Source organism: Vogesella sp. LIG4 (assembly GCF_900090205.1).
GTDB lineage: Bacteria > Pseudomonadota > Gammaproteobacteria > Burkholderiales > Chromobacteriaceae > Vogesella.
In genome coordinates, this window is record NZ_LT607802.1 from 879,978 (window position 1) to 936,060 (window position 56,083).

The 56,083-nt window shown below is 65.1% G+C and carries 52 protein-coding genes (2 of these 52 only partly in view); 15 read left to right on the forward strand and 37 right to left on the reverse strand.

The window, feature by feature from the left end; translation table 11 throughout:
- Together secA and PSELUDRAFT_RS04215 are read left to right on the forward strand one after the other, a co-directional pair.
- Nucleotides 1-1,895 carry the 3' portion of a preprotein translocase subunit SecA gene (gene secA / locus PSELUDRAFT_RS04210; RefSeq protein WP_088965650.1) on the forward strand. 814 nt of this gene lie to the left of the window's left edge, so the window shows 1,895 of its 2,709 coding nt (coding positions 815-2,709); the start codon falls outside the window, past its left edge; it ends in the stop codon at nt 1,893-1,895.
- Nucleotides 1,896-1,958: 63 nt separating this feature from the next.
- Entirely contained in the window at nt 1,959-2,780 is an 822-nt protein-coding gene (locus tag PSELUDRAFT_RS04215) for a CPBP family intramembrane glutamic endopeptidase (protein ID WP_088965651.1), read from the forward strand.
- Nucleotides 2,781-2,882: 102 nt separating this feature from the next.
- On the opposite strand, the gene oppF is transcribed toward PSELUDRAFT_RS04215, so the two are convergent.
- From oppF to PSELUDRAFT_RS04250, 7 genes are all read right to left on the reverse strand, one after another.
- Nucleotides 2,883-3,869 carry a murein tripeptide/oligopeptide ABC transporter ATP binding protein OppF gene (gene oppF, locus PSELUDRAFT_RS04220; protein WP_088965652.1) on the reverse strand — a complete coding sequence of 329 codons (987 nt, stop codon included), beginning with the start codon at nt 3,867-3,869 and terminating at the stop codon, nt 2,883-2,885.
- A complete protein-coding gene (locus PSELUDRAFT_RS04225) occupies nt 3,862-4,860 on the reverse strand; it encodes an oligopeptide/dipeptide ABC transporter ATP-binding protein (RefSeq protein WP_088965653.1) in 999 nt (332 codons plus the stop codon). Before PSELUDRAFT_RS04225 ends, oppF begins: the two co-directional genes overlap by 8 nt.
- Nucleotides 4,861-4,870: 10 nt before the next feature.
- Nucleotides 4,871-5,779: an ABC transporter permease subunit gene (locus PSELUDRAFT_RS04230; RefSeq protein WP_088965654.1), complete on the reverse strand. Its 909-nt coding sequence runs from the start codon at nt 5,777-5,779 to the stop codon at nt 4,871-4,873.
- Between the two features lie 21 nt (nt 5,780-5,800).
- Nucleotides 5,801-6,721: an oligopeptide ABC transporter permease OppB gene (gene oppB / locus PSELUDRAFT_RS04235; RefSeq protein WP_088965655.1), complete on the reverse strand. Its 921-nt coding sequence runs from the start codon at nt 6,719-6,721 to the stop codon at nt 5,801-5,803.
- 341 nt (nt 6,722-7,062) lie between these two features.
- The gene (locus PSELUDRAFT_RS04240; RefSeq protein WP_231895301.1) at nt 7,063-8,664 is read right to left on the reverse strand and encodes a peptide ABC transporter substrate-binding protein; all 1,602 of its coding nucleotides are present in this window, start codon (nt 8,662-8,664) and stop codon (nt 7,063-7,065) included.
- Between the two features lie 236 nt (nt 8,665-8,900).
- Nucleotides 8,901-9,932 carry a dihydroorotase gene (pyrC, locus tag PSELUDRAFT_RS04245; RefSeq protein WP_088965657.1) on the reverse strand — a complete coding sequence of 344 codons (1,032 nt, stop codon included), beginning with the start codon at nt 9,930-9,932 and terminating at the stop codon, nt 8,901-8,903.
- Between the two features lie 55 nt (nt 9,933-9,987).
- Complete coding sequence (locus PSELUDRAFT_RS04250; RefSeq protein WP_088965658.1) at nt 9,988-10,218, reverse strand: sulfurtransferase TusA family protein; 231 nt, start codon at nt 10,216-10,218, stop codon at nt 9,988-9,990.
- Nucleotides 10,219-10,291: 73 nt separating this feature from the next.
- Here PSELUDRAFT_RS04250 and PSELUDRAFT_RS04255 point away from each other — a divergent pair, with 73 nt between their 5' ends.
- Both PSELUDRAFT_RS04255 and PSELUDRAFT_RS04260 read left to right on the forward strand, forming a co-directional pair.
- The gene (locus PSELUDRAFT_RS04255) at nt 10,292-11,065 is read left to right on the forward strand and encodes an NRDE family protein (RefSeq protein WP_088965659.1); all 774 of its coding nucleotides are present in this window, start codon (nt 10,292-10,294) and stop codon (nt 11,063-11,065) included.
- The gene (locus tag PSELUDRAFT_RS04260; RefSeq protein ID WP_088965660.1) at nt 11,062-11,637 is read left to right on the forward strand and encodes a CNP1-like family protein; all 576 of its coding nucleotides are present in this window, start codon (nt 11,062-11,064) and stop codon (nt 11,635-11,637) included. Before PSELUDRAFT_RS04255 ends, PSELUDRAFT_RS04260 begins: the two co-directional genes overlap by 4 nt.
- 57 nt (nt 11,638-11,694) lie before the next feature.
- Here the strand turns inward: PSELUDRAFT_RS04260 and lpxC are convergent, their stop codons facing one another.
- The 19 genes from lpxC to gatC form a co-directional block, all read right to left on the reverse strand.
- Nucleotides 11,695-12,606 (reverse strand): UDP-3-O-acyl-N-acetylglucosamine deacetylase, encoded by a 912-nt coding sequence (gene lpxC, locus PSELUDRAFT_RS04265; protein ID WP_179947588.1) that lies wholly within the window; start codon nt 12,604-12,606, stop codon nt 11,695-11,697.
- 97 nt (nt 12,607-12,703) lie between these two features.
- Nucleotides 12,704-13,891: a cell division protein FtsZ gene (gene ftsZ / locus PSELUDRAFT_RS04270; protein WP_088965662.1), complete on the reverse strand. Its 1,188-nt coding sequence runs from the start codon at nt 13,889-13,891 to the stop codon at nt 12,704-12,706.
- 129 nt (nt 13,892-14,020) lie between these two features.
- The gene (gene ftsA, locus PSELUDRAFT_RS04275) at nt 14,021-15,232 is read right to left on the reverse strand and encodes a cell division protein FtsA (protein WP_197693968.1); all 1,212 of its coding nucleotides are present in this window, start codon (nt 15,230-15,232) and stop codon (nt 14,021-14,023) included.
- A 41-nt stretch (nt 15,233-15,273) separates the two neighbouring features.
- Nucleotides 15,274-15,975 (reverse strand): cell division protein FtsQ/DivIB, encoded by a 702-nt coding sequence (locus tag PSELUDRAFT_RS04280; RefSeq protein ID WP_231895302.1) that lies wholly within the window; start codon nt 15,973-15,975, stop codon nt 15,274-15,276.
- 19 nt (nt 15,976-15,994) lie between these two features.
- Nucleotides 15,995-16,906, reverse strand: coding sequence for a D-alanine--D-alanine ligase (locus PSELUDRAFT_RS04285; protein ID WP_088965664.1), 912 nt, complete (start codon nt 16,904-16,906; stop codon nt 15,995-15,997).
- 50 nt (nt 16,907-16,956) lie between these two features.
- Complete coding sequence (gene murC / locus PSELUDRAFT_RS04290) at nt 16,957-18,351, reverse strand: UDP-N-acetylmuramate--L-alanine ligase (protein WP_088965665.1); 1,395 nt, start codon at nt 18,349-18,351, stop codon at nt 16,957-16,959.
- Between the two features lie 37 nt (nt 18,352-18,388).
- Nucleotides 18,389-19,480, reverse strand: a complete 1,092-nt coding sequence (murG, locus tag PSELUDRAFT_RS04295) for an undecaprenyldiphospho-muramoylpentapeptide beta-N-acetylglucosaminyltransferase (RefSeq protein ID WP_088965666.1) — start codon at nt 19,478-19,480, stop codon at nt 18,389-18,391.
- A gap of 128 nt (nt 19,481-19,608) precedes the next feature.
- A complete protein-coding gene (ftsW, locus tag PSELUDRAFT_RS04300) occupies nt 19,609-20,769 on the reverse strand; it encodes a putative lipid II flippase FtsW (RefSeq protein WP_088965667.1) in 1,161 nt (386 codons plus the stop codon).
- Complete coding sequence (gene murD / locus PSELUDRAFT_RS04305; RefSeq protein ID WP_088965668.1) at nt 20,769-22,133, reverse strand: UDP-N-acetylmuramoyl-L-alanine--D-glutamate ligase; 1,365 nt, start codon at nt 22,131-22,133, stop codon at nt 20,769-20,771. The genes ftsW and murD overlap by 1 nt, the downstream gene beginning before the upstream one ends.
- Nucleotides 22,134-22,143: 10 nt before the next feature.
- Nucleotides 22,144-23,226, reverse strand: a complete 1,083-nt coding sequence (mraY, locus tag PSELUDRAFT_RS04310; RefSeq protein ID WP_369800105.1) for a phospho-N-acetylmuramoyl-pentapeptide-transferase — start codon at nt 23,224-23,226, stop codon at nt 22,144-22,146.
- A gap of 5 nt (nt 23,227-23,231) precedes the next feature.
- Complete coding sequence (gene murF, locus PSELUDRAFT_RS04315; RefSeq protein WP_088965670.1) at nt 23,232-24,596, reverse strand: UDP-N-acetylmuramoyl-tripeptide--D-alanyl-D-alanine ligase; 1,365 nt, start codon at nt 24,594-24,596, stop codon at nt 23,232-23,234.
- A complete protein-coding gene (locus PSELUDRAFT_RS04320; protein WP_088965671.1) occupies nt 24,580-26,070 on the reverse strand; it encodes a UDP-N-acetylmuramoyl-L-alanyl-D-glutamate--2,6-diaminopimelate ligase in 1,491 nt (496 codons plus the stop codon). Before PSELUDRAFT_RS04320 ends, murF begins: the two co-directional genes overlap by 17 nt.
- Complete coding sequence (locus tag PSELUDRAFT_RS04325) at nt 26,067-27,815, reverse strand: penicillin-binding protein 2 (RefSeq protein ID WP_088965672.1); 1,749 nt, start codon at nt 27,813-27,815, stop codon at nt 26,067-26,069. Before PSELUDRAFT_RS04325 ends, PSELUDRAFT_RS04320 begins: the two co-directional genes overlap by 4 nt.
- Nucleotides 27,812-28,090, reverse strand: a complete 279-nt coding sequence (gene ftsL / locus PSELUDRAFT_RS04330) for a cell division protein FtsL (protein WP_088965673.1) — start codon at nt 28,088-28,090, stop codon at nt 27,812-27,814. The genes PSELUDRAFT_RS04325 and ftsL overlap by 4 nt, the downstream gene beginning before the upstream one ends.
- Complete coding sequence (gene rsmH, locus PSELUDRAFT_RS04335) at nt 28,087-29,046, reverse strand: 16S rRNA (cytosine(1402)-N(4))-methyltransferase RsmH (protein ID WP_088965674.1); 960 nt, start codon at nt 29,044-29,046, stop codon at nt 28,087-28,089. The genes ftsL and rsmH overlap by 4 nt, the downstream gene beginning before the upstream one ends.
- A complete protein-coding gene (gene mraZ, locus PSELUDRAFT_RS04340; protein ID WP_088965675.1) occupies nt 29,043-29,489 on the reverse strand; it encodes a division/cell wall cluster transcriptional repressor MraZ in 447 nt (148 codons plus the stop codon). Before mraZ ends, rsmH begins: the two co-directional genes overlap by 4 nt.
- 297 nt (nt 29,490-29,786) lie before the next feature.
- Nucleotides 29,787-31,214: an Asp-tRNA(Asn)/Glu-tRNA(Gln) amidotransferase subunit GatB gene (gene gatB / locus PSELUDRAFT_RS04345; protein WP_088965676.1), complete on the reverse strand. Its 1,428-nt coding sequence runs from the start codon at nt 31,212-31,214 to the stop codon at nt 29,787-29,789.
- Between the two features lie 212 nt (nt 31,215-31,426).
- A complete protein-coding gene (gene gatA, locus PSELUDRAFT_RS04350) occupies nt 31,427-32,878 on the reverse strand; it encodes an Asp-tRNA(Asn)/Glu-tRNA(Gln) amidotransferase subunit GatA (RefSeq protein ID WP_088965677.1) in 1,452 nt (483 codons plus the stop codon).
- Nucleotides 32,879-32,951: 73 nt separating this feature from the next.
- A complete protein-coding gene (gatC, locus tag PSELUDRAFT_RS04355; protein ID WP_088965678.1) occupies nt 32,952-33,239 on the reverse strand; it encodes an Asp-tRNA(Asn)/Glu-tRNA(Gln) amidotransferase subunit GatC in 288 nt (95 codons plus the stop codon).
- A gap of 217 nt (nt 33,240-33,456) precedes the next feature.
- Between gatC and PSELUDRAFT_RS04360 the strand changes: the two genes are divergently transcribed.
- The 6 genes from PSELUDRAFT_RS04360 (at nt 33,457) to PSELUDRAFT_RS04385 (ending at nt 39,464) form a co-directional block, all read left to right on the forward strand.
- Nucleotides 33,457-34,500: a rod shape-determining protein gene (locus PSELUDRAFT_RS04360; RefSeq protein ID WP_088965679.1), complete on the forward strand. Its 1,044-nt coding sequence runs from the start codon at nt 33,457-33,459 to the stop codon at nt 34,498-34,500.
- A 49-nt stretch (nt 34,501-34,549) separates the two neighbouring features.
- Nucleotides 34,550-35,458, forward strand: a complete 909-nt coding sequence (mreC, locus tag PSELUDRAFT_RS04365) for a rod shape-determining protein MreC (RefSeq protein ID WP_088965680.1) — start codon at nt 34,550-34,552, stop codon at nt 35,456-35,458.
- 3 nt (nt 35,459-35,461) lie between these two features.
- The gene (mreD, locus tag PSELUDRAFT_RS04370) at nt 35,462-35,965 is read left to right on the forward strand and encodes a rod shape-determining protein MreD (protein ID WP_088965681.1); all 504 of its coding nucleotides are present in this window, start codon (nt 35,462-35,464) and stop codon (nt 35,963-35,965) included.
- A 6-nt stretch (nt 35,966-35,971) separates the two neighbouring features.
- Nucleotides 35,972-37,909, forward strand: coding sequence for a penicillin-binding protein 2 (gene mrdA, locus PSELUDRAFT_RS04375; RefSeq protein WP_088965682.1), 1,938 nt, complete (start codon nt 35,972-35,974; stop codon nt 37,907-37,909).
- Nucleotides 37,890-38,984 carry a rod shape-determining protein RodA gene (gene rodA, locus PSELUDRAFT_RS04380; protein ID WP_088965683.1) on the forward strand — a complete coding sequence of 365 codons (1,095 nt, stop codon included), beginning with the start codon at nt 37,890-37,892 and terminating at the stop codon, nt 38,982-38,984. The genes mrdA and rodA overlap by 20 nt, the downstream gene beginning before the upstream one ends.
- A 108-nt stretch (nt 38,985-39,092) precedes the next feature.
- Nucleotides 39,093-39,464 carry a putative zinc-binding protein gene (locus PSELUDRAFT_RS04385; protein ID WP_088965684.1) on the forward strand — a complete coding sequence of 124 codons (372 nt, stop codon included), beginning with the start codon at nt 39,093-39,095 and terminating at the stop codon, nt 39,462-39,464.
- Here the strand turns inward: PSELUDRAFT_RS04385 and PSELUDRAFT_RS04390 are convergent.
- Nucleotides 39,458-40,267: a DUF2145 domain-containing protein gene (locus PSELUDRAFT_RS04390; protein WP_088965685.1), complete on the reverse strand. Its 810-nt coding sequence runs from the start codon at nt 40,265-40,267 to the stop codon at nt 39,458-39,460. The two genes, PSELUDRAFT_RS04385 and PSELUDRAFT_RS04390, sit on opposite strands and share 7 nt — an antisense overlap.
- Nucleotides 40,254-40,706, reverse strand: coding sequence for a hypothetical protein (locus PSELUDRAFT_RS04395; RefSeq protein ID WP_157725014.1), 453 nt, complete (start codon nt 40,704-40,706; stop codon nt 40,254-40,256). Before PSELUDRAFT_RS04395 ends, PSELUDRAFT_RS04390 begins: the two co-directional genes overlap by 14 nt.
- A 157-nt stretch (nt 40,707-40,863) precedes the next feature.
- Here PSELUDRAFT_RS04395 and PSELUDRAFT_RS04400 point away from each other — a divergent pair, with 157 nt between their 5' ends.
- The gene (locus tag PSELUDRAFT_RS04400) at nt 40,864-41,727 is read left to right on the forward strand and encodes a sterol desaturase family protein (protein ID WP_231895303.1); all 864 of its coding nucleotides are present in this window, start codon (nt 40,864-40,866) and stop codon (nt 41,725-41,727) included.
- Here PSELUDRAFT_RS04400 and PSELUDRAFT_RS04405 read toward each other — a convergent pair.
- From PSELUDRAFT_RS04405 to PSELUDRAFT_RS04420, 4 genes are all read right to left on the reverse strand, one after another.
- Nucleotides 41,720-42,049 (reverse strand): AzlD domain-containing protein, encoded by a 330-nt coding sequence (locus PSELUDRAFT_RS04405; RefSeq protein WP_088965688.1) that lies wholly within the window; start codon nt 42,047-42,049, stop codon nt 41,720-41,722. The genes PSELUDRAFT_RS04400 and PSELUDRAFT_RS04405 overlap by 8 nt on opposite strands.
- Nucleotides 42,046-42,762 carry an AzlC family ABC transporter permease gene (locus PSELUDRAFT_RS04410; RefSeq protein ID WP_088965689.1) on the reverse strand — a complete coding sequence of 239 codons (717 nt, stop codon included), beginning with the start codon at nt 42,760-42,762 and terminating at the stop codon, nt 42,046-42,048. The genes PSELUDRAFT_RS04405 and PSELUDRAFT_RS04410 overlap by 4 nt, the downstream gene beginning before the upstream one ends.
- A gap of 165 nt (nt 42,763-42,927) precedes the next feature.
- Nucleotides 42,928-43,395 carry a GFA family protein gene (locus tag PSELUDRAFT_RS04415; protein WP_157725015.1) on the reverse strand — a complete coding sequence of 156 codons (468 nt, stop codon included), beginning with the start codon at nt 43,393-43,395 and terminating at the stop codon, nt 42,928-42,930.
- A 78-nt stretch (nt 43,396-43,473) separates the two neighbouring features.
- Entirely contained in the window at nt 43,474-44,460 is a 987-nt protein-coding gene (locus PSELUDRAFT_RS04420; protein WP_231895304.1) for an AraC family transcriptional regulator, read from the reverse strand.
- Between the two features lie 62 nt (nt 44,461-44,522).
- On the opposite strand from PSELUDRAFT_RS04420, the gene PSELUDRAFT_RS04425 reads away from it, so the two are divergent.
- The 4 genes from PSELUDRAFT_RS04425 to dinB all read left to right on the forward strand — a co-directional run bounded on the left by PSELUDRAFT_RS04425 (nt 44,523) and on the right by dinB (nt 49,735).
- On the forward strand, nt 44,523-45,002 hold the full coding sequence (locus PSELUDRAFT_RS04425) for a copper chaperone PCu(A)C (RefSeq protein WP_088965691.1): 480 nt from the start codon (nt 44,523-44,525) through the stop codon (nt 45,000-45,002).
- A gap of 195 nt (nt 45,003-45,197) precedes the next feature.
- Nucleotides 45,198-47,927 carry an EAL domain-containing protein gene (locus PSELUDRAFT_RS04430; protein ID WP_088965692.1) on the forward strand — a complete coding sequence of 910 codons (2,730 nt, stop codon included), beginning with the start codon at nt 45,198-45,200 and terminating at the stop codon, nt 47,925-47,927.
- A gap of 397 nt (nt 47,928-48,324) precedes the next feature.
- On the forward strand, nt 48,325-48,627 hold the full coding sequence (locus tag PSELUDRAFT_RS04435) for a SelT/SelW/SelH family protein (RefSeq protein ID WP_088965693.1): 303 nt from the start codon (nt 48,325-48,327) through the stop codon (nt 48,625-48,627).
- A gap of 19 nt (nt 48,628-48,646) precedes the next feature.
- The gene (dinB, locus tag PSELUDRAFT_RS04440) at nt 48,647-49,735 is read left to right on the forward strand and encodes a DNA polymerase IV (RefSeq protein WP_088965694.1); all 1,089 of its coding nucleotides are present in this window, start codon (nt 48,647-48,649) and stop codon (nt 49,733-49,735) included.
- An 87-nt stretch (nt 49,736-49,822) separates the two neighbouring features.
- Here the strand turns inward: dinB and PSELUDRAFT_RS04445 are convergent, their stop codons facing one another.
- The 5 genes from PSELUDRAFT_RS04445 to PSELUDRAFT_RS04465 all read right to left on the reverse strand — a co-directional run.
- On the reverse strand, nt 49,823-50,824 hold the full coding sequence (locus PSELUDRAFT_RS04445; RefSeq protein ID WP_088965695.1) for a patatin-like phospholipase family protein: 1,002 nt from the start codon (nt 50,822-50,824) through the stop codon (nt 49,823-49,825).
- Complete coding sequence (locus tag PSELUDRAFT_RS04450) at nt 50,817-51,695, reverse strand: patatin-like phospholipase family protein (protein ID WP_088965696.1); 879 nt, start codon at nt 51,693-51,695, stop codon at nt 50,817-50,819. Before PSELUDRAFT_RS04450 ends, PSELUDRAFT_RS04445 begins: the two co-directional genes overlap by 8 nt.
- 14 nt (nt 51,696-51,709) lie before the next feature.
- The gene (gene bioC, locus PSELUDRAFT_RS04455) at nt 51,710-52,615 is read right to left on the reverse strand and encodes a malonyl-ACP O-methyltransferase BioC (RefSeq protein WP_088965697.1); all 906 of its coding nucleotides are present in this window, start codon (nt 52,613-52,615) and stop codon (nt 51,710-51,712) included.
- Nucleotides 52,612-53,376 carry a pimeloyl-ACP methyl ester esterase BioH gene (gene bioH, locus PSELUDRAFT_RS04460; RefSeq protein WP_088965698.1) on the reverse strand — a complete coding sequence of 255 codons (765 nt, stop codon included), beginning with the start codon at nt 53,374-53,376 and terminating at the stop codon, nt 52,612-52,614. The genes bioC and bioH overlap by 4 nt, the downstream gene beginning before the upstream one ends.
- Before the next feature lie 268 nt (nt 53,377-53,644).
- Nucleotides 53,645-56,083, reverse strand: the 3' portion of a protein-coding gene (locus PSELUDRAFT_RS04465) for a bifunctional diguanylate cyclase/phosphodiesterase (protein WP_231895305.1). The gene runs 432 nt beyond the window's last position; 2,439 of the gene's 2,871 nt are visible here — the last part of the coding sequence; its start codon lies beyond the right edge, outside the window; it ends in the stop codon at nt 53,645-53,647.

Sequence of the window (56,083 nt, forward strand, 5' to 3'; positions counted from 1 at the left end):
CAGGCCACGAGCACGCCGAGCAGATCCTGACCCGCATGGGCTTGCTGGCCGAAGGCGACAGCCTGTACTCCGCCACCAACATCACCCTGATGCACCACCTGAACGCCGCGCTGAAGGCGCACGCGCTGTTCCACCTGGACCAACACTACGTGGTGCAGGACGGCGAAGTGGTAATCGTGGATGAATTCACCGGCCGCCTGATGGCCGGCCGCCGCTGGTCCGACGGCCTGCACCAGGCGGTGGAAGCCAAGGAAGGCGTGCAGATCAACCGCGAGAACCAGACCCTGGCCTCGATCACCTTCCAGAACTACTTCCGCCTGTACGGCAAACTGTCCGGCATGACCGGTACCGCCGACACCGAAGCCTACGAATTCCAGAACATCTACGCGCTGGAAACCGTGGTGATCCCGACCAACCGCCCGATGGTGCGCAAGGATCACCAGGACAAGATCTACCGTTCGGCGCGCGAGAAGTACAACGCCATCATTCACGACGTCAAGGAATGCGTGGAGCGCGGCCAGCCGGTACTGGTGGGCACCACCAGCATCGAGAACTCGGAAATCGTGTCACAGCTGCTGACCCAGGCCGGCCTGGCGCACAACGTGCTGAACGCCAAGGAACACGCCCGCGAAGCCGAGATCGTAGTGCAGGCCGGTGCGCCGGGCATGATCACCGTGGCCACCAACATGGCCGGCCGCGGTACCGACATCGTACTGGGCGGCAACCCGGAACCGCAGATCAAGGCCGTGGAAGCCGACGAGTCGCTGTCCGGCATCGACAAGGCAGCGCGCATCGAGAACATCCGCGCCGACTGGAAGCCCCGCCACGAGGCGGTGCTGAACGCCGGCGGCCTGTACATCATCGGTACCGAGCGCCACGAATCGCGCCGTATCGACAACCAGCTGCGCGGCCGTTCCGGCCGTCAGGGCGACCCGGGCGCCAGCCGCTTCTACCTGTCGCTGGAAGACCCGCTGCTGCGCATCTTCGCCGGCGAACGCGTGGCGATGATCATGGACAAGCTGAAGATGCCGGAAGGCGAGGCCATCGAGCACCCGTGGGTATCGCGCTCCATCGAAAACGCCCAGCGCAAGGTGGAAGGCCGCAACTTCGACATCCGCAAGCAACTGCTGGAATACGATGACGTGGCCAACGATCAGCGCAAGGTGATCTACCAGCAGCGCAACGAGATCCTGGAAGACGAGGACGCGTCCGACATCGTCACCAATATGCGCGACAGCGTGCTGTCCGACCTGGTTGACCTGCACCTGCCGCCGGATTCCATGGAAGAACAGTGGGACATCGCCGGGCTGGAACGCGCGCTGGAAGGCGAATTCCTGCTGCAGCTGCCGATTGCCGACTGGCTGAAGGCCGAACAGACGCTGGATATTCCGGACATCAAGCAACGCGTGCTCGACCACGCCGCCAAGGTATACGCCGAGAAAGTGGCCATGGTCGGTGCCGAGCAGATGGCCGAGTTCGAACACGGCCTGGTGCTGCAGATGCTGGACAACACCTGGCGAGAACACCTCGCCGCCATGGACCACCTGCGCCAGGGCATCCACCTGCGCGGCTATGCGCAGAAGAACCCGAAGCAGGAATACAAGCGCGAAGCCTTCGAGCTGTTCTCCGCCATGCTGGACCGCATCAAGCACAGCGTGGTTACCGTGCTGATGACGGTACAGGTGCGCAGCGATGCCGACCTGGACACCGTGTTCCCGCACGAAGTGGAAGACATCGAGATGCACCACGACGACCTGGCCCCGGCCGCCGAAGAGGAAGGCAACCCCTACTCGCCGGAAGCACTGGCCGCCCAGGGCATCCGCGTTGGCCGCAACGACCCCTGCCCGTGCGGCAGCGGTCAGCGCTACAAGCAGTGCCACGGCAAGCTGGTCTGAACCGGCTCCCGCTAACGAAACCGCCAACCTGGGTTGGCGGTTTTTTATTGCCGCAGGGAAACCATGCCCACTCTCCCCGCCTCCGCCTGGCCCGCCGTTTTGTTGCTGGCCACCGCCAGCCTGATGCTGCTGGGCGCGCAGCGCCGTAGCGGCCTGCTGCTGCTGGGCGCCAGCCTGCCGGCAGCACTGTGGGGTAGCTGGCTGAGCCTGCCGGCGCTGCCACCACTGCTGCTGGCGGCTGCCCTGCTCCAGTGGCAACAGGTGCGGGCAAGCACTCCCGTACTGGCCATATTGTGGCTGCTGGCCCTGGCGCTGGGCCTGCACTTGCTGCCGGGCTTTACCGGCATCACGCTGTGGCAAGGCCGGCTGGCGCCGGACAGCAGCCTGCTGCTGCTGCGCTGGAGCCTGGACAAGGCGCTGGGCGGCTGCCTGTTGTTGCTGCTCTACGCCGAATGGCAGCCGCGACCCTGCGGCCAACGTTGGCCGCAGCTGGCACTGGCTGCCCTGCTGCTGGCGCTGGCCGTCGCCGCCGCGCTGTTGCTGGGGCTGGTGCACATCGATGTGAAATGGCCGGCGTGGTGGCCGTTCTGGCTGATCGGCAACCTGCTGTTCACCTGCCTGGCCGAGGAAGCGCTGTTCCGCCGCGCGCTGCCGCAGCTGCTGCCGGCAAGCTGGACGCCGCTGGCACGCATGCTGGTCTGCAGCCTGCTGTTCGGTCTGGCCCATGCCGCCGGCGGGTCGTTGTGGGTGCTGTGCGCCAGCCTGGCCGGCATGGCCTATGCGCTGGTCTACCGTGCCGGCGGCCGGCTGGGCTGGGCCATACTCGCCCATGTCGGCTTCAACAGCCTGCACCTGGCGCTGCTGAGCTACCCGCAGCTGCAATAATCACCGTCTGCAAGGTTGGCCGCCTACCCGGCCGCCGCCATGAAAAAACCCCGCCGCAGCGGGGTTTTGCATGCCGGGCCGGCCTTGCGGCCAACCTTGGGCTTACACCAGCAGGCAGGAGCTTTGCGACTTGTCGCTCACCGGGTGCAGCACGATCTCTTCCTTGCTGCAGCGTTCCTGCGCCAGCGGGCAGCGGGTACGGAACACACAGCCGGACGGCGGATTCATCGGGCTGGGCAGGTCGCCCTGCAGAATCTGGATCTGCTTGTTCTTTTCCAGCTTCGGGTCCGGAATCGGAATCGCCGACAGCAGTGCGCGGGTGTACGGGTGGCTGGGCGCGTCGTACAGCGCGTACTTCTCGGCCAGCTCCATCTCGCGGCCCAGGTACATCACCAGGATGCGGTCGGAGATGTGCTTCACCACCGCCAGGTCGTGGGCGATGAAGATCAGCGCCAGGCCCATCTCGCGCTGCAGCTCTTTCAGCAGGTTGATGATCTGCGCCTGAATGGATACGTCCAGCGCCGATACCGGCTCGTCACAGATGATCAGCTTGGGCTCCAGGATCAGCGCGCGGGCGATGCCGATACGCTGGCACTGGCCGCCGGAGAACTCGTGCGGGTAGCGGTTGATCATCTGCTCGCGCAGGCCGACCTTGCCCATCATGGCGCGCACGCGCTTGTCCACCTCGGCGGAGGACAGCTCCGGACGATGCACGCGCAGCGGCTCGCCGATGATCTGGCCGATGTTCATGCGCGGGTTCAGCGAGGCCAGCGGATCCTGGAAGATCATCTGGATATCCTTGCGCACCGCCAGCCAGTCCTTCTCGCTGCCCTTGGTCAGGTCCTTGCCCATCCACACGATTTCGCCGGACTTGGCCGGGTGCAGGTTGAGGATGGCGCGGGCCAGGGTGGACTTGCCGCAGCCGGATTCGCCGACCACGCCCAGGGTTTCACCGGCGTACAGGTCGAAGCTGACGCCATCGACCGCTTTCAGGGTTTTCTTCGGGGTCCACGGCCAGGCGTTGTTGCTCTTCACCTGGAAGTGCACCTTGACGTCGCGGACCGACAGGATGGGCTTGCGTTCAGACATGCGCCTTCTCCTTGATGATCTGCAGTTCAGCTACCGGCTTGTGACAGGCACGCAGCACGGACGGGTTGTTGCTGGCGGCTTCCAGCGTCGGCAGCACGGCCGCGCAGTGCGCGTCGGCATGCGCGCAGCGTTCGGAGAACGGACAGCCCTTGGGCATGTGCGCCATGTTCGGCGGATTGCCGGGGATGCTCACCAGGGTGTCGCCCTCGTGGTCCAGGCGCGGCAGTGCGCCCAGCAGGCCGATGGTGTACGGGTGGGTAGGGTGGTAGAAGATGTCGTCGGCCTTGCCGTACTCCATCACGCGGCCACCGTACATCACCATCACTTTTTCACACAGGCCGGCCACTACACCCAGGTCGTGGGTGATCATGACGATGGCGGTGCCGAAGTCGCGCTGCAGATCCTTCAACAGGCTGAGGATCTGCGCCTGCACGGTCACGTCCAGCGCGGTGGTCGGTTCGTCGGCGATCAGCACTTCCGGCTCGCACAGCAGGGCCATGGCGATCATCACGCGCTGGCGCATGCCGCCGGAAAACTCGTGCGGGTACATGTCGATGCGGCGTGCCGCTTCCGGAATGCGCACCGCTTCCAGCAGCTCGATGGCGCGCTTCCTGGCTTCGCGACGGGTCATGCCCTTGTGCAGCTGCAGTACCTCGGTCATCTGGCGCTCTACCGTCAGGTAGGGGTTCAGCGAGGTCATCGGGTCCTGGAAGATCATCGACAGGCGGTCGCCGCGGATCTGGTTCAGCTCCTTCGGGCTCATCGCCAGCAGGTTCTTGCCCTTGTACAGCGCCTCACCGGTGGTTTTGCCGTTCTTGGCCAGCAGGCCCATCATCGCCAGCACGCTCTGGCTCTTGCCGGAGCCGGATTCACCGACGATACCCAGGGTCTGGCCCTTTTCCAGCTCGAAGTTCACTCCGTTGACGGCATACACGTAGCCATCGGGGGTCTGGAACTGTACCCCCAGGTTTTTTACTTGCAACAGGCTCATGGTGTGCTCCTCAACGATCCTTCGGGTCCAGCGCGTCGCGCATGCCGTCGCCGATATAGTTGGCGCAGTACAGGGTGATGGACAGCAGGCCAGCCGGGAACAGCAGGATCCACGGCGTGGTTTCCATTACCTTGGTGCCGTCTTCGATCAGTACGCCCCAGCTGGTCATCGGCTCCTGTACGCCCAGGCCCAGGAAGGACAGCACGGATTCGGTCAGGATCACGCCCGGCACGGTTACGGTGGTATAGATCACCACGATGCCCAGCAGGTTCGGCACCACGTGACGGAAAATGATGCTGCCGGTGGAAACGCCGATGGCGCGGGCGGCCTCGATGTATTCCTTGGACTTGATGGACAGCGTCTGGCCGCGCACCACGCGCGCCATGTCCATCCACGAGAACACGGTGATGGTGAGCACCACCAGGTAGAACTCGCGGCCCAGCAGGGTCACCATCAGGATGGCGATCAGCAGGTAGGGCACGGCGTACATCATGTCGACGATACGCATCATCAGGGTATCCACCTTGCCGCCGAGGAAGCCGGCGGTGGCGCCCCAGACGATGCCGATGGTCACCGAGGCGATGGTGGCCAGCAGGCCCACCATCAGCGAGATGCGGCCACCGATCAGGCAGCGCACCAGCAGGTCGCGGCCCAGTTCGTCGGTGCCGAAGTAGTGGCTGTTCACCAGGGTGGGCGGAATGCTCATCGCGTTCCAGTCGGTATCTTCATAGCTGTGCGACAGCAGCAGCGGGCCGAAGATACAGGCCAGGGTGATGACGGTCAGGATGACCAGGCTCAGTACGGCAGCCTTGTTGCGGAAAAAGCGGTCGCGGGCATCGCGCCACGGGCTGCGGCCATCCACGGCCACGTTGGCGGCAATCGATTCTGCCGCGGCCTGCTGTTTTTTGCGGGACAACATGTTCGGTATTCCTCGTAGCGCTTAGTAGCGGATCTTCGGATCAAGCAGGGCGTAGGCCAGGTCAACCAGCAGGTTGAGCACTACGGCCACCACGGTAACCAGCACCACCAGACCCAGTACCAGGGTGTAGTCGCGGTTGGCCGCACCGTTCACGATCAGCTTGCCAAGACCTGGCAGGGAAAACACCGACTCGGTCACCACCGCGGCGGTGATGGAGGAAATCGCCAGCGGGCCCAGTACCGACACCACCGGCATCAGCGCCGGCTTCAGCGAATGGCGGAACACGATGGTGCGCAGCGGCAGGCCCTTGGCCTTGGCGGTGCGGATGAAGTTGGAGTTCAGCACCTCGATCAGGCTGCCACGCATCACGCGGCCGATGGTGGACACGTTGATGAAGGTGAGCAGCGCCATCGGCAGCAGCATGTAGGCGATCTGGAAATCGTTCCAGCCACCGGCCGGCGATACCTTCAGCCAGATGGCGAACACCATGATCAGCACCGGGCCGATGATGAAGGACGGGAAGGCACTGCCCAGGTTGCCGATCAGCATCACCAGGTAGTCGACCATGCTGTTCTGGCGCAGGGCGGCAATGATGCCAAGGCCAACACCGATGAACACGGAGATCAGCAGCGAGCCGCCACCGATGGCCAGCGATACCGGCAGCGCATTGGCCACCAGGTCGTTCACGCTCCAGTCGGCGTAGCGGAAAGAGGCGCCCAGGTCACCCTGCAGCAGGCTCTTCAGGTAATAGAGGTATTGTTGCCACAGCGGCAGGTCGAGGTGGTATTTGGCTTGCAGGTTGGCAAGCACGGCCTCGGACACCTTGCGTTCGCTGTCGAACGGGCCACCCGGGGTGGCATGCAACATCAGATAACAGACGGTGATGACGAGCAACAGCGTGGGAATCGTCATCAGTACGCGGCGAAAAGCGTAAGACCACATAGAGGGGTACTCCAAGTCGGGGGGGCGAGTGTCCGGTCGGTGGAGCGACAGCCAGGCTGCACTCGCCTGTCTCTTGTGAAGACAGCAGGCACCAGACACACCGACACACTACTAACAACTATAAACAAGCCGGGCATCCGTGATACGGGCCCGGCCTTGGACAGCGGGGAAGCTGCGCCTCCCCGCTCTGCATCAGGCACTTGGTATGTACACGATCTCGCGAGCTAGGGCGAAACAAGGCAAAAATGGCTGCGGAAGCGGAATTTACACAAAGTAAATGAGCATTCCGAAGGCGTTTTTAACGCTGTATCGCCAACGCGCTGCAGATCGTGCACAGCCACTTAGTGCTTGATGATGTACAGGTCCTTGTTGCGGTAGCGGTCCATCGGGTTCTTGGTGGAGTAGCCACCAACGTAGGACTTGACCAGACGCGGTACGGTGTACTGCAGCAGCGGCAGCATCGGGTAGTCGTCCATGATCATCTTGGTAGCCTGGGTGAACAGCTGCTTGCGCTTGGCTGCATCCTGGGTCTGGTTACCTTGTTTGATCAGTTCTTCTGCCTTCGGGTTGCAGTTGCCGTTGTCGTTCTGGTCGTTGTCGCACTGAACCAGCGCCAGGAAGGTGGTAGCGTCGTTGTAGTCGGCTACCCAACCGTTACGGGCGATCTGGTAGTCATGGTCGTGGCGCTTCTTCAGCAGCACCTTGAACTCCATGTTTTCCATTTCGGTGTTCAGGCCCAGCTTGGATTTCCACTCGGAAGCGGCGAAGATCGCCATCTTCTTGTGGTATTCACTGGTGTTGTAGGTGAACTTGATCTTGGTGCCCGGTTGCACGCCGGCAGCGGCCAGCAGCTTCTTGGCTTCAGCCACGCGCTGTGCCATCGGCCATTTCGCCCAGTCGTAAGCGGTTACGTCGGCGCCGGAGGTGCCGCGTACGATCACGCTGTAGGCCGGAACCTGGCCGTCGGCGGTGATCTTGGCGGACAGGATGTCACGGTCGATCACCATGGACAGCGCCTTGCGCACGCGCACGTCCTTCAGCAGCGGATCCTTCACGTTGAAGGAGTAGTAACGCAGGCCCAGCATCGGCGCGTTGCGGATATCCTTCGGCAGTTCGGTCTTGTACTTGGCGTAGGTGTCAGGCGGCAGCTGGTAAACCCAGTCGTTTTCGCCGGACTGGAACAGTTTCACGTCGGCAAAGCCGTCTTCAACCGGCAGGTAGGTGACCTTGGTCAGCTGTACATTGCCCTTGTCCCAGTAGGTCGGGCTCTTTTCGATGATCAGCTTGCTGTTCACCATCCAGTCTTTCAGCACGAAAGCACCGTTGCTGACCAGCTTGCCCGGCTTGGTCCATTCCTTGCCGAACTTCTCGATGGCGGCTTTCGGCTCAGGGCCCAGCTGGGTGTTGGACACCAGTTCCGGCATGAAGGCTACCGGGTACGGGGTCTTGATTTCCAGGGTGAACTTGTCGATGGCTTTCACGCCGACTTCAGCCAGCGGTTTCTTGCCTTCAGCAACTTCCTTGCCGTTCAGCAGGAAAATGCCGTAGGTAGTAGCGTACGGAGAGGCAGTTTTCGGATCCAGGAAGCGACGGATACCGTATACGAAGTCGTCAGCGGTCACGCTGGAGCCGTCAGACCACTTGGCTGTCTTGCGCAGCTTGAATACCCAGGTAGTCGGGTCGGTCTGTTTCCAGGACTCGGCCACACCCGGCACTACCTTGCCGTCGGCGTCGGTAGCGGTCAGACCTTCGAACAGGTCACGGGCGATGTTGTTGGCACCCACGGATTCGGCCAGTGCCGGGTCCAGGGATTCGGCTTCGGAACCGTTGTTACGGATCAGCTCCTGCTTGGCAGCCAGCTGTACGCCTGCCGGCACTTTGGCGGCAAAAGCCGGTGCAGCCAGGGCCATGGCAACGGAAGCGGCTACGACGCTGAAAGTCATCGCTTTTTTCATATTCTCCTGCTCTCCTTGAACAAGAAACGACCTGCACGGCGCAGGTCGTTCTGAAAACAATCTGTGTGTATACAGTACGCAAAAGCGGAGCCATTATGCACAGCAGACATAGCTGCTACAAGTACGAAAACCCGGTTTTCTGGCTAAACCCGCATGGATGCGTGGCATTTCATTCATAGAAATGTGGTAAACACACCATTTTCATGCCAAGGCATGAGTTCCACTCATGGCAGGCATCGCCAGTGAACATGCTCTCCGGCACGCAGCGGCACCAGTTCTTCTTCACCATAGGCGAGCGTGGCCGGCAGCTGCCAGCTTTCTTTCACCAGCGTGATGGTATCGGCATTGCGTGGCAGGCCATAAAATGCCGGACCATTGAAACTGGCGAACGCTTCCAGCTTGTCCAGCGCGCCGGCCTGCTCGAAGGCTTCGGCATACAATTCGATGGCAGCGTTGGCGGTGTACATGCCGGCGCAACCACAGGCGGCCTCCTTGGTGTTGCGTGCGTGCGGCGCGCTGTCGGTACCCAGGAAGAACTTGCTGCTGCCGCTGGTGGCGGCGGCGACCAGTGCCTCGCGGTGCACTTCGCGCTTCAGTACCGGCAGGCAGTAGTGATGCGGGCGGATGCCGCCGGTGAACAGCGCGTTGCGGTTCATCAGCAGGTGGTGGGCGGTGATGGTGGCGGCCACGTTGTCCGGCGCGGCGGCCACGTACTCCGCCGCCTGGCGGGTGGTGATGTGCTCGAACACCACGCGCAGCTGCGGCAGGCGCTGCATCAGCGGTGCGAACACGGTATCGATGAACACCGCTTCGCGGTCGAACACGTCCACGCTCGGGTCGGTCACTTCGCCGTGCACCAGCAGCGGCATGCCCACTTCCGCCATCGCTTCCAGCGCCACCATGGCATTGGCCACGTCGCGCACGCCGGCATCGGAGTTGGTGGTGGCACCGGCCGGATACAGCTTGATGCCGTGCACGAAGCCGCTGGCCTTGGCCTTGCGCACTTCTTCCGCGGTGGTGGTCTCGGTCAGGTACAGCGTCATCAGCGGCTCGAAATGGCTGCCGGCCGGACGCGCGGCCAGAATGCGCTCGCGGTAGGCGGCGGCGGCTTCCACGGTGGTCACCGGCGGCTTCAGGTTGGGCATCACGATGGCGCGGCCCATCTGGCGGCAGGTATCCGGCAGCACCGCCTGCATGGCAATGCCGTCGCGCAGGTGCAGGTGCCAGTCGTCCGGGCGGGTAATGGTGAGTTTCATGTCGGGCCTTTCACTTTCTAATGGGGCGAATCCGGTAAAACGTTGGCCGCAAGCCTTACTTGCGGCGGACAACGAGAAGAAACTTGCCTTCGGCGGTCACGGAGGATTCCAGCAGGGTATTGCCGGTCTGGCGGCAGAACGCCTCGAAATCCTTGGGGGCGCCCGGGTCGGTGGCCAGCACCGACAGCACCTGGCCGCTGTCCATGGTGGCCAGCGCCTTCTTGGAGCGCAGTATCGGTAGTGGGCAATTGAGACCGGAAAGATCCAGCTGTTGATCTGCTTGCATAGTCGCTCCCTGCTCGCTTAGTCGCTACAATAAACCGGTCATTTTAAATGAGCTTTCCCGCAAAACCCCAGCCATGTGCGTCATTGCCCTCGCCTACAAGACTGCAGCCCTCGGCCCGCTGGTGCTGCTCGCCAACCGCGACGAGTATTACCGCCGCCCGGCCGAGCCGTTGGCGTTCTGGCAGGACCAGCCGCAAACCCTGGGTGGGCGCGACCTGCAGGCCGGCGGCAGCTGGCTGGCCATCGACACCCGCGGCCGCCTGGCAGCGGTTACCCACATCCGCGACGGCCGCCCGCAAGCCGGCGCGCGCTCGCGCGGCGAATTGGTGCAGCGCTTTGTCAGCGGCGACGAGGACACGCTGGCCTATGCCCAGTGGCTGCGTGAACACCGTCACGAGTTCGGTGCCTTCAATCTGCTGTTCGGCCCCTACAATGACCTGCTGCACTTCAACAGCCGCAGCGGCATGCTCAACCGCGTCAATCCCGGCATCCACCTGCTGTCCAACGCCGACATGGACACGCCCTGGTTCAAGTGCGAACGCCTGCGCGCGCGCATGCAGAGCCTGCGCCGGCCGCCGCAGGAGGCGGAAGTGCTGCCCTGGCTGAGCGACAGCACCGCGGCCGAGATGGCGGAACTTCCCAATACCGGCGTCGGTCTGGCGATGGAAAAAATGCTGTCGCCGATTTTTATCGTAGGCCGCGACTATGGTACGCGCGCCTCTTCCCTGCTGACCGTCGCCGCCCGTGGCGAGGTCAGCTTTTCCGAAATCAGCTGGGGCATGGGCGGTCGCGAAACCGGGCGCCGCCGCTACCAGCTGCGTATCGGACAAACCAGGACAACACCTTGAAACAGCTTGCTCGTACCCTGACCCTTTCGCTGCTGCTGGCCGCTGCGGCCAACCCTGCCCATGCCGACATGGCCAAGGACCGCCCTGACCGGACCAGCCGTTTCAACTCTTATCAGGAAGGCCCGGCCTGGCAGGAAGGCCAGCAAGCACTGCCCCCCTTTCCGGAAGCCGTGAAATGGGTGGAATTGCCGATGCCGGCCAGTATCCGCGGCAAGATTTTCATCGGCATTGACGACCTGCAGCGCGGTGATGATGAAGTGGTCCGCTATACCCTGCGCCAGCAGAGCAGCAGCGGCATCGACAACATCAGCCGTGAAGGCCTGCATTGCATGCAGCGCAACCTGCGCATCTACGCCTTTGGCGATACCGTCAACAAGCGCTGGATCGAATCGCAAAACGGCACCTGGCGGCACCTGACCGATGCCGACATGCTGCGCCGCAGCCTGGTGGAAGCCATGTGCCCCAAGGGTTGGACCCCGCCCAACCGCGAGGAGATCCTGGTCAACCTGAACCGGGCTGGCGGCATCGACCGCTCCACCCCGCTGGACAAGCCGCACAAGATCAAGGACTGAGCCCAGCTCACGAAAAAAGCCGCGACATCCTCGCGGCTTTTTTCATGGTATCTGGCGTTACAGCACTTCCGGCAGGCGGTGGAAGCTGGACGGCACCTCGTCCGGCTGCGAAAAGGACACGAACTCCCAGGCGTCCGGGGTATCCAGCAGCACGCGCAGCAGCTTGTTGTTGAGCGCATGGCCCGATTTGTGGCCGCTGAAAGCGGCAATCAGCGGATGGCCGACGATGTACAGGTCGCCGATCGCATCCAGTATCTTGTGGCGCACGAACTCGTCGGGGAAACGCAGCCCCTCCGGATTGAGTACGTACTCATCGTCGATCACGATGGCGTTATTGAGGTTGCCGCCACGCCCCAGGCCGTGCTGGCGCATGTATTCCACTTCGTGCATGAAGCCGAAAGTGCGCGCGCGGCTGATCTCGTCGATATACGAGCGCGAGGCGAAATCGATGTGCACCTTCTGCGGTGCGCGGTTGAATGCCGGGTGGTTGAATTCTATCGACAGCTCCACGCTGAAGCCCTCGTGCGGCAGCAGTTTTACCCACTTGTCGCCTTCTACCACTTCCACCGGCTTTTTCACCCGGATGAACTTCTTCGGCCTGGCCTGTTCCTCGATGCCAGCCGTCTGCAACAGGAAGATGAACGGTGCGGCAGAGCCATCCATGATGGGAATCTCTGCCGCCGTTACATCTACAACCACGTTATCGATGCCCAGCCCTGCAAAAGCCGACATCAAATGCTCGATCGTGCCGACACGCACGCCGGTGGTAGTCACCAGCGTCGAGGAGAGGCGCGTGTCGTTCACGAGCGACGGTTGTACCGCCACCTCGACCGGCTCGGGCAGGTCGGTGCGGCGAAAGACGATGCCGGTGTCGGGCGCAGCCGGGTGCAGGGTGAGTTTCACCCGCTCGCCGGAATGCAGGCCAACGCCGGTTGCGCTGATCGTCTGTTTCAGCGTGCGCTGCAGGATCATGAATACATCCCTGACAAATTGATTGCGGCAATTTTATCACAGGGCTTTTCACGCCCTGATTGATTCATCCGCCGCCTTCAATAAGCAGGAACTATCAGTCAGCCTGTTTGCGCAGGAAGGCCGGAATGTCGTAGGACTCGCTTACTTCCGGATCGGAAAAGTCCGCGGACATCGGTGCACGGCGGTTGCGACCACCGCGAATCACTGCCGGGGCTTCCAGATCGGCGTAGTTCACTTCCATGGCGACATTGTCGGTGCCGGTCTTCAGCACTTTGATGTAGTCCGGGCGCTCGGTGCGGCCGGATTGCGGCTTCTGACCGAGGCCGGTGGCGATCAGCGTCACGCGGATGGTGTCTTCCGGCATGTCTTCCACTTCGGCGGTACCGAATTTCACCTGGGCATCTTCGTCGGCGTACTGACGGATGATGCTCATGATCTCGCGGTATTCGCTCATCTTCAGGCAGCCCGGGGCGGTGGAGATGTTCACCAGCACGCCACGCGCACCTTCCAGGGTAATGTTGTCCAGCAGCGGGCTGGCCACGGCCTGCTCGGCGGCCACGCGGGCGCGGTCGATGCCGGAAGCGTAGGCGGAACCCATCATGGCCAGGCCCATTTCGCCCATCACCGCGCGTACGTCGGCGAAGTCGACGTTGATCAGGCCCGGGCAGGTAATCACTTCCGAGATACCGGCCACGGCGCCCTTGAGCACGTCGTCGGCGGCGCGGAAGGCTTCGCGCATGGTGACGTCTTCACCCAGCACGGCCATCAGTTTCTCGTTCGGGATCACGATCAGCGAATCCACGTGCTTCTTCAGCAGGTCGATGCCATCGCCGGCCACGCGGGTGCGGCGGCCTTCGTGTTCGAACGGGCGGGTAACCACGCCCACGGTGAGGATGCCCAGTTCCTTGGCCACTTCGGCCACTACCGGTGCAGCGCCGGTACCGGTACCGCCGCCCATGCCGGCAGTCACGAACACCATATTGGCGCCACGCAGCATCTCGGCGATGCGTTCACGGTCTTCCAGGGCGGCGCTGCGGCCAACCTCCGGGTTGGCGCCAGCGCCCAGGCCGCGGGTCAGGTTGTTGCCCAGTTGCAGTTTCAGCGCCGATTTATTGCGCTGCAGGGCTTGTGCATCGGTATTGGCGCAGATGAATTCCACGCCGGATACCTTGCTGTCGATCATGTTGTCGATGGCGTTGCAGCCGCCACCGCCTACACCGATCACCTTGATCACTGCCGCGTTGGCAGTCTCTTGCATTACTTCGAATACCATGCCGCTCATTTTTCCTCTCCTGTAAAAAGATGAGCTATTGACGGACTACTTACCTGTGTAACGTGTACTGCTCACGACCTGCTGCGCTAGGGCGATACTGCGTCGAACCGCCCAGCTCGCCGGATCGTGGATAAACGCTTAGAAGTTGCCGGCGAACCACGCCTTCATCTTCTGGAACATCTGCCCTACGCCGGCGCCATCGGATTTGAGGCCCGCGCGGGGTTGCATCTGGTCCTTGCCGTACAGCAGGAGGCCCACGCCGGTCGAGAAGCGCGGGTTCTTCACTACTTCCGACAAGCCACCTACATACTTGGGTACGCCGATGCGCACCGGCATGTGGAACACTTCTTCCGCCAGTTCCACCATGCCCGGCATCAGGCTGGCGCCACCGGTCAGCACCATGCCGGAGGACAGCACCTCCTCGAAGCCGCTGCGGCGCAGTTCCTGCTGCACCAGCTGGAACAGCTCTTCCACCCGCGGCTCGATCACTTCGGCCAGGGTGGCGCGCGACATCTGGCGCGGCCCGCGTTCGCCCACGCCCGGCACTTCAATCATCTGCGACGGGTCGGCCAGGCCTACCAGCGCCACACCGTGCTGCATCTTGATGTCCTCGGCTTCCTTGGTCGGGGTACGCAGCGCCATGGCGATATCGTTGGTGATCTGGTCACCGGCGATGGGAATCACCGCGGTATGGCGGATGGCGCCGTTGGCGTACACCGCGATATCGGTAGTGCCACCGCCGATGTCGATCAGGCACACGCCCAGCTCGCGCTCGTCCTCGGACAGCACGGCGTTGGCCGAGGCCATCGGCTGCAGCACCAGGTCGGACACTTCCAGCCCGCAGCGGCGCACGCACTTGGCCACGTTCTGCGCGGCGGATACCGCGCCGGTGACGATGTGCACCTTGGCTTCCAGCCGCACGCCGCTCATGCCCAGCGGCTCGCGCACGCCTTCCTGGCCATCGATGCTGTATTCCTGGGTCAGGATGTGCAGCACCTGGTGATCCGGCGGAATCGACACCGCGCGCGCGGTCTCGATCACGCGGTCGATGTCCATCTGCATCACTTCGCGGTCCTTGATCGCCACCATGCCGTGCGAATTCACGCTCTTGATGTGGCTGCCGGCAATGCCGGTGAACACTTCGTTGATCTTGCAGTCGGCCATCAGCTCGGCCTCTTCCAGCGCGCGCTGGATCGCCTGCACGGTGGATTCGATATTCACCACCATGCCGCGCTTGAGGCCGCGCGAGGGCACCTGGCCCATGCCGACGATATTGATCTGGCCGTCTTCCAGCACTTCCGCCACGATCGCCACGATCTTCGACGTGCCGATGTCCAGGCCGACCAGCATGTTCTTGCTTTCCTTAGGTTTGCTCACCTGTCGCTCCAAGCTCAAAGCTTCTTTTTTCCTGCCACCGGCGGTGCCTTGAAATCAGGCATCCGCGCGGCGAATCCGTTGGGGTACCGCAAGTCCACATACGTGATGTGGTAGGGCAGCTTGGCCAGGCTCTTGGGCCAGTTCAGCACGAAGCGTCCCAGCCGTTCCATGACCGGGCCGCTACCCAGTTCCAGCGTTATCCCGTTGTCCAATTCCATCCGCCACGCCTTGCGTTCCGACAACCACAGCCGCACCGGTTGCAGATGGATCGGTGCCAGCTGCTGCCTTGCGGCCAACAGCATCTTCACCATTTCCTTTTCCGTTGCCGCCGGGCCGAACAGCACCGGCAGCGGTTGGTCGCTGGCGGCATCGAACCAGCGCGCCTCGGTGCTGATCAGCCCCGAATCGCCCCAGCGCGCCAGCGCCACGTGTTCGCTGACCGCGATGTCCAGGCGGTCCGGCCAGGTGCGGCGCACCTGCACTTCACGCACCCACGGCAGCTTCTCGAACGCCGCGCGGGTCTTGTTGATGTCCAGCGTGAAGAACGTGCCGGTCAGCTCGTTCTGCGCGATGTACTTCAACTGCACCGGCGTCACCTTGTTCACTTCCCCACCGATGTGGATCCGTTTCACCGGGAACAGCGGCGCATGAGTCAGCCAGTAGCCCCCGGCATACAGCAACATCAACAACGATGCGGTCAGCAGCAGGTTGGCCACCGCCCGCAGTACTGCATGGTTATCCCACATGAGCAGCTGCCAGCACCTTCACGCACAGATCTTCGTAAGAAAGACCCTCAACCCGTGCCGCCATCGGCACCAGGCTGTGGCTGGTCATGCCCGGATTGGTATTCACTTCCAGCAGGTAGATGCCACCCTGCTCGTCCATCAGGAAATCCACTCGCGCCCAGCCACGGCAGCCCAGTACGCGGAAGGCCTGCAGCGCCAGCTCGCGCGCACGCTGCTCCAGCTCTGGCGCAAGGCCGGACGGGCAGCGGTACACGGTGTCGTCGCGGAAGTACTTGGCCTGGTAGTCGTAGAACTCGGTGGCCGGCTCGATCTTGATGGTCGGGTAGGCCTTGTCGTCGATCACCGCACAGGTGTACTCGCCGCCGCCGATGAACTGCTCGGCGATCACGATGCTGTCGTACTTGCGTGCTTCCTCGTAGGCGGCCTTCAGCTCGCCCGCGTTTTTCACCTTGGTCACGCCGATGCTGGAGCCTTCGGTGGAAGGCTTCACGAAGATCGGCAGGCCCAGTTGCTGTTCGATGGCGGCAAAGTCGCTGTCGTCGTTCAGCAGCTCGAAGGCCGGAATCGGCAGGCCAGCGCCCTTCCACAGCAGCTTGGTGCGCCACTTGTCCATGCAGATGGCCGACGCCAGCACGCCGCAGCCGGTGTAGGGCATGCCCATGGCTTCCAGCGCGCCCTGCAGGGTGCCGTCCTCGCCGAACGGGCCATGCAGGATGTTGAACACGCGGGCGAAGCCCTGCTCCTGCAGCGCCGACAGCGGCTGTTCCGCCGGGTCGAACTTGTGCGCGTCCACGCCCTTGCTCTGCAGCGCGGCCAGCACGCCGCCGCCGCTCATCAGCGAGATCTCGCGCTCTGCCGAGCTGCCGCCCATCACTACTGCCACTTTGCCAAACTGCTTCATCTTGCTTCCTTGCTGCCGCCTGTCTTGCCTGCGGCCAACTTGCTGTTCCGTTATGCCTTGGCGGCGGCCACCAGCTTGGCCGGGATGCCGCCGATGGAGCCGGCGCCCATGGTGACCACCACGTCGCCGTCGCGTGCCATATCGCTGATGACCTGCTGCATGTCGGTGATCTGCTCGACGAACAGCGGCTCCACCTTGCCGCCCACGCGCACCGCGCGTGCCAGCGCGCGGCCGTCGGCGGCCACGATGGGCGCCTCGCCGGCGGCGTACACCTCGGCCAGCAGCAGCGTATCCACGGTGGACAGCACTTTCACGAAGTCTTCAAACAGGTCGCGGGTACGGCTGTAGCGGTGCGGCTGGAACGCCAGCACCAGGCGGCGCCCCGGGAAGGCACCGCGTACCGCGGCCAGGGTGGCGGCCATTTCCACCGGGTGGTGGCCGTAATCGTCGATCAGGGTGTAGTTGCCGCCCTCTTGCGCCGGCACCTCGCCATAGCGCTGGAAACGGCGGCCCACGCCGGCAAACTCGGCCAGGCCCTGCTGGATGGCGGCCACGTCGGCACCGCATTCCAGGCCGATGGCGGTGGCGGCCAGCGCGTTCAGTACGTTGTGGCGGCCCGGCATGTTCAGCGTCACCGCGAAACGCACGCCTTCTGCCTTCACCACCACGTCGAAATGCATGCGGCCGGCGTCGGCCACCACGTTTTCGGCGTAGATGTCGGCGCTGTCGTCCAGGCCGTAGGTGGTTACCGGTTTTTTCAGCGCCGGCACGATGCTGCGCACGTGCTCGTCATCCACGCACAGCACGGCGCGGCCGTAGAACGGCAGGCGGTGCACGAAATCGATGAACGCCTGCTTCAGCTTGTCGAAGCTGTGGTCGTAGGTGTCCATGTGGTCGGCGTCGATATTGGTGATCACCGCCATCACCGGCTGCAGGTGCAGGAAGGAGGCATCGGATTCGTCGGCCTCGGCCACCAGGTATTCGCCGCTGCCCAGGCGGGCATTGGTGCCGGCGGCGGTGAGCTTGCCGCCGATCACGAAAGTCGGGTCAAGGTTGGCCGCACCCAGCACCGAAGCGGTCAGGCTGGTGGTGGTGGTCTTGCCGTGGGTGCCGGCAATGGCGATGCCCTGCTTGAAGCGCATCAGCTCGGCCAGCATCATCGCGCGCGGAATCACCGGGATATGGCGTGCCTGTGCTTCCATCACTTCCGGGTTGTCCGCCTTCACCGCGGTGGAGGTCACCACCACGTTGGCGCCCTGGATATAAGTGGCGTCGTGGCCGAAATGAATGCGCGCGCCCTGCTCGGCAAGGCGCTTGGTGGCAGCGTTGTCGGCCATGTCGGAACCGGACACGGTGTAGCCCAGGTTCAGCAGCACCTCGGCGATGCCGCACATGCCCACGCCGCCGATGCCGACAAAGTGAATGTGTTTGACTCGATGTTTCATTGTGTCTTCTCTTGCAAGGTCCCCTGCGGGCCCCGTCCTATTCCGTATCCGCCAGAGCCTGGCACAGCCCGGCCACCCTGGCCGCCGCTGCCGGCTTGGCCAGCGCGCGGGCTTTCTGCGCCATCTGCTGCAGCTGCGGCCGGCTCAGGTCGGCCAGCAGCGCAGCCAGTTGCTGCGGGTTCATTTCGTTCTGCGGCAGGTGGATGGCGGCGCCACCGGCTGCCATCCATGCTGCGTTGTCGCGCTGGTGCGAAGTGGTGGACACCACCAGCGGCACCAGGATGCTGGGCACGCCGGCAGCGCACAGTTCGCTGACGGTGATCGCGCCGGCACGGCACAGGATCACGTCACACTCGGCCAGCAGCGCGGCCATATTGTCGATGAAGGGCAGCAGCGTCACGTCGCTGCCCGGCTTCAGCCCGGCAGCGGCATACGCCTGCTGCACGGCCACAAAATTCTTCTCGCCGGTCTGGTGCGTCAGCAGCGGCCGCGACTCGGCCGGCATCAGCGCCAGTGCCTGCGGCAGGGTGTCGTTCAACACCTTTGCACCCAGGCTGCCGCCTACCACCAGCACGCGCAGCGGGCCGCTGCGGCCGGCAAAACGCTGTGCCGGCGCCGGCATGTTCTCGATCTCGGCACGTACCGGGTTGCCGGTCACCACCGCCTTCTTCAGCTTGGCGGCATCGCCGTCGAAGCCGCAGGCCAGGTGGTCGGCAAACGGCAGCAGCGCCTTGTTGCTCAGCAGCAGGCCGGCGTCGGCGTTCACCATCACCAGCGGTTTCCACAGCAGCGCGGCGGCCAGACCGGTGGGCAGGCAGACATAGCCGCCCATGCCCAGCACCACGTCCGGCCGGTGGCGGAACATCAGGCGCATGCTTTGCACGAAGGCCACGCCCAGCTGCAGCACGCCCTTGAGCGAACCGAACAGCCCCTTGCCGCGCACGCCGTGAAACGGCAGGCGCACCAGCGGGAAGCCGGTAGGCGGCACCAGCTTGTTTTCCATACCGCGCTCGGTACCGACCCACACCACGTCCCAGCCACGGTTCTGCAGCTCGCGTGCCACCGCGATGCCGGGGACGATGTGTCCACCCGTGCCTGCTGCCATCACCATGACCGTACGCTTTGTCATCTTTACCTTCTCTGCCTTGTGTCTGCCTGCGGCCAACGTTGGCCGCGAGGTACATTGTTAAAACCCAAAACCTGTTTTTCCTGCGCCGCTGCGCGGCTTGCTACCTTGCGGCAGCCTGATGAGCGGCTTCAAACCTTGAAACCCCGCATGAGGCGTCGATTTTCATAATCCACTCGCAGCAGTACTGCCAGCGAGGCCAGGTTGCACAGCATGGCCGAGCCGCCGAAGGACATCAGCGGCAGGGTCAGGCCCTTAGTCGGCAGCAAACCCATGTTCACGCCAACGTTGAAGAAGGTCTGGATGCCCAGCCAGATGCCGATACCCTGCGCCACCAGCGCCTGGTAATAGCGCTCCAGCTTTTTCGCTTCCACACCGATGTGGAAGGCGCGGCGCACGATCCAGGCATACAGGCCCAGCACCACGCAGATGCCGATGAAACCGAATTCTTCCGAGATCACCGCCATGATGAAGTCGGTGTGCGCCTCCGGCAGGTAGAACAGCTTTTCCACGCTGCCGCCAAGCCCCACGCCATACCATTCGCCGCGGCCGATGGCGATCAGCGAGTGGCTCAGCTGGTAGCCCTTGCCGTACGGGTCGTCCCACGGGTCGAGGAAGCCCAGCACCCGCTTCAGGCGGTACGGCGAGGTAATGATCAGCACCGCAATCGCCACCACCGCCATGGCGGCGAGGCCGGCGAAGATGCGCAGGTTGATGCCGCCCAGGAACACGATGCCCATGGTGATGCTCATCACCACCATCAGCGCGCCGAAGTCCGGCTCCAGCAGCAGCAGCAGCGCCACAAACACGATGGCGATCAGGATAGGCAGGAAGCCCTGGCGGAAGCTGTGCAGCTTGGCCGCCTTGCGCACGGTGTAGTCGGCGGCGTAGATCGATGCGGCCAGCTTCATGACTTCCGACGGCTGCAGGTTCAGCACCAGCAGGTTGATCCAGCGCCGCGAGCCGTTCACCACCTTGCCGATGCCGGGCACCAGCACCAGCAACAACAGGAAGCCGGCGAACAGGAAGAACTTGCCGGCGTACTGCTGCCACCACGCGGTGGGAATCTGGAATGTCATCCACGCGCCCGCCAGGCCGATGGTCATGAAGATCATGTGGCGGAACAGGTAGAAGTAGCGGTTGTTGGTGGCCGGGTCGGCCTCGGCATAAGCAATCGATGCCGAGTACACCATCACCAGGCTGATGGACAGCAGCAGCGCAATCGCCCACATCAGCCCTTCGTCGAGCGCGGTGATGGCGGTTACGGTGTTGCGCTGGCCGAGGCTGATCATCAGTGCTGCTCCCCGGCGCGAATTGCCGCCACGGTGTCGATGAACACCTGGGCGCGATGCGCGTAGTTCTTGAACATGTCCAGGCTGGCGCAGGCCGGCGACAGCAGCACCACGTCACCGCTTTGCGCCAGCTTGGCGGCGCTGCGGGTGGCTTCTTCCAGCGTGGCGCAGTCGGACAGCGGCACGCCGCTGCCGGCCAGCGCGGCGCGGATGGCCGGCGCGTCGCGGCCGATCAGCACCACGGCGCGGGCGATGCGCGCGCAGGCTGCTGCCAGCGGGGTGAAGTCCTGGCCCTTGCCGTCGCCGCCGGCGATCAGCACCACCTTGCGGGTCATGCCGTTCAGTGCCGCCTCGGTGGCGCCGACATTGGTGCCCTTGGAGTCGTCGATGAACATCACGCCGCCGAATTCGTCCACGCATTCCACGCGGTGCGCCAGGCCACGGAAGGTTTTCAGCGCCGGCAGCAGCTGTGCGCGCTCGATACCGATGGCCTCGCACAGCGCCAGTGCCGCCAGGGCGTTGGCCGCATTGTGCAGGCCCTGCAGCTGCATGTCGGCGCAGTCGAACACCGGCGCACCGCCGATGGCGAGCTGGTAGCGGCCAGCCGCCTGCTGCAGCGCGTAATCGGCCAGTTCACGCAGCGAGAACCAGCGCAGCGGGCGGCCGGGGCGCACCATGGCGCGGCAGAACACGTCGTCGCGGTTCAGCACCTGCACGCCGTTGCCACTGAAAATGGCAGTCTTGCTGTGCGCGTAGTCCAGCAGGTCGTTGTAACGGTCGAGGTGGTCCTCGGAAATATTCAGCACGGTGGCGGCATCGGCAGCCAGGCTGGTAGTGGTGTCCAACTGGAAGCTGGACAGCTCGATCACCCACACATCCGGCTGCTTGCCGGCGGCTTCGCGCTCGGCCAGGGCGCTGAGCACCGGCAGGCCGATGTTGCCGCACACCATGGTGTCCAGCCCGGCGCTGGCGCACAGGTGGCCCACCAGGCTGGTAACGGTGCTCTTGCCGTTGGAGCCGGTGATGGCGATGACCTTGCTGCCCTGGCCGGCAATCGCGCGGCAGAACAGCTCCACGTCGCCCACCACCTCGCTGCCGCGGGCGGCAAAAGCGGCGATGGCCGGGGTACGGTTGCTGACGCCCGGGCTCACCATCAGCATGTCGGCGTCGGCGAAAGTGGCATCGCTGAAAGCGCCCAGACGCAGCTGCACGCCCAACTCGGCGGACACGTTGGCCGCATTGGCCGGCTGTTCGCGGCTGTCGGCGATGGTGACGCGCGCACCATGCGCCAGCAGCCAGCGCGCGGCGGAAACGCCGGTGTCGCCCAGGCCGATGACGATGATGTGGCGGTTGTCGAAGCGCATCACGTAGTCCTTAACGCAGTTTCAGGGTGGCGAGGCCGGCCAGCACCAGCATCATGGTCACGATCCAGAAGCGCACCACCACCTGGGTTTCCTTCCAGCCCTTCAGTTCGTAGTGGTGATGCAGCGGCGCCATGCGGAACACGCGCTTGCCGGTGAGCTTGAACGAGCCCACCTGGATCATCACCGACAGTGCCTCGGTCACGAACAGTCCGCCCATGATCAGCAGCACGATCTCCTGGCGCACGATCACCGCCACGGTGCCCAGTGCGGCGCCCAGCGCCAGCGCGCCCACGTCGCCCATGAACACCTGCGCCGGGTAGGCGTTGAACCACAGGAAGCCCAGACAAGCGCCGCAGATGGCGGCACAGAACACCACCACTTCATGCGCACCCGGCACGAAGGGCATGCCCAGGTATTTGGAGAACACCGCGTGGCCGGCCACGTAGGCGAAAATCGACAGGCCAGCGGCCACCAGCACCACCGGCAGCGCCGCCAGGCCATCCAGACCGTCGGTGAGGTTCACCGAGTTGGAGGTACCGACAATCACGAAGTAGGTCAGGATGCAGAAGCCGATGCCGCCCAGCGGGTACACGATGTTCTTGAAGAACGGCACGATGAATTCGGTGGAAGCCGGCAGCTTGGCGGTGGTGAGCAGGAACACGCCGGCGGCGATGGCGATGCTGGATTGCCAGATCATCTTGAAGCGGGCGGAGACGCCTTTCGGGTCCTTGTACACCACCTTGCGCCAGTCGTCGTAGAAGCCCAGCGCGCCGGTACCCAGCGTCACCAGCAACAGGATCCACACGTAGAGATTGGACAGGTCGGCCCACATCAGGGTGGTCACGGTGATGGCCAGCAGGATCAGCGTGCCGCCCATGGTCGGGGTGCCGCTTTTCACCAGGTGGGTCTGCGGGCCATCGCTGCGCACTGCCTGGCCGACTTTCAGCTCGGTGAGCTTGGCGATCACCCACGGCCCCATCCACAGCGAGATGACCAGCGACGTCAGCGCCGCCATCACCGCACGCAGGGTGACGTAGTTCAGTACATTGAATGCGCGGATGTGTTCGCGCAGCAGATCGGCCAGCAATAGCAGCACGTTTAGCCCTTCCCGTGTTCTTGTTGTTGTGTCTGCAGGTGTTCCACCACCCGCTCCATGCGCATGAAGCGCGAACCCTTCACCAGCACCGTGCTGGTGGCGGAAACCTGCTGATCCAGCACGGCGAGCAGCGCCGGCAGATCGTCGAAATACTGTGCGCCGGCACCGTAGGCGTTGGCCGCATGGCGGCTCAGCTCGCCCAGGCACAGCAGCTGTTCGATGCCGCGCGCGCGGGCATGGGCGCCCACCTCGGCATGCAGCGCCGCAGCGCCCTCACCCAGCTCGCCGATCTGCCCCATCACGAAGATGCGCGGCGCCGGGTAGGCGGCCAGCACATCGATGCCGGCCTTCATCGAATCCGGGTTGGCGTTGTAGGTGTCGTCGATCAGCGTGGCGCCGCAGGCGGCGCGCTTGAGCTGCTGACGACCCTTCACGCCGCCAAAGGCAGCCAGGCCGGCGGCAATGGCGGCCAGCGGCAGTTCCAGCGCCAGCGCTACCGCGGCGGCGGCCAGCGCATTGCGCACATTGTGCTCGCCGGCGGCCGGCAGGCTGATCGCCTGTTCGCCGGCGGCGCATACCAGGGTGAAGCGGCTGCCTTCCGGCTGCAGCGCGATGTCACGCGCGCTCACGTCGGCGGCGTTCAGGCCGAAACGCAGCTGGCGATGGCCGGCAGCGGCGGCGGCAAACACCGGCAGTTGTTCGTCGTCGGCATTGATGATGGCCACGCCGTCAGCGGTGAGGCCTTCGAAGATCTCGCTCTTGGCGCGGGCGATGTCGGCGGTGTCGGCAAAGTGGCCGGCATGGGCGCGCAGCGCATTGTTGACCAGCGCCACCTGCGGGCGGGTCAGCCCGCTCAGGTAGCGGATCTCGCCGTGATGGTTCATGCCCATCTCGATCACCGCGTAACGGTGCGCCGGAGTCAGCGCCAGCAGCGTCAGCGGCAGGCCGATATCGTTGTTGAAGTTGCCGGCGGTGGCATGCACCGCGGCGTCACCGGCGTGGGCGCGCAGGATGGCGGCCACCATTTCCTTGACCGTGGTCTTGCCGTTGGAGCCGGTGATGCCGATGCGCTGCACATTCAGGCGCGCGCACCAGTCTGCGGCCAACGTGCCCAGCGCCAGGCGCGGGTCGTCGACGCGGATCAGGCTGCCGCCAGCGGCGGCGAAGTCGCGGCGCACCAGGGCGAAGGCGCCCTTGGCCAGCACGTCCGCCACGAAGTCATGGGCGTCGAAGTTGTCGCCCTTCAGTGCCACGAACAGATCGCCGGCCTGCACCGCGCGGCTGTCAGTCACCACGCGCTGGAAGCGGGCGTCGCTGCCGGCAAGTGTGCCGGACAGGATGCGGGCGGCCTCACTCAGCATCAGCATGCGCGGCCCCCCAGGCGGTGAGTGCGTCTTCGGCAACGCGGAAATCGGAGAACGGGTGCTTCACCCCGGCGATATCCTGGTATTCCTCGTGGCCCTTGCCGGCGATCAGGATCACGTCGCCGACGCGCGCCTGCAGCACCGCCCAGTGGATGGCGGCGGCACGGTCGATTTCGACATGGCCCGGCGCCTGCATGCCGGCCAGAATGCCGTTGATGATGGCCTGCGGGTCTTCGCTGCGCGGGTTGTCGCTGGTCACCACCGCCACGTCGGCGATGCGCTCGGCGATGCCGCCCATGATCGGGCGCTTGCCGGTGTCGCGGTCGCCGCCGCAGCCGAATACGCAGAACAGCTTGCCACCGGCCGGACGGATCTCGGCCAGGGTGGCCAGCGCCTTGTCCAGCGCGTCCGGGGTGTGGGCGTAGTCCACCACCACCAGCGGCTCCAGGCTGCTGCCGATGCGCTGCATGCGACCGCGCGCCGGCTGGATCTTGCCCAGCACGCGGGCGGCGGCTTCCAGTGCAACGCCGTTGGCACACAGCACCGCCAGGCAGGCCAGCATATTGGCGGCATTGAAGCGCCCCAGCAGCGGGCTCTTGATCTCGGCATCGCCCCACGGCGTGGTAACGGTGAGCTGCAAGCCATCAAGGTTGGCCGCAAGGCTCAGCGGGCGCACATCGCCCTGCTCCAGGCCGTAGCTGATGACGCGGGTCTTGCTGCTGTCGATGCCGGCGGCCAGGGTGCGGCCGAAGGCGTCGTCGGCGTTGATGACCGCGTGCTGCAGACCTTCCCAGTGGAACAGCTTGGCCTTGGAGGCACCGTACTGCTCCATGCTGCCGTGATAGTCCAGGTGGTCGCGGGTGAGGTTGGTGAACACCGCGGTGCGGAATGCCACGCCGTTGACGCGGAACTGGTCCAGGCCGTGGCTGGAGACTTCCATGCTCACCACGCTGGCGCCTTGGCGACGGTATTCCGCCAGTTTCTGCTGCACGGTGATCGGGTCCGGCGTGGTGTGGGTGGTCTGGGTCAGTTCGCCGTAGAAGCCGTTGCCCACGGTGCCGATCAGCGCCGCCTTCTCGCCCAGCAGCGCATAAGCCTGCGCCAGCCAGTGCGAGATCGAGGTCTTGCCATTGGTGCCGGTGATGCCGATTACCGCCATGTCGCGGCTGGGCTGGCCGTAGATATGGGCGGCCACGATGCCGGCGTTGGCGCGCAGATTGGCCACCGGCAGGTTGGGTACCTGCCAGGCCGGGTTCCAGGCAAAACCGTCGGCGTCGTCCCACAGCACCGCGGCGGCGCCTTTTTCCAGCGCGGCGGCGATGAAGTCGCGACCGTCGGTGAACTCGCCGCGACAGGCCAGGAACAGGTCGCCCGGCAGCACGCGGCGGCTGTCGGTTTCAACGCGGCTCACGGCTACGCCAAGACCCTGCAGCACGGCAGGGTCCCAGGTCGGCAGGTCGATCAGCGTGGTTTTCATGTTTCTTCCCGCACTTCCGAAATCTGTTGTTCCGGAATCAGTTTGTTGTTGGAGGGAGCATCTGGCTCTACCCCCATAATCCGCAGGCTGCCGGCCATGATGTTGGAGAAGGCCGGGCCGGACACCGTGCCGCCGTAGTAGCCGCCGATGCTTGGTTCATCGATCATCACTGCCACGATCAGGCGCGGACGGGTGGCCGGCGCAAAGCCGACGAACAGACCCACGTGCTTGTCCTGCGCGTAGTGGCCGCCCACCAGCTTGCGCGCGGTACCGGACTTGCCGGCCACGTGGTAGCCCAGCACCTGGGCGCGCACCGCGGTGCCGCCTTCCTCGGTAACCGAGATCATCATCTGGCGCATGGTCTTGGCGGTATCCGGTTTCACGATCTGGCGGCCCGGATTGGCCACCGCCAGCTTGGTGAACGACAGCGGCAGCAGCGCACCCTCGTGGGTGAAGATGGTGTAGGCGCGCGCCAGCTGCAGCAGGCTTACGTTCACGCCATAGCCGAAGGACATGGTGGCCTGTTCGATCGGGCGCCAGGTCTGCCAGTCACGCAGGCGACCACTGGTTTCGCCGGGAAAGCCGGACTGCGGGCTCTGGCCGAAACCACTTTGGCGGTAGAAAGTCCACATTTGTTCCGGGCTGAACATCGCGGCGATCTTGGACGCGCCGACGTTGGAGGACTTCTGGATGATGCCGGTCACGGTCAGCGTCGGGTTCGGGTGCGAATCGCGCACGGTGGCCGGGCCGATCATGTACGGGCGGGTGTCGAACACCGTGTTCGCGGTGACCTTGCCGGCATCGATGGCCATGGCCACGGTGAACGGCTTCATGGTGGAGCCGGGCTCGAACATGTCGACAATGGCGCGGTTGCGGCGCATTTCCGGCTCCAGCACCGCGCGGTTGTTCGGGTTGTACGACGGGCTGTTGGCCAGCGCCAGTACTTCGCCGGTCTGCGCGTCCAGTACCACCACGCCGCCGGCCTTGGCCTTGAACTGCTCGGTGGCGGCGGTGATTTCACGGTAGGCCAGGTACTGGATGCGTTTGTCGATGGACAGCGTCAGGGTCTGGCCGTCGCGCGGCGGGTCGATGGCGGCCACGTCCTCGATGATGTGGCCACGGCGATCCTTGATCACGGTGCGGCTGCCCGGCTTGCCGGCCAGCATCTTCTCGCGGGTCAGCTCCAGGCCTTCCTGGCCCTTGCCGTCCACGCCGGTGAAGCCCAGCACGTGCGACAGCATCTCGCCGGCCGGGTAGTAGCGGCGGTATTCCTGCTGCTTGGCAATGCCCGGGATGCCCAGCGCCATCACCTGCTGCGCCAGTTGCGGGCTGATCTGCCGCTTCAGGTAGACGAATTCGCGCTTGTTGTCGCCCAGCTTCTGCTGCAGCTCGTCCTGCGGCATTTCCAGCAGGCGCGACAATGCGGCCAACTTGTCGGCCGGTACCGGGCTCATGTCCACCGGGCTGGCCCAGATCGACTGCACCGGGGTGCTGATCGCCAGCGGCTCGCCGCTGCGGTCGGTAATCACGCCGCGGTTGGCTTCCAGCACCATGGTGCGGCGGAAGCGGGCATCGCCCTGGTTGACCAGAAAATCCTGCTGCACTACCTGCAGGTAGATGGCGCGCGACAGCAGCGCCAGCAGCAGCAGTGCCAGCACGCCCTGCACCACGGCCACGCGGCCCGGCGCCAGGCGCATGTGCGGCTTGACGGTATTGCGGATCGGCGGCGAGTACACGCGGGTCATCGCACGCCCTCCGGGGTGATCACGAACACCTGGCGCTGGCTCGGGGTGAGCATGCCCAGGCGGGCGGATGCGGCCTTCTCGATCAGCGCGTGCGCGCCCCAGGTGCTCTGCTCCAGCAGCAGCTGGCCGTACTCCACGTCCAGCTGGCGCGACAGCTTCTGCTGTTTTTCCAGCTCGTTGTACAGGCGGCGCGACAGGTGCTGCGACGTCACCACCGACATCGCACAGCCGATGACGGCCAGTAGCAGGAAGGCATTGAGCTTGTTGAGGCTCACGCTACCCCCTTCCACTCGCCGCCGGTACGCTCGGCAGTGCGCATGATGGCGCTGCGGGCACGCGGGTTGGCCGCAACTTCCTCGTCACCGGGGCGCAGCGCCTTGCCTACCGCGCGGATCGGCGCTTCGGCGATATCGGCGGCGCGCACCGGCACCCAGGACGGCAGGCGGTCGGTGGTGCTGGCTTCGCGAATGAAGTTCTTGACGATGCGGTCTTCCAGCGAGTGGAAGCTGATCACCGCCAGGCGGCCGCCCAGCTTCAGCCGGCCCACTACCTGCGGCAGCACTGCCTTCAGTTCGTCCAGTTCGCGGTTGATGAAAATCCTTATCGCCTGGAAGGTTCGCGTCGCGGGGTCCTGACCCGGTTCCCGAGTGCGGACGTTCTTCCCAACGAGCAAGGCGAGCTCACGCGTCGTTTCGAGGGGACGCTCAGCCCTTTGCGCAACAATGGCTGCTGCGATCTTGCGAGCAAACCGCTCTTCACCATAAGTCTTGATTACCTCTGCAATGTCGGCCTCGGCGGCAGTCGCCAGCCATTCGGCGGCAGTGATGCCGCGGGTGGTATCCATGCGCATGTCCAGCGGCGCATCGAAACGGAAGCTGAAGCCGCGGCGACCATCGTCGATCTGCGGCGAGGAGATGCCCAGATCCATCAGCACGCCATCCACCTCGGCCACGCCCAGGGCGGTCAGCTCGGCGGTGAAGGTTTCAAAACCGTTGTGCACGATGGTAAAGCGCGCGTCCTGCGCGGCCAGCGCGGTGGCCACGGCGATGGCTTCCGGATCCTTGTCGAAGGCAATCAGCCGGCCCTGCGGCCCCAGTTGGGACAGGATCAGCCGGCTGTGACCGCCGCGCCCGAAGGTGCAGTCGACATAAACGCCATCCGGACGAATGGCGAGGGCCGCAACGGCCTCGTCGAGCAGCACCGTGCGGTGAACGTAAACGGCGTCGGTCAAAGCGTGAAATCTCCAAGGTGCTGCGCAAGGTCAGCAGGATCAATGTCGAGTGCCGCACTGGTCTGGTCGTCCCAGCCGGCGGCATCCCACAGTTCAAAGCGGTTCCCCATCCCCACCAGTGCCACGTCCTTGTCGAGCCCGGTCAGCTCGCGCAGCCGCGAAGGCAGCAGGATGCGGCCGGCGGCGTCCATTTCCAGCGTTTCGGCGTGTCCAAGCACCAGACGCTGATAGCGCTTCAGCGTGGGGTTGCCACTGGGCAGGGCAAGCAGGCGCTGTTCGACGGGTTTCCAGTTGGGTTCGGGGTAGATCAGCAGGTGATCGGAGGATTCGAGGGTAACAACCAGCTTGTGGCCAAACGCGGACAGCAGTGTCTCCCGGTGCCGGGCCGGAATGGCCAGACGCCCCTTGGCATCAAGAGAGACAAGACTTACGCCGCCGATCATTTTGCTTGGACACTTCGCCGAAAAGTTAGGGGCCGTCGCCCCACAATTACCCACTTCACCCCACTTTTCGCCACTATAGGGAAACGGCAGTACCCGGTCAACATCAAAAAGAGCCAATTCGCCTTTGGCGACAATGACTTACCGGAATGCAAAGAATGAGAAATCAAGACAAATCAGCGGCTTACAGAAACAACCAGAGAACGGGTGTGAAATCATGCCGTTGACAAGATCAACCACAACCGAAAAGACGACGGCGCACCGCCTGGGTGCGCCGCCGGAGGATAGTTCAGCCTGCTATCAAGCCAGTTTCTGCTTCAGGATTTCCTGCACCTGGGCCGGATTGGCCTTGCCCTTGGATGCCTTCATCACCTGGCCAGCCAGCGCGTTGAGCGCCTTTTCCTTGCCGGCGCGGAACTCTTCCACCGCCTTGGGGTTGGCCGCAATGGCTTCTTCCACCATCTTTTCGATGGCACCGACATCGGACACCTGCTTGAGGCCATCACGCTCGATGACCGCGTCGGCTGTGAGATCGCTGTCCCACAGCGCATCGAACACCTGCTTGGCGAGCTTGTTGGACAGCGTGCCGTCGGCCACGCGCACCACCAGGCCAGCCAGGCGCTCGGCGGAAATCGGGCAGGCCGCCACATCCAGACCATCGCGATTCAGCCGCGCGGCCACTTCGCCGTTGATCCAGTTGGCGGCCAGCTTGCCCTGACCGGTGGCAGTGGCCACCGCTTCGAAGTACTGCGCCAGCGCCAGGCTGGAAGTCAGCAGCGCGGCATCATAGGCGGACAGGCCGAATGCCTCGGCAAAGCGCGCCTTCATCTGCCCTGGCAGTTCCGGCATTTCGCCGCGGGTACGGGCGATCTGTTCGTCGCTGATGCGCACCGGCAGCAGGTCCGGATCCGGGAAGTAGCGGTAGTCGTGCGCATCTTCCTTGCTGCGCATCATGCGGGTTTCGCCGCTGTCCGGGTCGAACAGCACGGTGGCCTGCTGGATCTTGCCACCGTCTTCGATGGTATCGATCTGCCACTGGATCTCGTACTTGATCGCCTGCTCCAGGAAACGGAAGGAGTTCAGGTTCTTGATCTCGCGGCGGGTGCCGAACTCGGCCTGGCCGAACGGACGCACCGACACGTTGGCATCCACGCGGAAGCTGCCTTCCTGCATATTGCCGTCGCAGATGCCCAGCCAGGTCACCAGGGTGTGCAGCGTCTTGGCGTAGGCCACCGCTTCTTCCGGCGAGCGCATGTCCGGCTCGGACACCACCTCCAGCAGCGGGGTGCCGGCGCGGTTCAGGTCGATGCCGGTCATGCCGTGGAAGTCTTCGTGCAGCGATTTGCCGGCATCTTCTTCCATGTGCGCACGGGTAACGCGAATCACCTTTTCCTCGTCACCAACAAGGATCGCCAGCCGGCCGTGCTCGACAATCGGCAGCTCCATCTGGCTGATCTGGTAGCCCTTGGGCAGGTCGGGGTAGAAGTAGTTTTTGCGCGCAAACACGTTCTTCTGGTTGATGGTGGCGTCCAGCGCCAGCCCCAGGCGGATGGCCTTGTCCACCACCGCCTTGTTCATCACCGGCAGCACGCCCGGCAGCGCCAGCTCCACCAGCGATGCCTGGGTGTTCGGCTCGGCGCCGAAGGCAGTGCTGGCACCGGAGAAAATCTTGGAAGCGGTGTTGAGCTGCACGTGCACCTCAAGACCGATAACGACTTCCCATTTCATGATTGGAAAATCCTTTTTCTGTTCAGAAGGTTGGCCGCATGCGGCCAACCTTTACATTAATCGCGATTAGCGCGTGTTCACGATCTCGCGAGCTAGAGCGAGACAAGGCGAAAACGGCTGAGGAAGCGGAGTTGACATGGCGTCAATGAGCATTCCGAAGATGCCCTCACCGTGCCACCCCTCACGACGCGCAGCAGATCGTGAACAGGCGTTTACAGCGCCGGAGCGCGGTTATGCCAGTCTGTCGCCTGCTGGAACTGGTGCGCCACGTTCAGCATGCGCGCCTCGCCAAAGTAGTTGCCGATGATCTGCAGACCCACCGGGCGGCCGTTGTCGCTGAAGCCGGCCGGTACGCTCATTGCCGGCAGGCCGGCCAGGTTCACCGACAGGGTGTAGATGTCCGACAGGTACATCTGCACCGGGTCGCCGGATTTCTCGCCCAGGTTGAAAGCGGCGGTAGGCGCCACCGGGCCCAGGATCACGTCGCAGCTGGCGAAGGCGGCCTTGAAGTCCTCGGCGATCAGGCGGCGGATCTTCTGCGCCTTGATGTAGTAGGCGTCGTAGTAGCCGTGGCTCAGTACATAGGTGCCCACCATGATGCGGCGCTTCACCTCGCTGCCGAAACCTTCGGCGCGGGTCTTCTCGTACATGTCCACCAGGTCCTTGTACTCGCTGGCGCGGTGGCCGTAGCGCACACCGTCGAAGCGCGACAGGTTGGCGGAGGCTTCCGCCGGGGCGATCACGTAGTAGGCCGGGATCGACAGCTGGGTGTTGGGCAGACTCACTTCCACCACCTCGGCGCCCAGCTTCTTCAGCTCGGCCACGGCGCCGTCGATGATGCGGCCAACGTCGCCAGCCAGGCCGGCGGCGAAGTATTCACGCGGCAGGCCGACGCGCAGGCCGGCCAGCGGCTGCGCCAGCTCGCGGCTGTAGTCTTCCTTGGCGCGTTCCAGGCTGGTGGAGTCGCGCTCGTCGAAACCGGCCATCACGTTCAGCATCAGCGCGCAGTCCTCGGCGGTCTGCGCCATCACCCCGCCCTGATCCAGCGAGCTGGCGTAGGCCACCATGCCGAAGCGCGATACCACGCCGTAGGTGGGCTTGATGCCGGTCACGCCGCAGTGGCTGGCCGGCTGGCGGATGGAGCCGCCGGTATCGGTGGCGGTGGCCACCGGCGCCAGGCGCGCGGCAACGGCCGCAGCGGAACCGCCGGAGGAGCCGCCGGGAATGGCGTTCAGGTCCCACGGGTTCTTCACCGCGCCGTAGAAGCTGTTCTCGTTGGAGGAGCCCATGGCGAACTCGTCCATATTGGCGCGGCCCAGCGTCACCAGGCCGGCGGCCTGGCACTGCTCGATCACGTGCGCGCTGTACGGCGAGATGAAGTTGTCCAGCATCTTCGAGCCGCAGCTGGTCTTCCAGCCCTGCTGGCAGAAGATGTCCTTGTGCGCGATGGGCACGCCGGTGAGTGCACCGGCTGTGCCGGCGGCGCGGCGCGCATCGGCGGCGGCGGCCTCGGCCAGCGACTTGGCGCGGTCGACGGTGATGAAGGCGTTCAGCTGCGGGTTGAGTGCATCGATACGGTCGAGATAGGCGGTTGCCAGCTCGACGGCGCTCAACTGGCCGGCGGCCAGTTGCGCGGAAAGCTGTTTCAGCGTGGCGTTAATCATTGTGTGTTGATTTCCGTCCGGAATGACATAAGCGCATGGCTGCCGCCATGCAGAACGGCCAGGGCTGGCCGCGTTATTCGATTACCTTGGGCACCAGGAACAGGCCCTTTTCCACCTGCGGCGCCACCGCCTGGCAGGCGTCGCGGCGATCAGGCTCGGTCACCGCGTCCTCGCGCAGGCGCAGGCTGACATCCTGCGGATGCGCCATCGGCTCGATACCGTCGGTATTGACGGCCTGCATCTGTTCGATCAGGCCCAGAATATTGTTCAGCTGCGTGCCGACAGCCTCGATTTCGGCGTCGGTTACGGCGATGCGGGACAGGCGCGCGATTCGCGCAACATCCTCATGAGTCAGCGACATGACACCCTCGTCAAAACCTTTAATAATTCAAGCTTTGTAGGGTATCATAACTGGTTTGATTCACCCAAGAATACCGGCCGTTGCGCAGGCTAGCCGGGCGGGTTTCGCAAGCTTCACGGCTGTTGAACCTTATCGCCTGCAAAATGACCAATACCGCCACCGGGTCCAGGCGCCAGTTGTGCCGGCACCCACCAAACATTCAATTCAGGATCGCCACATGTTTCGTTCGCTCACCGGCTACTTTTCCAACGATCTGGCCATCGACCTTGGCACGGCCAACACCCTGATCTACATGCGCGGCAAAGGCATCGTGCTCGACGAGCCTTCGGTAGTGGCCATTCACAACGATGCGCCCACCAACAAGAAATCCATCCTGGCCGTGGGCCTGGAAGCCAAGCGCATGCTGGGCCGTACCCCGGGCAGCATCCAGGCGATCCGCCCGATGAAGGACGGCGTGATCGCCGACTTCACCGTGACCGAACAGATGCTCAAGCAGTTCATCAAGAAAGTCACCCCGAACCGCTTCTTCGCCGCCAGCCCGCGCATCGTGATCTGCGTACCGTGCGGCTCCACCCAGGTGGAACGCCGTGCGATCAAGGATTCCGCGCTGGCCGCCGGTGCGCGCCGCGTCGAGCTGATCGAAGAACCGATGGCTGCCGCCATCGGTGCCGGCCTGCCGGTGGAAGACCCGACCGGTTCCATGGTGGTGGACATCGGTGGCGGCACCACCGAGGTGGGCGTGATCTCGCTGGGCGGCGTGGTGTACTCCAATTCGGTACGCGTGGGTGGCGACAAGTTTGATGAAGCCATCATCAACTACATCCGCCGCAACTACGGCATGCTGATCGGCGAAACCACCGCCGAGGAAATCAAGAAAACCATCGGCTCCGCCTTCCCGGGCACCGAGGTGAAGGAAATGGAAGTGAAGGGCCGCAACCTGGCCGAAGGCATTCCGCGCGCCTTCACCGTTTCCAGCAACGAAATCCTGGAAGCGCTGACCGAACCGCTGAACCAGATCGTGTCCGCGGTGAAGATCGCCCTGGAACAGACCCCGCCGGAACTGGGCGCCGATATCGCCGACAAGGGCATGGTGCTGACCGGCGGTGGCGCGCTGCTGAAAGACATCGACCGCCTGCTGGCCGAAGAGACCGGCCTGCCGGTATTCGTGGCCGAAGAACCGCTGACCTGCGTGGTACGCGGCTCCGGCAAGGCGCTGGACAAGATGGACAAGGTTGGCACCATCTTCACCAACGTACCTTAATCGCCCCTTCCGATGAGGCACCGCCCGGCCACGGGCGGTGCGTGGCTGCATGAACTTCGCCAATACCCCGAGCTTCGCCAACCAGGGCCTGAGCCCTGCCGGGCGCCTGACGCTTTGCGTGCTCGCTTCCATCGCCCTGTTGATCGGCGACAGCCATTTCGGCCTGATGGATCGCGCGCGCAATGCCATTTCGGTATTGCTGTACCCGGTGCAGCGCGCCGCCAACCTGCCGTTGGCGGCCGGCCGGCACATCGGGGACTTCTTCGTGACCCAGGCCGAGCTGAAACAGGACAACGACCGCCTGCGCAGCGTGGAGCTGGCGCAGTCCGGCCGCCTGATGCGGCTGCAGTCGCTGGAACGCGAACTGGCCCAGCTCAAGGCGCTGAACCAGCTCAAGGTTGGCCGCAGCGAAGGCGGCCAGCTGGCCGAGGTGCTGTACACCGCGCGTGACCCGTTCAGCTACAAGATCATCATCGACAAGGGGCAGGATGCCGGCGTCAAGGCCGGGCTGCCGGTGATCGATGAAATCGGCCTGATCGGCCAGGTTACCCGCGTGCAGCCGCTGACCTCCGAGATCACGCTGATCGTCAACAAGAACGAGATGGTGCCGGTGATGAACCTGCGCACCAGCCAGCGCACCCTGCTGTACGGCTACGGTGGCGGCATCGAGGTGCGCTACCTGTCGGCCTCGTCCGACATCCGCCCCGGCGACGAGCTGGTAACCTCCGGCCTCGACGGCATGTACCAGGCCGGCATCCCGGTGGCGCGCGTCACCCACGTGGACCGCCCGGCCGGCGCCGCCTTTGCCCGCGTGCTGTGCCAGAGCCTGGCCGGCGTGCAGTCCAGCCGCTACGTGATGGTGATGCCGGAACAACCGCTGCGCCCGCCACAGCCGGCCCCGCTGCCGGAACCGGCCAGCAAGAAGAAGAAACCCAGCAATGAAGACGATGCAGGCTAGACCATGAGCTACGAACGACCGCAGGCACTGCTCAAGCCGATCCGTCGCCGCTTCATCACGCTGACCTTTGCCATTGCCCTGCTGCTGGAACTGATGCCGCTGCCGGTGGGCTCTACCCGCTGGCTGCCGGACTTCGTTGCCATGCTGATCCTGTACTGGGCGCTGAACCAGCCGCGGCGCATCGGCATCGGCATGGCCTTCCTGCTGGGCCTGATCACCGATGTGGCCACCACCGGCCTGTTCGGCCAGCACGCGCTGGCCTACAGCATCACCGCCTACCTGGTGCTGCTGCGCCAGCGCCAGCTGGTGATGTTCAACCTCGGACAGCAGGCACTGGTGATCCTGGCCATGCTGGAGGCCAACCAGCTGATCATGGTACTGGCGCGGCTGGCCACCGGCGCCGCCTTCGTCGGCTGGAGCTACTTCCTGCCGCCACTGGTGGGCGCCCTGCTGTGGCCGCTGCTCAACAAGCTGCTGCTGCTGCCCTACCGCCACCACAGCGTGTAAGCACCGATGTCCCGCCTGAAAGACCCGCAAACCGAAGAAAGCCAGTTCCAGCTGCGCCTGCTGATCGCCTATGGCCTGGTGGTAGCGATGCTGCTGGTGCTGGCGCTGCGCTTTGTCTGGCTGCAGGTGATGCAGTACGACCACTTCGCCACCCTGGCGCAGAACAACAGTATCTCGCTGGTGCCGGTGCAGCCCAACCGCGGGCTGATCCTGGATCGCAACGGCGTGATCCTGGCGCAGAACCACTCCGCCTATACGCTGGAACTCACCCCGGTGAAGATTCCGGACCTGGAAGGCACGGTAAAGGCACTGGGCCAGCTGATCGACATCACCCCGCGCGACGAGCGCCGCTTCCGCAAGCTGCTGGCGGAGAGCAAGGAATTCGAGCCGGTGCCGCTCAAGCTGAAGCTCACCGACGAGGAAGCCGCCCGCCTGGCGGTGAACGCCTGGCGCTTTCCCGGCGTGGAAGTGCGCGCCTGGCTGTTCCGCGACTACCCGTACAAGGAGCTGACCAGCCACGTGCTGGGCTATATCGGCCGCATTAACCAGCAAGACCAGGACCAGATGGACGAGGAAGGCACGCTGGCCAACTACCGCGGCGCCACCCACATCGGCAAGCTGGGGCTGGAAGCCACCTATGAGCAGGAGCTGCACGGCAGCAACGGTTTCGAGGAAATGGAAACCGATGCCAACGGCCGCGCGGTGCGCAGCCTGCGCCGCACACCGCCGGTGCATGGCAACAACCTGCAGCTGGCGCTGGACATCCGCATCCAGGAAATCGCCGACAAGCTGTTCGGCAACCGCCGCGGCGCGCTGGTGGCCATCGACCCGCAGACCGGCGGCATCCTGGCCTTCGTCTCCAAACCCGGCTTCGACCCCAACCTGTTCATCGACGGCGTGGATGCCGCCACCTGGAAAACGCTGAACGAAGACTGGCAGAAGCCGCTGGTGAACCGTGCGCTGCGCGGCCTGTACCCGCCGGGCTCCACCTTCAAGCCGTTCTTCTCCATGGCCGCACTGCAGGCCGGTGTGCTCAGCCCCACCGAGCTGCGCCCGGCCCCCGGCTATTTCGTGCTGCCGGGCTCCAACCACCAGTTCCGCGACTCGGTGCCCAGCGGCCACGGCATGGTGAACCTGCAACGTGCCATCGCGGTATCCAGTGATACCTATTTCTACCGCCTGGCGTGGGAAATGGGCATCGACCGCATGCAGACGATCGGCCAGTTCGGCCTGGGGCAGAAAACCGGTATCGACCTGGACAACGAAGCGGCCGGGGTACTGCCGAGCAAGGAATGGAAAGCCAAGCGCTTTGCCAAGTACCGCCCCGAGGTTGGCCGCTGGTACCCGGCCGACGTGGTGAGCGTGGGCATCGGCCAGGGCTTCAACGCCTACACCCCGCTGCAGATGGCCAACGCCACCGCCATCCTGGCCAACAACGGCAAGGCGTTCAAGCCGCACCTGGTGGAGAAGATCGTGGATGCCCGCAGCGGCAAGGAACGCCAGATCGATGCACAGCCGGCCCGCGTGCTGGCATTCAAGCCGGAATACTTCAGCACGGTGAAGGAAGGCATGCGCGCAGTGCTGCAGGCCGGCGGCACCGCGGCGCGCGTCGGTGTGGGCCTGTCATACAGCATGGCCGGCAAGACCGGTACCGCGCAGGTGGTGCAGATCAAGCAGGGTGCCAAGTACAACGCCGGCGCGCTGGCCGAGCAGTACCGCGACCACTCCTGGTTCATTTCCTTCGCCCCGGTGGAAAACCCGCGCATCGCCATTGCCGTGATCGTGGAAAACGCCGGCTTCGGCGCCACCAGCGCCGCGCCGATTGCGCGCGCGGTGACCGACTTTGCCATCACCGGCAAGGTGCCGGCAGAGCTGGAAGGCCAGCTGCAGTCGGTGCCGGCCAAGATTTCGCAAGGAGCACGCGATGCATCAGCCGCTCGTTAAGCGCATCCTGAGCGCGATTGCCGAGCCGTTCGACGGCTGGCTACTGGCCTTCCTGGGCGGCGTGTTCATCCTCAGCATGCTGGTGCTGTACTCCGCCTCCAACCAGAGCTGGTACAAGCTCGACAACAAGGTGGCCTACACCATGCTGTCGCTGATGGTGATGTGGGCGCTGGCCAAGGCGCGTCCGCAGGCGGTGATGAACTTCGCCCCACCGCTATACGCGGTGGGAGTGATGCTGCTGATCGGCGTGGCGCTGTTCGGGGTGAGCGTCAACGGCTCGCGGCGCTGGCTGAGCCTCGGCATCGTGCGCATCCAGCCGTCGGAGATCATGAAGATCGCGGTACCGATGATGCTGGCCTGGTTCTTCCAGAAATACGAAACCACGCTCAACTGGCGCCATTACATCGTGGCGGCACTGCTGATCCTGGTGCCCAGCGCGCTGGTGCTCAAGCAGCCTGACCTCGGCACCGCGGTGCTGATCATGGGTGCCGGCTTCTTCGTGCTGTTCTTCGCCGGCCTGTCGTGGAAGGTGATCATCGGCGGCCTGGTGGCGTTTGCCGCCAGCCTGCCGGTGGTATGGAACCTGATGCACGACTACCAGCGCCGCCGCATCCTGACGCTGATCGACCCGATGCAGGACCCGCTGGGCGACGGCTACCACATCATCCAGTCGATGATCGCCATCGGCTCCGGCGGGCCGTGGGGCAAGGGCTGGCTCAATGGCAGCCAGACCCACCTCGATTACATCCCGGAGCGGACTACCGACTTCATCTTCGCGGTGTACTCCGAGGAATTCGGCCTGATCGGCAACCTCACCCTGGTGGTGCTGTACCTGTGCATCATCAGCCGCGGCATGATGATCACCGCCCGCGCGCAGACGCTATACGGCCGCCTGCTGGCCGGCGCCATCACCATGTCCTTCTTCGTCTATGCCTTCGTGAACATGGGCATGGTGGCCGGCATCCTGCCGGTGGTGGGCGTGCCGCTGCCGTTCATGTCCTACGGCGGCACCGCCACGGTGTCGCTGGCGGTGGCGCTGGGCATGCTGATGAGTATCGGCAACCGCAACCGCTAAGCCACGCTGTTCCCCTGATGCGGCCAACCCCAAGGTTGGCCGCATCGCCTTTCGGCCTAGTCCATGCGGCCAATGGCCGCCGCCGTACCCAGCCGCTAGGCTCTGCGCATGAAGCCCGATCCCCGCCTGCCCCTGGTTTACGCCTGCTCCGGCTGCTCCAATGCCGCGCAGCTGGCCAACCATTTTGCGCTGCGCCTCACCCGCGCCGGCCTGGCCGAGATGTCCTGCATCGCCGGCGTCGGCGGCCAGGTGCCGGCGCTGCTGCGCATGGCCCGCAGCGGCAGGCGCATCCTGGCACTGGACGGCTGCCCGCTGGCCTGCGTGCAGGGCTGCCTGACCCAGGCTGGCGTAGTGGCGGATACGCACATCGACCTTTCCAGGCACGGCGTGAAAAAGCGCAAGCACGCCGACTTCGAGGCCGGCGACGCCGAGCGGCTGTGGCCGCTGCTCAGCGCCGTGGCCAGCGCGCTGCATCAGTAGCGCTTCAACACCGGCGCCGCGACCTCCTCCACCTGCCAGCCTTCGTTGCGGGCCATGAAGAACTGGATGATGGAGTCCACCGTCACCGTGCGGATGCGGTCGCTGTAACGCAACTCGTTGGGGTGGTCGTCAAAGGCGACGTTGGCCTTGAACATGCGGCCGCCAAGGCGGGTCAGCGCCCCCAGGTTCAGCTCGGTGGGCTGGTAGCCGTTTTTCTGCAGCCACTGCTGGCTTTGCTCGCGGGTATACAGATGGTTGCCGGTACTGGCCGCCGCCAGCGTTTCCAGCACCCAGGCATTGGAGTTCTGGTAGCGGGTGGCAAACGGATAGGCGGTCAGGCTGTAGCGGGTGGAAAACATGGTGCGCAGCAGCGCGCCATCCTGCAGCCGCTCGCCCAGGCTTTTGGCCAGTGCCGACGGCGGCACCAGCAGCACCGTATCGAAGGCGTACATGTCATCGAGGAAGAAAGTCCCCAGCCCGTCGTACCACAGCTCCGCCCGGTCGCTGCCACACTCGTTCAGCAGCTCCGCCACCCGCCAGCGACCGTCACCGGCACGGTAGACGATGCCGGCATGGGTGTAGCGCAAGCCGTACTTGCTGAGATCCTGCCCCACCCGCCCGATGATGGCCACCGGCGTACCCAGCTGCTCCAGCCGCTGCTGCGCCTGCTGCGCGGTTGCCAGCGCCAGGCGGAAGGTATCCGGCGACAGCTGTTTTTCCTCGCAGGAGCGCCCGGCCTGCGCCGGCGCGGCCAGGCAGGCCAGCAGCAGGGCGGCGCCGGTCAGCAGCTTACGACGGCACATGGCTATGCTCCAGCAGCGCCTCGCCCACCGCATTCGGAATGAAGGCCAGCACCTTGCCGGATGCCACCAGCAGCGTGCCGCTGGCGGTGGCCGAAGCCTGTACCGTGACGCCGATTGCGGTGCCGGACGCCTGGAACGCCGACTTGGACATGTCCAGCGCCAGCTTGCTGCCGTCCTTGGCGCCTTCCAGCAGCACCCGCACACCACTGCCGCTGGCCTCCACCACGCCGGTCACCACGAAGACGGTGCCGATCACCGGCAGCATCGACCCGGTGAACGGCCGCCCTTCGGCACTGCCCTTCACCAACCCGACCGGGGTGGCGATGATGGACAGCAGCCCGACAGCCACTTTCTCCGAAGGATTGAAGTCCAGCGACCCGGCCCAGCCCTGCAGGCTGGTCACCATCAGCACAGCGGCACACCATTTTCTTGCGTTCATCGTCACCTCCATGAAAACGGCATGATACGACAACGACATTACCGCTGCGCAAGACAAATCAAACGTCTGTTGCAATCATTGATGCCAACCGCCACTATAGAGCCCGAACTCTAAACAAGGCCGCGCCACGCAGTGCGGCCAACACGAGGAGATGGGCATGCAAGTGGAATTGCTGCTGCTGGCGCTGGCGCCGGTGTTTCTGGCCTGTGTGGCCTGGGAGATGGTCTACTGGCGCCGCCGCGGCCGCGCCGATGTCTACAGCTGGCCGGATACGCTGTGCAATGCCGGCCTGGCGCTGTTGCACCAGGGCGCCGACAAGCTGGCCTGGCTGCTGGTGATTCCGCTGTACCAGCTGCTGTACCAGCACCGGCTGTTCACGCCGCCCGGCGGCTGGGGCGGCACGCTGCTGCTGTTCCTGGCGCAGGATTTCCTCTACTACTGGTTTCACCGCGCCAGCCACCGCGTGCGCTGGTTGTGGGCGGCGCACAGCGTGCATCACAGCTCCACGCGCCTGAACCTGTCCACCGCCTTCCGCCAGAGCGTGCTGTACCCGCTGGCCGGCATGTGGGCGTTCTGGCTGCCGCTGGCCTGGCTGGGCTTTGCGCCGCAGCAGGTGGTGGCCGTGGTGCTGCTCAACCTCGCCTTCCAGTTTTTCGTGCACACCCAGGCGCTGCCCAAACTGGGCTGGCTGGAATACCTGTTCAACACGCCATCCATCCACCGCAGCCACCACGCGCAGAACCCGCGCTACATCGACCACAACTACGCCGGCGTGCTGGTGATCTGGGACCGGCTGTTCGGCAGCTACGTGGCGGAAACTGCCGACGAGCCCTGCCGCTACGGCACGGTGAAGCCGGTGCACAGCGTCAACCCGCTATGGGTGAACGTGGTGGAGTGGCGCGACATGCTGCGCGAAACGTTGGCCGCACGCAGCTGGCGCGCACGGCTGACGCTGCTGTTCGGCGCGCCGGAAGCCGCCGAGCGCGCCGCCGACCGGCAGGCGGCAAGCAGGGCTACATGAGCCAGCGCCACAGCCCGTACACCACGAAGCCGCCGATGATGGCCAGCAGGGTGCGGCGGGTGAAGAAGGCCAGTGCGCCGGCGGCCAGCGTGCCCGGCAGGTAGGCGTTGCCCAGCGACAGCTCGATGTCGCCGTGCGGCGCCAGCGCCATCGGCACGATCAGCGCGGTGAGCACCGCCGCCGGCACGTAGCGCAGGCTGCGCTCCAGCCAGTGCGGAAACGCCAGCCGGTGGCCGAATACCAGGAAGCTCAGGCGGATGCCGTAGGTCACCACCAGCATGCCGGCGATGGCCAGCAGCAATTGTTGCGTCGTCAGATTCATGCCTGCTGCTCCCCGGTTTTTTCACCGGCCAGGCATTCGGCCAGCACCCCGCCGCCCACGCCGGCCGCCGCGGCCAGCATCAGCCCCAGCTTGTACGGCAGCCCGCGCGCCAGCAGTGCCACCGCGCCGGCCAGCAGCGCCGCCAGCAGCACCGGGCGCTGCCGCAGCTGCGGCGCCACGATGGCGGCAAAGGTGGCCACCATGGCAAAGTCCAGCCCCAGCTCGGCAAGGCCGGGCACGCTCTTGCCCAGCAGCACGCCGCCGATGGTCCAGAACTGCCAGTTCAGGTACATGGCCAGCGAGGAACCCAGCCAGTACCAGGCGCCGGCCATGTCGTCGCCGTGCTCGCGCAGGCGATGCTCCACCACGGCGAAGGTTTCGTCGGTGAGCCAGAACGCCAGCGGCCAGCGCCAGCGGGCCGGCAGGTGGCGCGCATGCGGCAGCAGCGTGGCGCTGTACAGCGCATGGCGCAGGTTGACCACAAAGGTGGTGAGCCACAGCACCGGCAGTGCCACGCCGCCGCCGATCAGGCCGACGGCAACGAACTGCGACGAGCCGGCGAACACCAGCGCCGACAACGCCAGCGTGGCCCACACCGGAATACCGCTGGCAATGGCCAGGGTGCCGAAGATCACGCCGAAGGGCGCGGCGCCCACCAGCATGGGAATGGTGTCGCGAACGCCGGCCATCGACGCGCTGCGAGGGGAATGCATGAGAAGACTCCTGTTGGTTCTACAAGCCTGTTCACGATCTCGTGCGCGAGAGCGAGACAGGGCGAAAACGGCTGAGCAAGCGGAATTGACATGACGTCAATGCGCATTTCGAAGCCGTACTCACCGTGCAACGTTTCACGACGCGCAGCAGATCGTGCACAGGCGCTAAGGTTGGCCGCAAGCCGCGGCGTACTCACGCCAGGCCTGCAGCAGGGCATCCCACGAGGGCGGGTTGCCCGGGTAGCACGGCACACCGGCCGGCGGCTGCCACCAGGCTGGCGCGCTGTCGGTCCAGATATGCGCCACCGGCTGCAGGCCGGCAGACTCGTCCAGCGAGCCAGGCTTGATGCTGAGTATGTCGCCCGCGCCCTCGGTGCGGTGGAACAGCCGGTTGCCGCACTGCGCGCAGAAATGGCAATCCATCACCCGGCCGGACGGTGTGCGCCGCTGCCAGCACTGCAACTGCCCCTGCAGCAACGACAACTCCGGTGACCGCAGCCACAGCGCCATGCCGAAGGCACTGGCGGACTGTCGCTGACAGTCGCGGCAATGGCAGGCAAACACGGTGGCCACTTCACCCCGCACCCGGTAACGCACGGCGCCACACTGGCACTGGCCATGAAAGCTCTGCATTGCTGCCTCCCGCAAGCAAAACGCCATTCTGGCATGTCGCCGCGGGCGGGCGGCAGAACAGGCTGTTCAGTTGCCCGACTATGGCAGTGCCGGCTGCCCGCCGGCTTGAACGATCTTGCGCTCGCCGCGCAGCGTGCGCTGGTAGGCGGCCGGGGTAATGCCCAGCGCGGCGCGGAAGGCGCGCGTCAGCTGCGGCTGGTCGGCAAAGCCCAGCTGGCTGGCCACCGAGGCCGCGGCCATACCCTGCGCCAGCAGGGCACGGGCGCGCGCCACGCGCAGCTGGTTGCGCCAGGCCACCGGCGGCAGGCCGTACTGCTGGCGAAAGCGCCGGTTCAGATGCCAGGGGGACAGGCCGGCCTCGTCGGCCAGCTGCTGCAGCGACAGATTGTCGGCCAGCCGGTCGGCCAGCAGCTCGCGCACCCGCTGCAAGGCGGGCTGGGCCGCCGGCAATGCCATTTCGCGCACCGCCATGTGGCGGGTGAGCACCGCGGCAAACACCTCCTGCTGCACGCTTTCGCGCAGCAGCCAGTCGGCACTGTCGCGCAGCAGCGGCTGCAACTGCCACAACCGCTGCCACAGCTCCGGGTCGTACACCACGGTGTCGCGGAAATACGGCACCACCGCCCGGCCGGCAATCTGGCTTGCCAGCCCGCTCATCAGCTGTGCCGACGGGTAGTAGCCGTGATAGCCCCAGCCGGCCTCGTCGGCAGACTCCCCGGTGTGCACCTCGCCGGGGTTGATCAGGATCAGCGAGCCGGGGCCGGCCACATGGGTGCCGCCATGCCAGTAATAGGACTGCGCGCCCCAATGCAGGGTGTTCACCACGTATTCCTCGTGGAAATGCGGGGCAAACACCTGCTTGGTATAGAAGGCGTCCAGCAATTCCAGCGGCGCGATGTCATCGGCGCGGAAAAAGCGGGCGTATTCGGGGCGGGGAGCGGACATGTCGGTGTGGCGGCAGGTGGATACCGCATTCTGGCACAGCGCTGCGCCGGCGCCTTGAACGATCTTGCCCGGCTGCGGCCATACCGGTGGCAACGCGCTGCGACGTTTTGACGCAGCCATCCCGCATGGCCGCGTGGTAGCCTTGCGGCCAACGTTCACCCCCAGCAATCCAAGGAAGTTTTATGCGCACATTCGCCACCCTGGCCCTGGCCTGCCTGCTGTCGCTGCCGGCCATGGCGCACGAATACACTGTCGGCAACCTCAAGATCATCCACCCGTACAGCCGCGCCATGCCGCCGGCCAGCCCGGCCGCCGCGGTGTTCTTCAGCATCGTCAACAAGGGCCAGCAAGCCGACCGCCTGCTGGCGATCACCACCCCCCAGGCCCCGCGCGCCGAACTGCACAAGCACAGCAACGACAACGGCGTGATGCGCATGCGCCCGCTGGAAGGCGGCGTAGCCATCGCCGCTGGTGAAACCGTGAAACTGGCTCCCGGCGGAGTGCACGTGATGCTGCTGGACCTCAAGCAGCAGGCCAAAGCCGGCGACCACTTTCCGCTGACGCTGAAGTTCGAGAAGGCCGGCGAGGTGAAGGTGGATGTCAAGGTGGAAGACGGCGCCGATCTGCCGATGCAGCACGGCGACATGCCGATGAAGAACTGAGCCGCGCAGCCAGGCTCTATACAGCAAGCCCTTGTGCCACGCACAAGGGCTTTGTTGCATCCGCAGAATGGTGGCCCGGCGGTGCCACAACGCCGGCATGATTAGTTAAGGTAATTTAACAATACCCAGCGTCAGCCCCTGTCGAACTGCTATGCTGGACGCCTTGCCGAATTTCGCTGCTCCGACGCGCCTAGCATGCTGATCAAACGTTTCCGCCCGCTGCTGTTGTTGTTGTTGCTGTTGTTGCTTGGTCTGGCCGGTATCTGGCAGATCGCGCGCAGTGCCGCGCGCGAGCTGGACAACGCCTCCAATCACATGATCCAGCAGGGGCTGGAGCTGGAACTGCAGCAACAGCGCCGGCAGCTGGCCACCACGCTGGCAGATTACGCGGTGTGGAACGACATGGCAGTGCACCTCAATGCGCTGCAGCCGGATATCGCCTGGCTGAACGACAACCTCACCTCCTCCATCTACCACAACCTGGGCGTGCAGCTGGCGCTGCTGATCGACAAGGAGCGCGGCGTGCTGCTGGGCCGCCGCCACGGCATCCTGGCGCCGCAGCCCAGCCAGTTGCTGCCGCTGGCGCCGGCGCAGTGGCAAGCGCTGCTGCGCAATGCCGACCGCTACGCTGCGGCCAACCAGTATGGCCAGCCGTTCAGCCAGCTGATCCAGTACAACGCGCTCAACCTGCAGACCGGCCAGCCGGAAAGCCGGCTGCTGATGCTGTCACTACAGCGCATCAGCCCGGAAAACCCGCAGCAGCCGGTCGGCCCGATTCCGCGCTACCTGCTGTTCGCCCGCCACCTGGACAGCGAGCTGCAGCAGCAGATCGCCAATACCTACGGCCTGAGCAGCCTGTCGCTGAACTTCGGCCAGGTGAACCCGGAACTGAAGGAAGTGCTGCCGCTGAAAGACAGCAGCGGCCAGACGCTGGCCTACCTGAGCTGGCCGGCGCAAAGCCCCGGCCAGGCGCTGCTGCAGCGCGTGCTGCCGCAAAGCCTGTTGCTGCTGATCATGATGCTGCTGCTGGGCCTGCTGGTCATCCGCACCGCCATGGGCTCGCAGCGTCGCCAGCAACAACTGGCCGAACGCAAACAGCAGCAGGGTCAGACACTGCAGCAGTTGATCTCGCTGCGGCGCGACGACCAGCAGGAGCTGGAAGACTACCTGTCCGAAGTGCTGCCGCTGGTGGCGCAGGCACTGCACATCTCGCGCGTCAGCGTGTGGCAGTTCAGCAGCGATCAAAAGGAAATGCAGTGCCTGGCCGGCATCAACACCCTTACCGGCGAGCGCCTGGGCGGCGAAATACTGGATGAAAGCCACCACGGCGACTACCTGCAGGCCATGCTGGCCACCGGCATGCTCGCCAGCAACAAGATCGAGGACGACCCGCGGCTGCAGTCGCTGCAGCACTATCTGTACGCCCGCGGCGTCACCGCGCTGCTGGACATCGCCATCATGGTGGGCGGCATGCACCACGGCATCCTGTGCGTCGAATCGCAGACCCCGCGCCGCGAATGGCTGCAGGACGAAATCGACTTCGTCAGCGCTGCGGCCAACATCATCGCCCTGGTGATGGAGGCGCGCGCGCGCCTGCATGCCGAAGGCGAGCTGTACCGCCAGTTCTACTACGACCGCTTTACCGGCCTGCCCAACCGCATCCGCCTGCTGATGCAGCTGGATGAGTTACTGCAGCAGCGCCAGCACAGCAGCCAGCGCGATGCACAGCCGGTGGGCTGCGTGATGCTGTCGGTGGAAGGGCTGGCCAACATCAACGAGCTGTTCGGCCGCGACAACGGCGATTTGGTGATCCGCGAACTGGGCCGCCGGCTGGAAGGAAGCATCGGCAACGGCGAAATGGTGGCGCGCTGCGCCGACAACCGCTTTGCGCTGCAACTGCTGGGCAATGACGAAGAGCAGCTGTCGCGCCGCGTGGACGACATCACCACCCAGCTGGCCAAGCCGCTGGAAGTGCAGGGGCAGCCGCTGTTCCTGCGCCTGAGCGTGGGCCTGGCCATCTACCCGCACGACTGCGACGAGGCCGAGGCGATCCTGGAAAACGCCGAGGCCGCGCTGCTGCTGTCACGCGAAAGCCCCGGCAGCTGGGTGCGCTTCCACCCGGAAATCAACAGCAACTGGCGCCGCCGCAACCGGCTGCAGGCCGACCTGCGCCAGGCCGCCCCGCGCGGCGAGCTGCTGCTGAACTACCAGCCCTATGTGTCGCTGAAAACCGGCAAGGTGGCCGGTGCCGAGGCGCTGGTGCGCTGGCAGCACCCGGAACTGGGCCTGATCTCGCCGGTGGACTTCATCCCGCTGGCGGAGGAAACCGGCGTCATCCACGCGCTGGGCGAGTGGGTGCTGCAGGAAGGCATCCGCCACGCCGTGCAATGGCGCGAGCAGTACCTGAGCAACTTCGTCATCTCCATCAACGTATCGCTGCTGCAGCTGGAGGACCCGCGCTTTGCCGAAGTGGTGGCCGTGATCCTGGCCACCCACCACCTGCCGGGCGAAGCGCTGGAGCTGGAGGTGACCGAAGGCCTGGCGCTGCGCAACACCCCGGCCATCGACAGCAACCTGCAGCAGCTGCGCGCGCAGGGCATCGCCATCGCCATTGACGACTTCGGCACCGGCTATGCCTCGTTCAGCTACCTGCGCCGCTTCCCGGTGGAAAAGCTCAAGATCGACAAGCAGTTCCTCGACCTGGTGCCGGAAAACGAAAGCAGCAGCAACCTGGTGCGCATGATCGTGGCCATGGGCCACACCCTGGGCGCCTCGGTTACCGGTGAGGGCATCGAGAACATCCAGCAAGCGCGCTTCCTCGCCCAGCACGGCTGCGATTATGCGCAGGGCTACCTGATCAGCCGCCCGCTGCCAGGCAGTGCGCTGGAGCAGTTCCTGGCTGAAGCAAAACCATTGCCGCTCTAGCCCGGAACACGATATTTCCGGACAAAAGCTTGTAGCAAACACAACAGATTGTTGCAGTGATGTAACATCGTGCACTGCAACATCGGCAGACAGTTCACCGCCTTGCTTCCCAGCATGCGCCAACATGATGCACACTGCCCCTCACGTTGCATCGCCGCCTCCAGCACTGCGCCAGGTTTACCAAAGACCGGGTGATGGAGGAGAGACAAGCTCAACATGGGCCACATAAGACACAATACAGACATCAAGCGGAACAAGGCGGCGATGCAACGTCCCTCCGCGGGTTAACCACCCGGTCAGCTTTATCCCGAACAAATACCCCTTCAGCAGCAAACTCCCGGTTTTCAGGCCCCGCCCGGACCAGTAACATCGTCGTTTTCAGCGCTGGCCAGCCATCATGACCGATACCGTTTCCCCTGCCCTGCCCCGCGTGGCGATTCGCTACTGCACCGGCTGCCGCTGGCTGCTGCGCGCCGCCTGGATGGCGCAGGAGCTGCTTACCACCTTCGAGAAGGACCTCGCCGAAGTGGCGCTGCAACCCGGCAGCGGCGGCGTATTCCAGGTCAGCGTCGATGGCGAACTGCTGTGGGACCGCGCCCGCGACGGCGGCTTTCCCGACATCAAGGAGCTGAAGCAGCGCGTGCGCGACCGCGTGGCGCCGGAAAAGTCGCTGGGCCACAGCGACAAAGCCGCCGACTAGCCGCAACGTTGGCCGCAGCATGTCCTCCGTGCAACGCAAGATCATCCACATCGACTGCGACTGTTTCTTCGCCGCGGTGGAGATGCGCGACAACCCGGCCTGGCGCGACATCCCGCTGGCGGTGGGCGGCCAGCCCGGCCAGCGCGGGGTGATCTCCACCTGCAACTACGTGGCGCGCCGCTTCGGCGTGAAAAGCGCCATGCCCTCGTCACTGGCGATGCGGCTGTGCCCGGAGCTGCTGATCGTCGGCTCGGACTTTGCCCGCTACCGCGCCGCCAGCCAGGCGGTGCATGCCATCTTCCAGCGCTACACCAGCCTGATCGAGCCGCTGTCACTGGACGAAGCCTACCTGGACGTGAGCGGTCAACCGCATTGCCAGGGCAGCGCCAGCCTGATGGCGGCCGAAATTCGCGACGCCATCCGCAGCGAGGTGGGCATCACCGCCTCCGCCGGCATCGCACCCAACAAGTTCCTGGCCAAGATCGCCAGCGACTGGAACAAGCCGGACGGCCAGTTCCTGGTGCGGCCGCAGGACGTGGCCGACTTCGTGCGCGTGCTGCCGGTGGAAAAGATCTGGGGCGTGGGCGAGGTAACCGCCGGCAAGCTCAAGCAGCAGGGCTTTCACACCTGCGGCGACCTGCAGCAGCTGGAGCTGCTGGAGATGCTGCGCCGCTTCGGCAAGTTCGGCAAAAACCTGTACGAGCTGGCGCGCGGCATCGACCACCGCAGCGTGCACACCGAGCACGAGCGCAAATCGGTAAGCGTGGAAGAAACCTACACCCGCGACCTGCCCGATCTCGCCGCCTGCCGTGCCGAGCTGCCGCCGCTGATCACCCGGCTGCGCGAACGGCTGCGCCGCGCCGGCAACCCGCCGTTTCGCGGCATGAACATCAAGATCAAGTTCGCCGACTTCACCCAGACCACGGTGGAAACCGTGGCGCACGAGCTGGATGAAGCAGTACTGGACAACCTGCTGGCCACCGGCTTTGCCCGCGGCAACCGCCCGGTGCGGCTGCTGGGCGTGGGCGTGCGGCTGCAGGAGGCGCAGCGCGTGCCGCAGCAGCTGCAACTGTTCGACATCCGCAGCAACGACAACGCCGCCGGATAAGCGGCGGCGTTTGGCGGTGTCACGCCGAGGGCAGAGCGTAGCGGCGCGAACAAAACCGCGCGGATCAGGGGGAGTCTTGCGTGTCGCTCAGCGGCTGGCCAACTGCGCGCGCTGCTGCCAGGCCTCCACGATGCGGCGAATCACCGGCAGCGCCTCGCGGCCAACCTTTTCACCTTCGCGGATCGCACGACGTCGCTGGTCGAAGCCGGCGGCGCCCAGGCTCAGCACCCGCGGGCGCAGGATCACGTCGGCCTGCTTCAGCTCCAGTGCCAGCGCCGCCTGGTTCATGATGGCCACGCTCTGGTTGAAGTTGCCGAACAGCCCGCTCTTGCGCTGCACCGGCTTGGCGGAGATATCCACCGCAATCACGATGTCGGCGCCCATCTCGCGTGCCGCCACCACCGGCACCGGGCTCACCAGGCCGCCATCCACATAGCGGCGGCCCTTGATGCTCACCGGCTGGAATACATTGGGAATCGCCGCCGAGGCACGCACGGCCAGGCCGGTGTTGCCGCTGCGGAAAACCGAGCGCTCGCCGCTGTCGAAATTGGTGGCCACCGCGGCGAACTTGCGCGGCAGCGCCTCGATCGGGCGGTTGCCCACCTGGCGATTGACGAAGGCCTGCAGCTTCTCGCCCTTGAGGAAGCCGTTGCTGGACAGGGTGAAATCCTTGAGCTCGTCGGCCTGCATCGCCAGTGCGCGGCGGTACAGCTTCTCGCCGCTCATGCCGGAAGCGTAGATGGCGCCCACCACGCTGCCGGCGCTGGTGCCGGCCACGATGTCGGCCTGGATGCCGGCCTGCTCCAGCACGCGGATCACCCCGACGTGGGCAAAACCCTTGGCGGCACCGCCACCCAGTGCCAGCGCGATGCGCGGCTTGCGCAGCGGCGTCTTGGCTGCCGCCACCGCCGGCTTGGCCGGCAGGTTGGCCGCAACGCCGGGCACGCTGGCAGCCGGTGCTGATGCCTGGGCTATCGGTACCGGCAGTGGCGTGGCAGGCGGGTTCTGTGCCGCCGGCGGCTGCGGGCTGGTACAGGCGGCCAGCAAGGCAGCGGCCAGCAGCGCGAGCAGGCTGCCGCGCTTAGCCATGTTGCTGCTGCCAGCGGGCAATCGCCGCCTTGATCTGCGGCAGCGCGCTGCGCGCCGCCTTCTCGCCTTCCAGAATGGCGTTGCCGCGCAGGTCGAAGTCGGCAGCGCCAATATTCAGCACATTGGGGCGGACTACCACGTCGGCCTGTTTCAGCTCCTGCGCCAGCGCCGACATGTTCATGATGCTCAGGCTGCGGTCCAGCAGGCTGAAGAAGCCCGCCGCCGCCTTACCCACCGGCTTGGCAGAGATATCCACCGCAATCACGATGTCGCCGCCCATCTCGCGCGCCGCGCTCACCGGCACCGGGCTCACCAGCCCGCCGTCCACGTAGCGCTTGCCGGCGATGGTCACCGGCTGGAATACATTGGGAATCGCCGCCGAGGCGCGCACCGCGGTGCCGGTGTCGCCGCTGCGGAACACGATGCGGGTACCGGTATCCAGGTTGGTGGCCACCACGCCGAACTTGCGCGGCATCTGCTCGATGGTCTTGCCGTCCACCTGCTGGTTCACCAGTGCGGCCAGCTTCTCGCCCTTCAGAAAGCCGTTGCTGGACAGGGTGAAGTCGCGCAGCTCGCTCTCGTCGATGCGCATGGCGCGGTAGCGCAGCGCCTCGCCGTCCACGCCGGAGGCGTAGATGGCGCCCACCACGCTGCCGGCGCTGGTGCCGGTAACGATGTCGGCCTTGATGCCGTTCTGCTCCAGCACGCGAATCACGCCAACATGGGCAAAACCCTTGGCCGCACCACCGCCCAGCGCCAGCGCAATCCTGGGTTTGGGCGGTACCTTGGCCACTGGCGGGGCGGGCGGCGTGGCGCAGGCGGCCAGGCCGATAAGCAGGGCGAGAGAGAACAGACGGCGGGTCAGGGTCATACGGTTTTCTGGTGTTAACGCTTGGGCGGTTTACGGGTGAATTCGATCACCTGCCGGCCATCCGGCAGTATGTTCGGCTTTTGTTTCGGCATGCCTTTCCAGGCATGGCCATACAGCACTTCATAGGTGGCCGGTAGCTGGCCGTCGCGGCGATAGCCTTCGTAGGCATCGCACACCCGCTGCCAGGCCTGCTTGCCCAGCAGGCCGCGCTTGCGGCCGGCGGTGACGTTGTGCGCGCCGATGGACTTGAGATCCTGCATCACCTCGCGCGCGCTGGCGTAGGTCATCACGATCTTTTCCATGTCCATTACCGGCTCGGACATGCCACTGGCCAGCATGGCGTCGCCCAGGTCATGCATGTCGATGAACTGGTTGACGTGGTTGCCGCCATCGGCGGCGCCGAACGCCGCACGCAGTTCGTACAGCGTGTCCGGCCCCAGGGTGGCGAACAGCACCATGCCGCCCGGTTTGAGCACGCGCTGGAACTCGGCGAACACCGCGTCCGGCAGGTTCAGCCACTGGATGGTGAGGCTGGACCAGATCATGTCCACGCTGTTGTCGGCCAGCGGCAGGCGCTCCACGTCGGCACACACCTGCCACGGCTGCTGCGATTTGAACAGCCGCGACAGCATGCCCTGGCCGGCACGCTGCTTGTCGCGCGAGGCACACAGCATGGCGTGCGCCAGGTCCAGCTCCACCACGCGGGCGTCCGGGTAGCGGCGGCGCAGCCCGGCGCTGCCGTAGCCGGTGCCGCTGCCGGCATCCAGGATCACCGCCGGTTGCAGCTTGATGTAGTCCAGGCGCTCGGCCATGCGGTCGGAAACCTCGCGCTGCAGTACCGCAGCGGCATCGTAGCTATGGGCCGCGCGTTCGAAGGAGGCGCGAACCTGTTGTTTGTCGGTGTAGAACGCTTCAGTCATGCATGGTGTTCCAGGTGTTGGCGCAGGTGCTGCAGAAACTCGCTCTCATGGGAGAGGAAGGGCGCATGCGAAGCCTGGGCAAATTCGTACAGGGTGGCATCCGGCAGCGCTGCGGCCAGCCAGCGGCCAGCCCCGATCGGGGTGATGGCATCGCGGGCGCCGTAGAACAGCCCTACAGGACAGGTAATCAGCGGAGCAAGTTCCCGCGCGTCGGCAGCCAGCAGGCAATCCAGCGCCGGCAACAGCCCCTGCGGGCGGCCGTGGGCGAACATCTGCTCCTTCAGCGCCGCCAGTGTCTGGCGTGCCGCCGGCGCGCCCAAGAGCTGCAGCGCGAGGAAGCGCTCCAGCGTCTGCTCGAAGGCAGTATCCAGGCTGGCACCCACGCCCTCGATGGCGGCGCGCTGCTGCGCATGCGGCCAACTATCGTCGCGCACGAAGCGCGGGCTGGTGGCGATCAGCGCCAGGCTTTTCACCAGCGCCGGGTGGCGGGCAGCCCAGTGCTGGGCGATCAGCCCGCCCAGCGACCAGCCAACAACCTGTGCCGGCAAGGGAAAGCGCTCGGCCAGCTGGTCGGCAATGGTATCCGGGTTGAAGCTGGCGGCAGCGGCACTGCCGCCATGGCCGGGCAGGTCGACCAGATGCACGCAGAAATCGCTGGCCAGGTTGGCCGCAATGCGGTCGAACACGCCGCCGTGCAGGCCCCAGCCGTGCAGCAGCACGACATCGGGGCCACGGCCGTGACTTTCGATAAACAGGCTCATGGAACGACTAGGTGGGGCAAAAACGCATTTTCGCAATACTGGCGGCGGAAAGATACCCGCCGCCAGGCCGGCCAGGAACAAGCCGGCGCGGCCAGCCGCACGTCATGCACCGCTGGCTGCGCTCAGGCCGTTGTCAGCGCGTGTTCACGATCTCGCGAGCTAGCGCGAGACAAGGCGAAAACTGTGGGGCGCGGCGTTTACACAGCGTAAATGCGCATCCCCGAGTCGAATTCAACGCCGTATCGCCGACACGCAGCAGATCGCGCGCTCAGGCGCTGAGTACCGTGTGGCTGGCGCTGTCGCTGCCACTGTCACGCCCGAGCAGGCGCTCCCACTCCAGCGTCTGCGCCGGTGCCGGGCGGGCAAAGTAGTAGCCCTGCAGCCGGGTGCAGCCCAGCTCGCGCAGCGCGCGCACCTGCACGTCGGTCTCCACACCCTCGGCCACCACTTCCAGCCCCAGCGCGGCGGCCAGCGCCAGGATGGCGCGCACGATGGCAACCGATTCGTCCTGGCAGTGCACTTCGCGCACGAAGGCCTGGTCTATCTTCAGCACGTCGAACTGGTAGCGGTGCAGGTAGGACAGCGCCGAGTAGCCGGTGCCGAAATCGTCCAGCGCCAGGCACACGCCCTCTTCCTTCAGCTGCTTCATCACGCTGATCGCCAGGTCCGGCACGTCGATCAGCGCGCTCTCGGTAACCTCCAGGTGCAGGGTGCCGGCCGGCAGGCCGTACTGGCGCAGCATCGGCAGCAGCCAGTCCAGCATGCTGCGGTCGTGGAAGTGGGTGGACGACAGGTTGATGTGCAGGCACACCTCGTTGCTGAGGCGGCCCTCGGCGTACCAGCCGGCCAGCTGCGCGCAGGCGCGCTCGATCATGTAGCGGTCGAGCTTGAGGATCAGGCCGCTTTCTTCCGCCATCGGCATGAATACGCTGGGCGGGATCATGCCGCGCTGCGGGTGGTGCCAGCGCACCAGGGTCTCGAAACCGGCCAGGCGGCCGGTCTGGCTGTCGACGATGGCCTGGTAGTACGGCACCAGTTCGTAGTCGTTGGTGAGCGCGTGGCGCAGCTCGGCCTCCAGCGCCAGCTGGTCGGCCTGGTCGCGGCGCAGCTCCTGGTTGAACAGGGTGTAGCCGCGGCGGCCGCGCTGCTTGCTGCGGTACATGGCGTGGTCGGCATCGCGCAGCATGTCTTCGGCGCGGCTGTAGTGGCTCTTGTCGGCCAGCACCACGCCAACGCTGACCGTGGTGAACACTTCGCGGCCGGACAGCACGATGGGGCGGTCGAAGGCGGCCACCAGCTGGCGGGCGATCTCCTCGCACTCGTCCATGGTATCGACGCAGGACAGCAGCACGGCGAATTCGTCACCACCCAGGCGCGCCAGGAAATCGGCAAAGCGCAGGCTGCCCTGGATGCGTTGCGCCGCCTCGATCAGCAGCAGGTCGCCGGCCAGGTGGCCCAGCGAATCGTTCACCAGCTTGAAGCGGTCCAGGTCGACAAACAGCACGGCGAAGCGCTGCACCGGGTCGAGCTGGAAGGCGTCCCAGTTGCGCTTGAGCACGCGGCCGAAGTAATTGCGGTTCGGCAGCTTGGTCAGCGGGTCGTGCAGGCTATCGTGCTGCAGCTGGGCGTTCACCGCATCCAGCTGGCTGGTGCGCTCGCGCACGCGCTGCTCCAGGTCGGCGTAGGCACGCTGCAGGTCGTCCAGCGCCTGCACCCGCGCCAGCGCGCTGCCAATATGGTTGGCGACGAATTCCAGGATTTCCTGCTCGCGCCAGCTGTAGCGGGTTTCCGGGCGGTAGCTGTGCACCGACAGTACGCCGCGCAGCTGGTGGCCGCTGTACAGCGGCACACCCAGCCAGCTGCACGGCAGCGAATCCAGGCACTCCTCGCTGACTTGCGGCCAACTTCTGGGGTCGGTCAGCAGCAGCGGGCGGCCGCTGTGCAGCACTTGCTCCACCGGGCCGCAGCCCGGCGTGCGCGACGACAGCTCCGCCTGGAACAGGTCGGCGCAGTAGGGAAAGCTCAGTTCGTCGCGGTTCTGGTCATACAGCGCCACCTGGCAGTTGCCGGCGTCGATCAACTCGGCCAGCAGGCGGTGCAGGCCGGCAAAGAAGGCATCCATCGACAGGCTGGTATTGGTCAGCTCGGCGATGCGGAACAGCATGGTCTGCAGCTGTTCGGTACGCTGGCGTTCCGCCACCTCGGCGCGCAGCCGGGCGTTGGCGGTTTCCAGCTCGTTGGTGCGGCGCCATACCTGTTGCTCCAGGTCGGCGCGGAACAGCAGCCGGTCCAGCGCTGCGGAAATGTGGTGGCCAACGAACAGGAACGCCGCTTCGGCACGGTCGTCCGGCCGCGGTTGCCCTGCGTAGCCCTGCATCACCATGGCGCCGATCGGCTTGCCGCTGCCATTGCACAGCGGCATGCCCATCCACCAGTCGCAGGCGCTGCCATGCAGCGGTATGCCTTCGCGATGGCACAGCGCCAGCAGGTCGTCGCCACTCAGGATCAGGAACTGGTTTTCGCGGATCAGCCAGGCCGTCAGCGGCGCATCCGGCCCACGCGCCGGGAACTGTTGCTCCGGTTGTGGCGGCGATGCATCACATTGGTCAACAAAGTAGGGAAAACGCAACACTCCGGCGTTTTCGTCGTACAGCGCCAGGTAGAAATTGTCGGCCGGCATCAGGAAACGCACTGCCTGGTGCAGCTG

Bases quoted from the DNA above. Each gene is read 5' to 3' on its own strand.
- PSELUDRAFT_RS04390 (WP_088965685.1), bottom strand. From the start codon at position 40,267: ATGTGCCGTCGTAAGCTGCTGACCGGCGCCGCCCTGCTGCTGGCCTGC.
- PSELUDRAFT_RS04415 (WP_157725015.1), bottom strand. From the start codon at position 43,395: ATGCAGAGCTTTCATGGCCAGTGCCAGTGTGGCGCCGTGCGTTACCGG.
- mreD (WP_088965681.1), top strand. From the start codon at position 35,462: ATGAGCTACGAACGACCGCAGGCACTGCTCAAGCCGATCCGTCGCCGC.
- PSELUDRAFT_RS04400 (WP_231895303.1), top strand. From the start codon at position 40,864: ATGCAAGTGGAATTGCTGCTGCTGGCGCTGGCGCCGGTGTTTCTGGCC.
- PSELUDRAFT_RS04325 (WP_088965672.1), bottom strand. From the start codon at position 27,815: ATGACCCGCGTGTACTCGCCGCCGATCCGCAATACCGTCAAGCCGCAC.
- PSELUDRAFT_RS04320 (WP_088965671.1), bottom strand. From the start codon at position 26,070: ATGAAAACCACGCTGATCGACCTGCCGACCTGGGACCCTGCCGTGCTG.
- PSELUDRAFT_RS04395 (WP_157725014.1), bottom strand. From the start codon at position 40,706: ATGAACGCAAGAAAATGGTGTGCCGCTGTGCTGATGGTGACCAGCCTG.
- gatA (WP_088965677.1), bottom strand. From the start codon at position 32,878: ATGATTAACGCCACGCTGAAACAGCTTTCCGCGCAACTGGCCGCCGGC.
- PSELUDRAFT_RS04410 (WP_088965689.1), bottom strand. From the start codon at position 42,762: ATGCATTCCCCTCGCAGCGCGTCGATGGCCGGCGTTCGCGACACCATT.
- rodA (WP_088965683.1), top strand. From the start codon at position 37,890: ATGCATCAGCCGCTCGTTAAGCGCATCCTGAGCGCGATTGCCGAGCCG.
- PSELUDRAFT_RS04255 (WP_088965659.1), top strand. From the start codon at position 10,292: ATGTGCGTCATTGCCCTCGCCTACAAGACTGCAGCCCTCGGCCCGCTG.
- ftsA (WP_197693968.1), bottom strand. From the start codon at position 15,232: ATGCTGGTCGGCCTGGACATCGGCACGTCGAAGATCGTGGCGATCGTG.
- PSELUDRAFT_RS04435 (WP_088965693.1), top strand. From the start codon at position 48,325: ATGACCGATACCGTTTCCCCTGCCCTGCCCCGCGTGGCGATTCGCTAC.
- oppF (WP_088965652.1), bottom strand. From the start codon at position 3,869: ATGTCTGAACGCAAGCCCATCCTGTCGGTCCGCGACGTCAAGGTGCAC.
- PSELUDRAFT_RS04425 (WP_088965691.1), top strand. From the start codon at position 44,523: ATGCGCACATTCGCCACCCTGGCCCTGGCCTGCCTGCTGTCGCTGCCG.
- gatC (WP_088965678.1), bottom strand. From the start codon at position 33,239: ATGTCGCTGACTCATGAGGATGTTGCGCGAATCGCGCGCCTGTCCCGC.
- PSELUDRAFT_RS04240 (WP_231895301.1), bottom strand. From the start codon at position 8,664: ATGACTTTCAGCGTCGTAGCCGCTTCCGTTGCCATGGCCCTGGCTGCA.
- murG (WP_088965666.1), bottom strand. From the start codon at position 19,480: ATGACAAAGCGTACGGTCATGGTGATGGCAGCAGGCACGGGTGGACAC.
- PSELUDRAFT_RS04385 (WP_088965684.1), top strand. From the start codon at position 39,093: ATGAAGCCCGATCCCCGCCTGCCCCTGGTTTACGCCTGCTCCGGCTGC.
- bioH (WP_088965698.1), bottom strand. From the start codon at position 53,376: ATGAGCCTGTTTATCGAAAGTCACGGCCGTGGCCCCGATGTCGTGCTG.
- murD (WP_088965668.1), bottom strand. From the start codon at position 22,133: ATGCGCTTCGACAACCGCCACATCATCGTCATCGGCCTGGGCGACACC.
- murF (WP_088965670.1), bottom strand. From the start codon at position 24,596: ATGCTGATGCTGAGTGAGGCCGCCCGCATCCTGTCCGGCACACTTGCC.
- oppB (WP_088965655.1), bottom strand. From the start codon at position 6,721: ATGTGGTCTTACGCTTTTCGCCGCGTACTGATGACGATTCCCACGCTG.
- PSELUDRAFT_RS04405 (WP_088965688.1), bottom strand. From the start codon at position 42,049: ATGAATCTGACGACGCAACAATTGCTGCTGGCCATCGCCGGCATGCTG.
- PSELUDRAFT_RS04285 (WP_088965664.1), bottom strand. From the start codon at position 16,906: ATGAAGCAGTTTGGCAAAGTGGCAGTAGTGATGGGCGGCAGCTCGGCA.
- PSELUDRAFT_RS04215 (WP_088965651.1), top strand. From the start codon at position 1,959: ATGCCCACTCTCCCCGCCTCCGCCTGGCCCGCCGTTTTGTTGCTGGCC.
- ftsW (WP_088965667.1), bottom strand. From the start codon at position 20,769: ATGATCAGCCTCGGCCAGCGCAACACCGTAACCGCCATCACCGCGCTC.
- gatB (WP_088965676.1), bottom strand. From the start codon at position 31,214: ATGAAATGGGAAGTCGTTATCGGTCTTGAGGTGCACGTGCAGCTCAAC.
- dinB (WP_088965694.1), top strand. From the start codon at position 48,647: ATGTCCTCCGTGCAACGCAAGATCATCCACATCGACTGCGACTGTTTC.
- PSELUDRAFT_RS04420 (WP_231895304.1), bottom strand. From the start codon at position 44,460: ATGGCTGCGTCAAAACGTCGCAGCGCGTTGCCACCGGTATGGCCGCAG.
- PSELUDRAFT_RS04450 (WP_088965696.1), bottom strand. From the start codon at position 51,695: ATGACCCTGACCCGCCGTCTGTTCTCTCTCGCCCTGCTTATCGGCCTG.
- PSELUDRAFT_RS04445 (WP_088965695.1), bottom strand. From the start codon at position 50,824: ATGGCTAAGCGCGGCAGCCTGCTCGCGCTGCTGGCCGCTGCCTTGCTG.
- ftsZ (WP_088965662.1), bottom strand. From the start codon at position 13,891: ATGAGCGGCATGGTATTCGAAGTAATGCAAGAGACTGCCAACGCGGCA.
- PSELUDRAFT_RS04360 (WP_088965679.1), top strand. From the start codon at position 33,457: ATGTTTCGTTCGCTCACCGGCTACTTTTCCAACGATCTGGCCATCGAC.
- mraZ (WP_088965675.1), bottom strand. From the start codon at position 29,489: ATGATCGGCGGCGTAAGTCTTGTCTCTCTTGATGCCAAGGGGCGTCTG.
- pyrC (WP_088965657.1), bottom strand. From the start codon at position 9,932: ATGAAACTCACCATTACCCGCCCGGACGACTGGCACCTGCACCTGCGC.
- mreC (WP_088965680.1), top strand. From the start codon at position 34,550: ATGAACTTCGCCAATACCCCGAGCTTCGCCAACCAGGGCCTGAGCCCT.
- mrdA (WP_088965682.1), top strand. From the start codon at position 35,972: ATGTCCCGCCTGAAAGACCCGCAAACCGAAGAAAGCCAGTTCCAGCTG.
- PSELUDRAFT_RS04430 (WP_088965692.1), top strand. From the start codon at position 45,198: ATGCTGATCAAACGTTTCCGCCCGCTGCTGTTGTTGTTGTTGCTGTTG.
- murC (WP_088965665.1), bottom strand. From the start codon at position 18,351: ATGAAACATCGAGTCAAACACATTCACTTTGTCGGCATCGGCGGCGTG.
- PSELUDRAFT_RS04250 (WP_088965658.1), bottom strand. From the start codon at position 10,218: ATGCAAGCAGATCAACAGCTGGATCTTTCCGGTCTCAATTGCCCACTA.
- bioC (WP_088965697.1), bottom strand. From the start codon at position 52,615: ATGACTGAAGCGTTCTACACCGACAAACAACAGGTTCGCGCCTCCTTC.
- PSELUDRAFT_RS04230 (WP_088965654.1), bottom strand. From the start codon at position 5,779: ATGTTGTCCCGCAAAAAACAGCAGGCCGCGGCAGAATCGATTGCCGCC.
- PSELUDRAFT_RS04225 (WP_088965653.1), bottom strand. From the start codon at position 4,860: ATGAGCCTGTTGCAAGTAAAAAACCTGGGGGTACAGTTCCAGACCCCC.